The organism is Exobacillus caeni (assembly GCF_005747095.1).
GTDB lineage: Bacteria > Bacillota > Bacilli > Bacillales > Guptibacillaceae > Exobacillus > Exobacillus caeni.
In genome coordinates, this window is record NZ_SWLG01000001.1 from 459,916 (window position 1) to 517,586 (window position 57,671).

Consider the following 57,671-nt stretch of genomic DNA (forward strand, 5'->3'; position numbering starts at 1 on the left):
ACGCTTCAAAAGAACTGGAACTGGTAAACTAAAGCGTTCTCGCGCTTACACTAGCCATATGTTCCGCCATAAAACAGAAAAGCAAAAGCGTAAACTACGTAAAGCTTCTCTTGTTTCCAGCGGGGACTTCAAGCGCATCAAGCAACTTGTATATAACAAAAAGAAATAATTTCGGTTTACTATATCAACATAAGAACTAGGAGGGTTTACTATGCCAAGAGTAAAAGGTGGCTATGTAACACGTCGCAGACGTAAAAAAATCTTAAAATTAGCTAAAGGTTATTTCGGTTCCAAACACACGCTTTTCAAATCTGCTAACGCGCAGGTTATGAAATCTTTACAATATGCTTACCGTGATCGCCGTCAGAAAAAACGTGATTTCCGTAAACTTTGGATCACACGTATCAACGCGGCTGCACGTATGAACGGCCTATCTTACAGCCGTTTAATGCACGGTCTTAAGACAGCTGGTATCGAAGTTAACCGTAAGATGCTTGCGGATCTTGCAGTTAATGACGAAAAAGCTTTTGCTGAACTTGCTGGAAAAGCAAAAGATAGCCTTAAGTAAGGGCTTAAAGATCATTCTCGTTGAGGGAATGGTCTTTTTTTATAGAGTATTTGAAAGTAATAAAATTACTCAATAGCGTTTTTGCTCTCCCGGTCGACTCTTTTTTAGGGGAGAGCAAAGAAGTAACGCTTTGTGGTCCCAATTTTTTTAACAGTACATTTAAAATACTAAAAGGAGAACGCTAGTGGAAATCTTTCTGGGTTATATAATGATAGCTAATATTTTCGGATTTTTAGTGATGGGAGAAGACAAAAAGAGAGCCAGGAAGCAACATTGGAGAATATCTGAGCAGAATCTCTGGTTGGTCGCTCTGGCTGGAGGAGCGGTTGGGATTTATTCTGGGATGAAAGTGTTTCGCCATAAAACTAAGCATAAGAGTTTTATCTACGGAATACCTGCTGTAATTTTATTGCAGGCAGCCATAGTGTTGTATCTACTGGTAAACTTATGATTCCTTTGGTTTTACATAACGTTTATCTTTCAAAAAAAGTCTCCAAAAGTAGATGAAGCCAGGGGTCAGGATAAAAAAGGCTACAATATAAGTTACGATGAGAGCTCGAAAGGTTTCCGGATGAGTAAAGCCAGATTCGATCGTCACGTCTGGATAGACAATATAAGGAAGATGTGCTGAACCATATGCATAGCCGGCAAACAAGTATTGGGCTACAACACTGATCATGGCGATTCGAGGCATTCCTTTGAATCCTGCTTTCTTTTGCCGGTGAGGGAACCATAATGCTGCATAACCAAGCGCGAAACCGGCTATTGATGCTATCATCCATGGAGTATAGTTCAATATATTTTCATACAGCCAGTTTGCTTCATTGCGCATTGTAAAAATAATAAACGCAGCCATTAACAGTGAAATAGGACCGATAATAATGGCATCTTTCCGGTAGATGGCATATGCGTCCATTTCTCCTGCAACATTCGAATAGTCCGCGAGAAGCAGCGAGGAAAGAAAAAGCGTACTTGATATAGCAAAGCCAACAAAAGCGTACTCACTTGGACTTGTAAATAGTTTGCCGAGAAGAAGTTCCTGATTACCGTCAAAGCTATCGATAAATCCCCCCTGGGTGATAGGGAGAACACTGATAAGAAGTGCTGGAATCAAGAAGCCTGTTATGCCTGAAACAAATGTTAACCCTTTTTTATATTCTTCTGCAACATGGGAGAAAACGAGAAAAGCGCTTCTTAAGGCAAGGAGCAATAAGATAATGCTCCCGGGGATGAGCAGTACCGTTCCCAGTGTGAAAGTTGCACCCGGAAAAAAGCTGAATAAAGCAACCACGATTGCCACTATAAACACATTGGTTACTTCCCATGAAGGGGAAAGGTATCTGTTCGCTATGTTAGTCGCTCTCGTTTGTTGTTTATTCAAGTAAATCATCGACCAAAATCCGGCTCCAAAATCAATCGAAGCCATTACGGCATAAATGAATACAACACCCCAGATCAGAGTAATGGCATATAAAGCTTCTGGCATTTCGATCACCTCAAATGTAATAGATTAGGATATGTTGGTGTCTATTTCTTTTGATACAGGGTTTCGTTTAAAGTAGTAACGCAATACAAGCACAGTAGCGATCATTAATATTATGTAAATGAGCAAGAACAATAAAAACAAGATCCCGAGGTTTCCGGAAGTAGTAACAGAATCTTCGGTTTTCATTATTCTGTAAATGACCCATGGCTGCCTTCCTGTGCAGGCAAATATCCAGCCAAATTCGATCGAAAGCATCGAAAGCGGCCCGGCAGCGATGAAAATGCCCATAAGCCATCGGGGAAATTGGTCCCGCTTAAGAAACTTATGCCAGACAAAACCAATGAGGGAAAGAAGGATAAGCATTGAACCGATTCCAACCATGGCATTGAATAACGTGTGTACAAAGAGAGGCGGCCAGTATTCTTCAGGGAAATCATTCAGTCCAACCACTTCTGTGTCAAACCGGTCCCCCGCTAAATAACTGAGTGCCCAGGGAATTTCAATTGCCCATTTCACTTCCTCTGTTTCACGGTCGGTGAATCCTCCTATAGCAAGGGGAGCATACTGCTGTGTTTCAAAAAGTCCCTCTGCAGCCGCTAGTTTTTCAGGCTGATACTCATGAAGCTGCTGTGCAGACTCGTGTCCGTTCAATGCAGTTAAAAGGGAAAATAACCCTCCGATTATAAGTCCCATCATTAAAGCTTTTTGGTGATATAAATAAACTTTATTCGGGCCTTTTTCTTTAAGCATCTTGAATGCTGCAACAGAAGCAATTGCAAATGCCCCAGTCATAATCGCTGAAACAGCAACATGCCCCGAGGTAACCAGGAAGCTTGGATTTAAGAAGGCCGCCCAGGGGTCAACATCCACGATCTCTCCGTTCTGTATTTTAAAACCATCGGGGGTTCCTTCGAAAGCATGGACATTTGTGATCAGGACTGCTGAAGCAACTGCTCCGATTGCAACCAGAGTCACGCTAACGATTCTCATCCAGGGAGATAGCCTATCAGCTGCATAGATATAGATCGACATAAATAATGCTTCCAGAAAGAAAGCATATATTTCGATTTGAAACGGCAAAGCGATTACTTTTCCGACAACTTCCATAAATCCGGGCCAAAGCAAGGATAACTGAACCCCTGCAATTGTTCCGGTCGGTATCGCTACTCCAAGAAGAACGGCAAACCCCTTTGTCCATCTGCTCGCCATTAGCGCATAATCTTTGTCTTTTGTTTTTTGAAATAGCAGCTCAGCCACCAAAATCATTACGGGCAGACCGACTCCAAGTGTTGCATAAATGATATGTACCCCCATTGTCATCCCAAATAATGACCGGGCAATGACTAAATCATCCATTTCCTGAACATCCTCTCGTTCCCTCTGCGATTAAATTCAACCTTATTGTCCACGATTTCCCAAAGAATATTCAGCTGGGTTTCCATAAAGAGCAGCGTATGAAAAGCAAGTGTAAAAATGGAATTTGACATAACAGCTCGTCTATTGTCATAAGAGTATAGGGAGAGGGGGGAACATCATGAAAGACTCCTTAATGCCGATTCTCGAGATGATGGCTAGTGCTGGAATTTATGCCCCGTTCTTATTTATTCTTTTACACGTTATACGGCAGTTTTTATTTGTGCCGGTTGGATTTATTTGTATGGCGGGCGGCGTTTTGTTTGGAACATTCTACGGAACAATTTATTCTGTTATTGGGGTTACCCTTGTAAGTGTTCTGTTTTATCTATTGGTAAAACGGCTGCCGAAATTGTTTCAAAAAGTGATCCACACCAAGCAAAGATGGTTTGGGAAACGGGTGCCGATGTCTGTAGGCCAGATGACGATTTTGAGGCTTTTGCCATTCGTTCACTTTCATTTGATTTCATTATGTTTAATCGAAGTAACGAAAAGCTTTAAAGAATACACGAAGATGTCCATTTTCTCGAACTTCCCCCTGGCGATTGTCTATACGTCTCTTGGGCAATGGATCAGCAACCTGTCACCGCGTTACATGGCTGCAAGTGTTGTTACTTTAGCGATTTTGTTTTATTTGTTGAGGAGAAAAGAATGGATTATTAAGTGGAATGATTTTTTTCAGGCGGGTCAGGCTTCTTGATCTTTTTAACTTCTTTTAGTGGAGAAAAAATAATAAATAAAAACAAAATGAGACCGAATCGCATATGATTTGGTCTTTTAATATTCCATATAACACATTGGGCGGACACCTGTTCCGTTATTTGTCCTGAGAGGTTACATTTTTAAAAAGGCAAATAGCGGATTCAATGTCCTATAAATCCTTTGGTATCAGAAGTTTATGATGATGATTTTCAATCCACAGGGTGTTTTTCTTCCGGTTTTTTTCCTTTTAGAAATTCTTTTATCGGGCTTTTCCATTCTATTTTTGAGTGGGGATAATGAGTATAGATTTCATGTTCCATATAATAAAAGTCGTTCCTTTCAAGGCGGTATAATTGGGACGGATCTTTTACGTCAACGTAAATAGAGACAACTTCAAAAGCCCGTTCAGTGGTTCCCATGTATTTTTCTCCTTCGAACATAGCCCCTTTATAGGTCATCAAAAAATTTTTGTGGATGTTATCGGATGAATCTAAAAAATAAAAATCTTTATTCTCCTGGGCTTTTTCGAGTTTTCGTTTAGGGTCAAAGAAGTATTTAATTGTAGTATATATAAGTGCCACTATTGCTGCCAGGATAATAAAGCGGAACAAGAACACGATCATAACGGCTGCACCCCATTTAAACGCTTTTCTTTTTCTTACGGATAAAAGTATAATAAGTTTCATTTAATGTCCAATTTAAACAATTTTATTTTTGGAAAGGGCAGCATTTTTGGCCGCTTTCCTCTCTGTTATAATGATAGTGGAAACGGGGTGTTGAAATGAATGTAACGCAGTTATTTCAGATGCAAAAGAACCTGGATGACAGGATTTTGGAAGAGCATAAACTGGAAAGAGATGAGATCTTCCATGAAAAACTTCTGGCCCTCCAGGTTGAAATCGGCGAGCTCGCAAATGAAACCAGGTGCTTTAAATATTGGAGCTTAAAGCCGCCAGCAGATAAAAACGTGATTTTAGAAGAGTTCGTGGACGGAATTCATTTTATCCTTTCAATCGGTATTGACCTTGGATATGAGTTAGACTATATCACTCCTTTATCAGAGAAGGAAAGCCTTGTGTCGCAGTTTCACTCTATTATTCGCCTGGTTTCAAAACTGGGGGAGGAGAATTCAGAAGAGATTTATTCCAGGATTTTTAGTGCTTACTTGGCGCTCGGCAATACACTGGGATATTCGGATGAGGAGATTTCTCAAGCATACCTTCTTAAAAACGCGATAAACCATGATAGACAGGATGAAGGATACTAGTGATTAAAGCGCTTTAATTGTTAAATGTTTCGGATATCGTTATAATGAAAACTGAATACATAGAGGGAGGACTTATCGCACATGGCAAAGTTAGATAATACACTTCAGATGTTAAAAGAATTAACAGATGCAAACGGCATTCCCGGCAACGAGCGCGAACCTCGTGAAGTTATGAAAAAGTATATTGAACCATTTGCCGACGATATCCAATACGATAATCTTGGCAGCCTGATCGCTGTCAAAAAGGGATCTCAGGAAGGTCCAAAGATTATGGTAGCCGGACATCTAGATGAAATTGGGTTTATGGTTACCAGGATCGATGACAATGGATTCTTATGGTTCCAGACTGTCGGTGGCTGGTGGGAGCAGGTTATGCTTGCACAGCGCGTGAATGTTATGACAAACAAAGGTAATATCGTAGGGGTTATCGGTTCAAAGCCTCCACATATTCTGCCTGCAGATCAGCGCAAAAAATCTGTAGACAAAAAAGATATGTTCATCGATATCGGTGCATCCAGCAGAGAAGAAGCGATGGAGTGGGGCGTTCGTCCTGGAGATTCCGTTGTGCCGATTTGCGACTTTACAGTGATGAACAACGAAAAAATGCTTATGGCTAAAGCATGGGATAACCGTATTGGCTGTGCGATCGCGATTGAAGTATTGCGCAAACTTAAAGATGAAGAGCATCCGAATACTGTTTATGGTGTTGGAACTGTTCAGGAAGAAGTAGGCCTTCGCGGTGCCCAAACAGCTGCTAACTACGTTAAACCTGATATCGGTTTTGCGGTTGATGTAGGTATTGCCGGAGATACACCGGGAATAAGCGAGAAAGATGTGCAATCTAAAATGGGTAAGGGTCCGCAAATCATCATGTATGATGCATCGATGGTTTCCCATAAAGGATTGCGAGACTTTGTAACTGATACTGCAGACAAGAACAACATTCCATACCAGTTCGATGCAATTGCCGGCGGTGGTACGGATTCAGGTAAAATTCATCTGACTCAAAACGGTGTGCCTGCACTATCCATTACGATTGCAACCCGTTATATCCACTCGCATGCAGCGATTTTACATCGTGATGATTTTGAAAACGCGGTTAACTTAATCGTAGAAGTGATTAAAGGTCTTGACTCTGATAAAGTAAATCAACTTACATTTGATTAATAGAATGGGCTGACTCTAAAGCAAAGTGTCAGGCGCCTCCAACACGGTACGGAGGAGCCTGACACTTTTGAGTCAGGCCTTTACTGTTTTAAGCCCTGGGCAAGGTATGAAAGCATCTGTTCCTTTTCGTTTTCAGGTGCTGTTTCCCAGATGACTTCAAAAAGGACACCTAGTCCAGGCAACATTTTTTCCTCGCCGCTCTGAATCGCATCCACGATTGTATGCTCTAACTCGTCCTCTGAATGTCCCGTTACGTTTGCAAGAACCGCTTTTCGTAAGTTTAAATCCATTAGGTTCACCTCGCCTTTGTTTGATGCTTGTTTCTAAAGCATTTTTAGTTTGTACATCTTTTTCTTTTTCATGAATCGAATTGGATATAAGTATATGGAAAGGATATAATGGGGTAGGAACAGGCAGGTGAAAACGGATATGCATATCGAATCAGTCAAAAATAGTAAAGTGAAAGAATGGAAAAAGTTACATACAAAAAGAGGCCGAGCAAAATCAGGAACTTTTATGATCGAAGGTCCGCATATAGTGGAGGAAGCAAGCAGACAGGGTTCATTAGTTAAGGAAGTTATCATGCTCGAAGAAAGCGATCATTCTAACATGGCAGATGCTTTTAACGAAAAAGCCAGAGTGTTTACCGTAACTGAAAAAGTCATGAAAGAAATCAGTGATACAGAAACCCCCCAGGGAATTGCCGCCATTTGCACTTTCCCTGATGAAACAATAAAAGTACAAAAAGGGAAGTTTATCCTTCTGGATAGTATTCAGGACCCTGGGAATTTGGGAACCATTATAAGGACCGCAGATGCAGCTGGTTATGATGCAGTTATACTCGGTGATGGCTGTGTAGATCCTTATAATAGTAAAGTACTGCGTTCAACACAGGGGTCGATCTTCCATCTGCCGATCGTTAAAGCTAATCTGGAGGAGTTTATTAAACAACTGAAAGAAAAGCAAATCCCGGTTTATGCAACGGAAGTTAACGGGGGCCGATCTTACACGAGCCTGGAGAAGCAGGATACATTTGCCATTGTGATGGGAAATGAAGCCAACGGGGTTTCAAAGCAGGTTCTACAGCTTGCTGATGAAAGAATTTATATACCGATTTTTGGTGAAGCTGAATCTTTGAACGTCTCGATCGCTGCAGGCATTTTGATGTATCAGTTGCGTGCACAACACTAAGCCTTGCGAAATATACTGTTTTTATCTATAATAGAAACCAACTTAAAAGCGCCAACAACGAGGAAAGAGAGTAGTACATTGCCTCTCGCCATTTCAGGGAAGAAGTGCCCCGGACTGCAAGCATTTCTATGGTGAAGTGATCGAATTCGCTCTGGAGTTGACATCCGAAAGCCGGCTTATCAACAGCCGGAAAGGATGGACCGGTCAAAGACCGTTATTCATTTCGAGACTGCGATGAAAGCAACAGCTTTTATTGCCGTAAACTAGGGTGGTACCACGACGTCTTCGTCCCTTTTTGGGGCGGAGGCTTTTTTGTTTTCCTTGGCTTTTAAATTAACGATTTTTATAAATCTTTAGGAGGGAAGTTTTATGAAAGAGCGGTTGCAAGCGCTGAAAGAAGAAGCTGTCTCAAAAATTGAAGAAGCTTCAAATGTGAAAGAAATACAGGATATACGTGTTGCTTATTTAGGAAAAAAAGGCCCGATCACTGAAATTCTCCGGGGAATGGGGAAGCTGCCGGCTGAAGAGCGCCCTAAAATGGGGCAGCTTGGTAATGAGATTAGAGCGATCATTTCCGATAAGCTTGACGAAAAAATGGAGCAGCTAGAAAAAGCAGCAGTGGCAGAGAAACTCAAAAAGGAAACGATCGATGTAACGATGCCGGGTAGACCTGTTCAAAAAGGCAACCATCATCCGTTAACGAGGGTAGTGGAAGAAATTGAAGATTTGTTTATCGGTATGGGCTTCTCAATCGCTGAAGGGCCGGAAGTAGAAACGGACTATTATAACTTTGAAGCGTTAAATCTCCCGAAAAATCACCCGGCTCGCGATATGCAGGATTCATTCTATATTACAGAAGATATTTTGCTCCGTACGCATACTTCTCCTATGCAGGCAAGGACAATGGAAAAGCATGAAGGAAAAGGACCGGTTAAAATTATTGTTCCAGGCAGAGTTTACAGGCGTGACACAGATGATGCGACTCATTCACACCAGTTTACTCAAATTGAAGGATTAATGGTCGGTGAAAATGTGAGAATGAGTGACCTTAAAGGCGTTCTTCAAACATTTGCCAAAGAAATGTTCGGACAAGAACGTGAAATTCGCCTGCGTCCAAGCTTTTTCCCTTTTACAGAGCCTTCAGTAGAGATGGATATCTCCTGCTTTAACTGTGGAGGGGAAGGCTGCTCTGTTTGTAAAGGTACAGGCTGGATCGAGATTTTAGGCGGCGGAATGGTCCATCCGCATGTTCTCGAAATGTCTGGTTTTGACTCAAAGAAATATACGGGATTCGCTTTTGGAATGGGGCCTGAACGGATCGCGATGCTGAAATACGGAATTGAAGATATACGTAACTTCTATACAAACGATGTACGTTTCTTAAAGCAATTTAATCGTGTGAATCAATAGAACGGACAAAATGAAGGAGGAGAAATAGAATGCTCGTTTCGATGCGATGGCTTGAACAATATGTTGATCTCGGCAACCATACTGCTGAGCAATTAGCTGATTTAATAACCAAAAGCGGTATTGAGGTAGAAACAGTAGAAAGTTTAAATAAAGGGGTGAAAGGTGTCGTTGTAGGCCATGTGGTCTCCTGTGAACAACACCCCAATGCAGACAAACTGAATTTATGCAAAGTAGACATTGGAGAGGAAGAACCTGTCCAAATCATTTGCGGTGCACCTAATGTGGCAGAAGGCCAGAAGGTTGCCGTTGCAAAAGTAGGGGCTGTGTTGCCGGGTAACTTTAAGATCAAAAAAGCAAAACTTCGCGGAGAAGCTTCAAACGGTATGATCTGCTCGCTTCAAGAGCTTGGAATCGAATCGAAGCTCGTTCAAAAAGAATTTGCAGACGGAATTTTTGTCTTTCCGAACGATGTGGAAGTGGGAACGGATGCACTTGAATACTTAAACCTTAACGATAAGGTCCTGGAGCTTGGTCTTACACCGAACAGGGCAGACTGCATGAATATGCTTGGTGTCGCTTACGAAGTAGCTGCTATTCTGAAGAAAGAAGTAAACCTTCCTTCACCTTCAGTCGAGCATTCTGATGAATCTGCTGCTGATTATGTTTCGGTAAGCATTGAAAATAAAGAAGATAATCCTTATTATGGGGCTACGATCATAAAGGGAGTAGAAGTTAAAGCCTCACCATTATGGCTCGTTAATCGTCTTGTATCATCCGGTATCCGCCCGATCAATAATATTGTTGATATTACAAACTATGTGCTTCTTGAATACGGGCAGCCGCTTCATGCATTTGATTATGACCGGCTTGGATCAAAAGAGATCGTAGTTAGAAGAGCTGGTGATGGAGAGAAGATCGAAACACTTGATGACACGGAAAGAACGTTATCAAGCGATCATCTTGTAATAACGAATGGGAAAAAACCGGTTGCTGTAGCAGGTGTAATGGGCGGTGCCGATTCAGAAGTCTATGATGGAACGCAAACGATTTTGCTTGAAGCGGCTTACTTTAATGGCTTTGTGGTCCGCCAGGCTTCTAAAGACCTTAACCTGCGCAGTGATTCAAGCGCAAGATTTGAAAAAGGAATCGACCGAAACAGAGTTCATTTAGCAGCAAAGCGTGCAGCCTCGCTTATTGTAGAGCTTGCAGGAGGAGAAGTGCTTGAAGGCCCTGTAGAAGCCGGGGAGCGTACTGTTGAAGAGAAAAGTGTGAGTGTCTCTGTTAAAAGAATCAACCGTGTGTTAGGAACCGATATTTCAGAAAACACGGTAGCTGAGATCTTTGATCGACTTAGATTTGAATATAACAATGATAACGGAACATTTTCAGTACTGGTGCCGGCAAGACGGCCAGATATAACCATTGAAGAGGATCTCATTGAAGAAGTTGGCAGACTGTACGGTTATGATAACCTCCCCGCCACTTTTCCTTACGGAGAAGGAACTCCTGGTGGGCTCACAGACTACCAGAACAAGCGCCGTCTCGTACGTAGATACATGGAAGGTGCAGGCTTATATCAAGTTACAACATACAGTTTGACAAGTCCAAAGAAAAACGCATTCTTTGGTGAGATTGGCTATAATGACATCACTTTATCCATGCCGATGAGTGAAGAGAGGGCAGTGTTAAGAACAAGCCTTGTTCCTCATTTGCTGGATGTAATCGAGCATAATCACAACAGGCAGCTTGATGATGTCGCAATATATGAGACAGCAAAAGTGTTTTTAACGAAGCAGGAAAAAGTTTCCGAGCTTCCTAAAGAAGAAGAGCATATCTCAGCTGCATTCACCGGGTTGTGGCAGGAGCATTCCTGGCAGAAGGAGAAGAAGCCGGTCGATTTCTTTGTAGCCAAGGGAGTGATCGAAGGGCTTGTTGAGGAGCTCGGCCTCTCTGATCGTATCTCGTTCCAAAAGGCTGAAAAGCAGAATATGCATCCAGGAAGAACTGCTAACGTTCTTCTTGACGAAGAAGAGATTGGTTTTGTCGGCCAGCTTCATCCAGAAGCCCAGAGCGAATATGATATCAATGAAACGTATTTATTTGAACTTAACCTGGAACGGCTACTAACAACGAATACGGAACCGCTTGAGTATAAATCTCTTCCTCGATTCCCTTCTGTTACAAGAGATATCGCTCTTGTGGTGGATGAAGGTACCGAGGCTCAGGCCGTGTTAAACATAATTGAACAGGCTGGCGGCAAGTTACTGGCTGAAACAAGAATATTCGATTTGTATCAGGGTGAGCACATGGAAGAAGGCAAAAAGTCACTGGCGTTTTCTCTAAGATATTATAATCCTGAACATACACTGACAGAAGAAGAAGTAAAAAAGGCTCACGACCGTGTGGTTGATCAATTAAAGCAAGAGATTGGCGCATCACTTCGTGGATAAAAAAACAGGCTGCACATTTGCAGCCTGTTTTCAATTTGTAACGTACTTTATGGTCTTTTAGCTTTTTGAGCCAGCACCTTTGCTTTGTCGGTGTTGGCAAAGTGAACTTTTGCAAACTTTTCGAGAGCTTGGAGCCCTTTGCTATTAATGATTTGTGCAGCTGCAATGTCTACCTGCTTCCCCGCTCCTTTTGGAATTGGAAATCCTGCTGCCTCACTTAAGTTATCCATATGTTGAACAAAGGCATATCTGGCAATGATAGAAGCGGCTGCTACAGCAAGGTGGATCCCTTCTGCTTTTGTCTCAAAGAAAACATTTTCTCTTACAACGCTCTTTTCCCTTGAAAGATATCCGAAATAGACGTCAGGTTTTGCAAATTGGTCGATTAAAATACCATCAACTTCCTGTCCATCGACTTTTTGCATCACATGCTGGATTGCTTTGTTATGCAGCAATGCTTTCATCTTACCCTGGCTGTAGCCTTTTCGCTGGAGTTGATTGTATTTTTCATTTGGCAGAGTAAGAAGACTGTATGGAACAGTTTTCACTAAATCTCTTGCGATGGCTATAATTTGCGGATCTTTTAAGTTTTTTGAATCACGGACTCCGAGCTCTTTTAAAAGAGGAATTTGCTCTTTTGCAACAAAGGCTGCGACAACAGTGATCGGTCCGAAATAGTCGCCTGTTCCAACTTCATCTGAACCGACGATCGAAAGCTTCCCTATGTCAGCAGGCGGACTGTATTTAGTTGGTTCTTTTATAGAAGGCTTTGCTTTAGGTTTTGATGAAACGGAAGATTTCCCCCATTTTCCAGATTCCTCCTCAGCGCTTTTTCCCTGGAAAAGAACTTTGCCGGAATTGTAAGCTGTAATCGTGCAGCCGGGAACTTTCGCTGCAAACAAACTTCCTGGAGGATGTTTATCCTGTTTAAACTGGTTGTAATTCTCTTTCATTTCATTCATAATTGATTGAGATACGTTTAAAACGACATGTGACATAACAAAACTCCTTTTATGTACTGAGGAATATCTCCTATTATAACGAATCCTTTATAAAAAGGGTAACGGGACCTTAGGATGTAAGTGTAAGACGATTTTCATGTAAAATCTTTCATGTTAAGATAAAAGTTAGGGTTTTTTTCTCGGAATAGGAGGCTTTTGGGTGGGAGAGAAGCAAGGGAATGAACGCACAAGAGTACAAATTTATGGAGAAGAATATACAATAAAAGGCACCGAGAGCTCTGATCATATTATAGAGGTTTCCAATATAGTGGATGAAAAAATGAAAGAATTAAAAACGATGAATCCATATTTGGATACAAAAAGGCTCGCTGTGCTGACTGCAGTAAATATTGTGAACGAGTACGTATTGCTTAAGAAAGAAATGCAACAACTTCAGAAAAAATTGAAAGAAGAGGAATAAGAGGGATGGTTGATTTAATACTGTTAGTTATTTTAGTCGGGGGATTTTTGGTCGGCATTCGCCGTGGCCTGATATTACAAGTTGTCCATTTAACAGGTTTTATTGTTTCGTTTATCGTCGCATATATGTATTTCGGTGATCTGGCTCCACATTTAAAGCTGTGGATTCCATATCCTTCTTTTGGAGAAGGCGATTCAACGAACATGGTTCTTGACGCAATAAATTTTGAAGCTACTTACTATAGAGGAATTGCTTTTGCTATGCTTTTCTTTGGAACAAAAATCATTATGCAAATTATAGGCTCCATGCTTGATTTTCTTGCAGACCTGCCGATTTTGCGTACGATTAATGGCTGGCTCGGCGGTGTGCTGGGATTTATAGAAGTGTACGTTATTTTGTTTATTTTTCTTTTTTTGGCAGCTCTTGTGCCGAATGAGACAGTACAAACGTACATCAGTCATTCGTTTTTGGCGGAAAGCATTGTGAAGCACACACCGATATTATCGGAACAAATTAAAGACTTATGGAGCAACCACGTCGTTTAACCCTTCTTGTCCGGAAGGGTTATTTCTTTTATTGCAGTTGTTTCAAGTTGGTTTTTTAAAAAAATACCGGTACGATAGAAGGTAGGAGAAAACCCGAAAGGAAGGGTGGACAAATCATGGATAAGAAAAAAGTAATAAAAAAACTGGAAGAAATCGCGATTTATATGGAAATCAAGGGAGAGAACCCTTTTAAAATATCGGCTTTTCGAAAAGCGGCACGCGCACTTGAAACTGATGATCGGAATATGGAACAAATCGAAGACCCTGCAGAACTGAACGGAATCGGAAAAGGAACTGCTGCAATAATAAAAGAACTGGTCGAAACAGGAGATTCAGAGACGTTAAGAAGCCTGCAGGAAGAGGTGCCGAATGGATTGATTCCACTACTTGGCTTGCCAGGTCTTGGCGGTAAAAAGATTGAAAAGCTGTATCAGGAACTTGGTGTTACAGATGTTAGCAGCTTGAAAAAAGCATGTGAAGGAAACAAGGTTCAGCAATTGCCGGGATTTGGGAAAAAAACAGAAGAAAAAATTCTTGAAGCGATCAAAGACATAGGAAAAAGGCCGGACAGGCTTCCTATCGCATACATGCTTCCTATCGCAGAGAATATCGAAATTCAACTTGATGGCTTTAAGGGAATTGAGAAATATTCAAGAGCAGGCAGCCTGCGCCGGATGAAAGAAACGATTAAAGACCTGGATTTTATTATCGCAACGAATGAAGCCGAAAAAGTTGCGGACCAGCTTTTAAAAATTGAACCAGAGGCAAAGGTAATCGTCCAGGGGGATACAAAAGTAACGCTTGAACTGGCGTATGATTATGCCGTATCGGTCGACTTCAGGCTTGTGAAACCAGAGGAATTTGCCACAACTCTCCATCACTTCACTGGCTCAATGGAACATAACGTTAAAATGAGGCAAATCGCTAAGAAGCGCGGTGAAAAAATAAGCGAGTATGGCGTTGAAGATATAGATACAGGAGAGATTACGACTTTTAACACGGAAGAAGAATTTTATGAACATTTCGGCCTTGCATTTATTCCACCTGAACTAAGGGAGGATGACGGAGAGATAGAAGCAGCCATGGAAGGGGAAATCAACGTTGTGCTTCTTGATGACATCAAAGGCGATCTCCATATGCACTCGACCTGGAGTGACGGGGCGTTTACAATAGAAGAAATGGCAGAAGCTGCGAGAAAGAAAGGTTATTCTTACATTGCGATGACCGATCATTCCCAGTATTTAAAAGTCGCAAACGGCTTGACTCCTGAGCGACTGAAAGAACAAAGAAAAGAAATTGACCGCCTTAACAAAAAATATAAGGATTTTAAAATATTCGCTGGAGTAGAGATGGATATTCTCCCTGATGGAACTCTGGATTATGAGGATGACGTTTTAGAAGGTATGGATTTTGTTATCGCATCGATCCATTCTTCCTTCTCCCAGAACCGGGATAAGATTATGAAAAGGCTGGAAACGGCACTTAAAAACCATCATGTTGATTTAATCGCGCATCCAACCGGAAGACTAATAGGGAAAAGAACGGGATATGACGTTGATCTTGAGATGTTGATCAAGCTTGCAAAAGAAACGGATACAGCCCTTGAGCTCAATGCAAATCCAAACCGTCTTGATCTATCAGCTGAATGGTTGAAAAAAGCCCAGGAAGCAAATGTAAAGTTAATGATCAATACAGATGCCCATCACATGGACATGCTTGAGCATATGCCGATCGGTGTAGCGTTCGGACGTAGAGGATGGTTAAAAAAAGAAACGATCCTCAATACGTATGATTCGACAGAACTAGAAGCATTTTTCAACCGTCATTCTCAAGGCTCCATGAAAGATCGTTAGAATGGCATAGTAGGAGGACGTTGTTTTGAATAAACGAGTATTGCGACTATTAGAATATCAAAAAATAAAAGAGATGCTTTCTGCCCATACCGCTTCATCACTAGGAAAGCAAAAAATTGAAGAGCTTATACCTCATGTTGAACTGGATGAAGTCAACCATGGGCTAAACAGTACGGAAGAGGCCAGAAAAGTTCTCCGTTTGAAGGGCCAGGCCCCTCTTGGAGGGATTAGGGACATTAGAGCAAGTTTGAAACGTGCGGAAATTGGCGGTATGTTAAATCCGGACGAGCTTCTTGATATATCCAGTACAATATACGGCGGGCGACGCTTTAAAACGTTTATCGAGAATATGGTAGAAGATGGAGTCGAACTTCCGATCCTGGATTCCTATGTTTCCGAAATCGAGCCGGAAACAGAGCTTGAAAGAGAGATCGCTTACAGCATTGACCAGGATGGCGAAGTGATGGATTCGGCAAGCGATGCATTGAGTAAAATACGGGGCCAGCTTAAGAGCCATGAATCTCGCGTAAGAGAAAAGCTAGAAAGCATGATTCGTTCTTCAAGTACAAGAAAGATGCTTTCCGATGCATTAATAACCATTCGAAACGACCGGTTTGTTATTCCTGTTAAACAGGAATATCGAGGCGCTTTTGGCGGAATGGTCCATGACCAGTCTTCTTCAGGCGCAACCCTTTTTATTGAACCACAATCTGTCGTAACAATAAACAATCAGATCCGAGAGCTTAGAATTAAGGAAAAGCACGAAATCGATAAGATATTAACAGCATTGACTGGAAGAGTAGCGGAATCAGCCGAGGTGCTTTACCATAATGTGAAAATGCTTTCCGAGATTGATTTTATCGTAGCAAAAGCACTTTTTGCACAAACTTTGAACGCAACCAAGCCGATCATGAACAACGAAGGAAAAGTTGGCCTTAAGAGTGCAAGACATCCACTGCTTCCTGCAGATGAAGTCGTTCCGACAACCCTTGAACTTGGTAAATCCTTTTCCTCGCTTGTTATTACCGGGCCGAATACGGGAGGAAAGACGGTTACGTTAAAGACACTTGGTCTTTTGACCTTGATGGCACAGTCAGGAATGCATATTCCTGCTGAGGAAGAATCTGAAATGGCGGTATTCAGGGCGGTCCATGCAGATATAGGAGATGAACAGTCCATTGAACAAAATTTGAGTACGTTCTCTTCTCATATGACGAATATAGTAGAAATCTTAAAGCATGTAGATTCGAACAGTCTTGTTTTATTCGATGAACTTGGAGCAGGCACAGATCCTCAGGAAGGAGCTGCACTAGCAATTTCTATCCTGGATTATGTTTATAAAAGCGGAGCGAAAATCATCGCAACGACCCATTATAGTGAGTTAAAGGCTTACGCGTACAACAGAGAAGGAGTAATGAATGCGAGCGTAGAGTTCGATGTAGAAACATTAAGGCCGACTTATCGCCTGTTGATCGGTGTGCCAGGACGAAGCAACGCGTTTGAAATTTCAAGGCGGCTTGGATTATCAGAAGAGATTATCGGGGATGCGAAGTCCCAGATCTCAAGCGAAACAAACAAAGTGGATAAAATGATTTCTTCTCTGGAAGAGAGCCAGAAACAGGCTGCTCTGGATAAGGAAGATGCTATTCAGCTTCGAAAACAGGCCGAGGAATTAAAGCGAGACCTGGAACAGGGGTTGGAACGTTTTCAAAAGGAACGTGACAGGATGCTTGAGCAAGCTGAAAACGAAGCTGCCAGAGAAGTGGAAAAGGCAAAGGAAAAAGCAAGAAAAATTATCGATGAGCTAAGATCTTACCAGTTGAAACAGGGGAACGTAAAGGAACATCAGTTGATCGATGCCAAAAAGCGATTGGAAGAAACAACCCCGGAACTCCGCAAAAAGGATGCGAATGCTGCTAAGAAAAAGAAGAAAGCGCAGTCTGTGGAGCTAAAACCAGGGGACGAAGTGAAAGTGATAACTTTTGACCAAAAAGGCCATATCGTTGAAAAGGTAGGGAAAAATGAGTACCAGGTGCAGATCGGCATTATGAAGATGAATGTAAAAGAGGCCGATCTGGAACGGATAAAGTCTAAGCCGGAAATTGAAACAAAACCGATCGTAACGGTACGAGGCAGCAATGCCCATGTTAAGACAGAACTGGATTTAAGAGGAAAAAGATATGAAGATGCCCAGATCGAAGTAGAACGATATCTGGACGATGCTTTGTTAGCAGGATACCATCAGGTTTCTATCATTCATGGAAAGGGAACGGGCGCTCTTCGCAAAGGTGTCCATGAATTGCTTCAAAAGCACCCGCGAGTAAAAAGTACCAGGATGGGCGGCATGAATGAAGGGGGCGGCGGCGTAACCGTTGTCGAGCTAAAATAAGGAACGAAGCCCTATACCAAAAAGGAGAAACGGTAACCATGGGACAATTTTGGGAGAGTACCTATTTTCAAACTGCAGCAAATTACAGTGTTGTTGTAGTATGCATGATCGTATTTCTTGCCATTTTTGAACTAGTTACGAAATATAAGAACTGGCAGGAGATTAAAAAAGGAAACATGGCAGTAGCGATGGCTACTGGAGGAAAGATATTCGGGATCGCTAATATTTTTCGTTTTTCCATCGAACACAACGATTCAATCGTTACCATGATGGGATGGGGGCTTTTCGGATTTCTTCTGTTATTGTTTGGTTATTTTATCTTCGAATTTCTAACACCGAAATTTCGAATCGATGAAGAAATAGAAAATGATAACAGAGCCGTAGGCTTTATCTCGATGGTTATTTCACTGGGGCTTTCCTACGTGATTGGTGCCGGTATAGAATAAGGGGAGGAAGACGTGGAAACACTCTGGAAAGTGCTAATGGTAGTAGCCAGCCTGTTTTTTATAGGCGGCGTCATCTATCTTTTGTTTTTTACGTAAAATTAGTGAAATGGCCGACTCTCTTGAAGAGTCGGCCATTTGTATTTTTAGCCAGGCTTTTATATACCCCAAAGCGACAAATCTTTCACTCTCAAAAAAATAGATTGCCAGATCTATTTTATAGGAGCGTAAGCGACAGGGTACGATGAGATCGTGCCGCCAGGGAGAGCATAAAAGCTTTTGTTTCATTAAGGACTTTTCTCCCAGCGAAAAATGGCTTGTCCTCCCGATTATCGTCGCTAAAAAGGAATAAATGTCAAAAAAATTAAATAAATTATATAAATATTGTGACTTTTTGATTATAATGAAGATAGAGTGATGAGAATTAGAGTTTGGAAAGGAGACGATAATTAAGGAGGTAATCCTATGGAACCAGCCATTCAAAGACCATGGTTAAACAGTTACCCGAAAGACGTTCCAAAACATATCGACTATGATGAAAAACCGCTCAACGACTATCTGTCAAATGCAGCTGAAAACGCCCCAGGACAAAAAGCGATCCATTTCTTGGGAAAAGAACTAACTTATAGGGAAGTTTATGAAAGTGCCCTCAAACTGGCTAATCACCTGATTTCCCGGGGTTTGGAAAAAGGGGACCGTGTTTCGATTATGCTTCCAAACTGTCCTCAAGCAGTTATAGGATATTACGGGGTTCTCCTTGCAGGTGGAATTGTTGTTCAAACAAACCCACTTTATATGGAAAGAGAATTAGAGCATCAGTTAAATGACTCAGGAGCAAGATTTATCCTATGCCTTGATCTTGTTTTTCCAAAAGTGGTAAAAGTAAAATCGAACAGTCCGATTGAGCACATTATCGTGACGGGATTAAAAGAATATCTGCCATTTCCAAAGAATGTGTTATATCCCCTTGTCCAAAAGAAGCAAAAGACAGGGATTCTTGTTAATGTTCCGTATAACGATACTTCGATTCACAGCTTTAAAGAGTGGATGAGGACAGGTATTTTGGATAAACCCGAGGTTTCAATTAACCCAAAAGAAGACCTGGCACTTTTACAATATACCGGGGGAACAACCGGCCTTGCTAAAGGGGTAATGCTGACTCATTATAATCTTGTTGTAAATACGATGCAGTGCAGATACTGGATCGCTGATGCAAGATTTGGCGAAGAAGTAATCCTCGGTATTTTGCCTTTTTTCCATGTTTACGGGATGACCTGCGTGATGAACCTCGCGATCATGTATCAATCTAAAATGGTGATTTTACCCAGGTTTGATGCTAAAGATACACTGAAGACTATTTCGAAACAGCGGCCGACGCTATTTCCAGGAGCGCCGACGATCTATATTTCATTGCTAAATCATCCGGATCTGGATGACTATGATCTATCATCCATAAAAGCCTGTATCAGTGGATCTGCTCCTCTTCCAGTAGAAGTCCAGCAAAAGTTTCAGGAAAAAATAAGCGGGAGGTTAGTAGAGGGATACGGACTGACAGAAGCATCCCCGGTTACACATGCAAATCTTTTGTCCGGGAAAAATGTTACTGGTAGCATCGGGCTTCCGTGGCCTGATACTGATGCTGCGATCCTTGGAGCTGAAGGAAAACCGGCAGAAACGAAAGAGATCGGAGAATTGCTCGTAAGGGGACCTCAAGTGATGAAAGGCTACTGGAATCTCCCGCAGGAAACGGAAGCGGTTTTAAATGATGGGTGGCTATCTACTGGAGACATGGGATATATGGACGAAGAGGGCTATTTTTATATCGTGGATCGGAAGAAGGATATGATTATCGCCGGCGGATATAATATTTATCCAAGAGAAGTAGAAGAAGTTCTTTATGAACATGATGCGATACAGGAAGCTGTTGTCCTTGGAGTGCCAGATCCGTACCGGGGAGAAACGGTTAAAGCATTCATCGTTCTTAAAGAAGGCTGTACAGTTCAAGAGGAAGATCTGAATAAGCATTGCAGAAAACATCTCGCTGCTTATAAAGTCCCTAGATTATATGAATTCAGGGAAGAACTTCCAAAGACGACAGTTGGAAAAATATTGCGAAGAGTATTGATCGATGAAGAAAAACAGCGTTTTGAAGATGCTTCAAGCCATTCCGTATAAGGAGTGGCTCTTCTTTTGAGAAAAGGTATACCTGAAATAAGGCACTAAAGAGATAAATAAACAGAAGAAGAATAATTTTTTGTTATTAAAATTCGCACATTTCACTTTATTATGATATCATTAAATTGTAAAACAACTATGGCATGGTAGCTGTTTTTTCTTTGGGAATTCAATCTAACGAGCGCTCGCTCAGGGACTTCTTATTGACATATGTTCCGGCTTTCCTTTAGAATTAAATCATGAATGAATGCTCATTCATTTTACGAAGATGCCCATTTTGCTTGGTACATAGTCAGTCAAGGGCAAAAGCATAAAGGAGAACGGATCAATGACAAAGGGAAAAAAACGCGGACCAAAATACGATAAGATTATTGATGCTGCAGTAAAAGTAATTGCAGAACATGGGTATCATCAAGCTCAAGTTTCAAAGATTGCAAAAGCAGCAGGTGTCGCTGACGGTACCATTTATCTGTATTTTAAAAACAAAGAAGATTTGTTGATCTCGTTGTTCCAAAAGAAAATGGGCAGCTTTATAGAAAAAACCGAAATGGAAATCCTGCTTCAAAAAAGCCCTGATGAAATGCTTCTTTCATTGATTCAGATGCATTTTAAACAGCTTTCAGAAGACTATGATCTGGCAATTGTTACACAGTTGGAACTGCGCCAGACAAACAAGCAGTTAAGAGCAAAGATTGGGGATGTCCTAAAGAGGTATTTAGCCCTGGTTGATTCCATACTACAAAAAGGAAAAGAGTCCAGTGTGTTCGATGAAAGCCTTGATATAAGGTTAGCGAGGCAAATGATTTTCGGCACACTTGATGAGACTGTTACAAACTGGGTGATGAATGACCATAAGTTTGATCTGGTAGCACTTGCAAAGCCAATACACAGGTTATTGATAAATGGCTTAAGCAATAAATAAAGAACACTTGACCTGAGAGGAGTGGAGAAATGGAATACTTGCAACTCACGAAACATGACAAGTGGGCCCACATCGTACTAAACAGGCCGCCGGCAAATGCTGTTTCCAACGGCGTGCTAAAAGAGCTGTCCAGCCTTCTGGATGATTTGAAAGAAGACAGTTCTGTCAAAGTGATTTTGCTGTCCGGAGAAGGAAGGTTTTTCTCCGCGGGCGCAGATATCAAAGAATTCACAGAAATCAAAGATGAAGAAGATTTCTCTGAATTAGGCGCTTTCGGACAGAAATTATTCGACAAAATGGAAGCGTTCCCAAAACCGATCGTTGCCGCGATCCATGGAGCAGCGCTGGGCGGAGGCCTTGAACTTGCGATGGGCTGCCATATCCGTCTGGTAACTGAAAATGCAAAGTTAGGACTGCCTGAACTTCAGTTAGGATTAATACCTGGTTTTGCAGGATCTCAAAGGCTTCCTCGTTTTGTAGGAAGGGCAAAAGCTGCTGAAATGCTTCTCACCAGCGAACCGATCACTGGAAAAGAAGCAGTAGAATTCGGCCTTGCGAATAAGGCTTATAGCGAAGATGAGTTAATGGATAAGGCGACTGAGCTTGTTGAAAAAATCGCTAAGAAAAGTGCAGTTTCCATGAAGTTTATTCTAGAGTTGCTTACTTATACAACTCCTGAGAGATTTCAAGAGGGAGTCCAACGCGAAAAAGTCTTGTTTGGCAAAGCTTTTGCTTCTGAAGATGGTCAGGAAGGAATTAGGGCCTTTCTTGAAAAGAGGTCACCTGATTTTAAAGATAAATAAACCAGAATACAGGGAGGGAATCTTCTCATGAACATTTATGTAATCATGAAGAGAACGTTTGATACGGAAGAAAAAATTGTTATTGAAAACGGGCAGATCAGTGATGAGGGTGTAGAATTTATCATTAACCCTTACGACGAATATGCAATTGAAGAAGCAATCCGCTTGCGTGACGATAACGGCGGTGAAGTTACAGTAGTGAGCATCGGTGATGAAGAGGTGGAAAAAGAACTTCGCACTGCGCTTGCGATGGGAGCTGACAAAGCAGTTCTAATCAACAACGAGGACATAGAAGACAGTGACCAGTTTACAACAGCTTCTCTTCTTGCAGCTTATTTTGAAGACAAAGAATATGACCTGATTTTAGGCGGGAATGTCTCCAACGATAACAGTACAGGACAAGTTGGCCCTCGCCTTGCAGAACAATTGGATATTCCATATGTTACAACCATTACTAAATTCGAGCTTGATGGCGAAAAAGTAACAATCGAGAGGGACGTAGAAGGAGATGTTGAAGTAATCGAAACATCGCTTCCGCTGCTTGTTACTGCTCAACAGGGCTTAAATGATCCTCGTTATCCTTCATTGCCTGGAATCATGAAAGCGAAGAAAAAGCCTCTTGAAGAAATTGACTATGACGACTTAGATATCGATGAAGATGAAATCGAGGCAAAGACAGAAACAGTAGAAATATTCTTGCCTCCTAAAAAAGAAGCAGGAAAGATCTTGGAAGGTGAACTTGACGAACAAGTTCAAGAACTTGTGAAGTTATTACGCCAGGAAGCAAAAGTAATATAGGAGGGGACCGAGAATGGCTAGAAAAGTACTCGTTTTTGCAGAAGTAAGAGAAAATGAATTAAGAAATGTTTCTTTTGAAGCACTAGCAGCAGCAAAGGATATCGCTGCAGGCGGCGAAGTTATTGGAGTAGTGGCAGGGGAAAGTGTCAGCGGATTGGCTGAAACTTTATTCCACTATGGAGCTGACCGCGTTATTACAGTTGAAAATGAAAAGTTAAAAGCTTATACGAATGACGGATATTCCCAGGCATATCTTCAGGTGATTGACTCTGTTCAACCTGATGCAATTTTAATGGGACACACTGCACAGGGGAAAGATATCTCTCCTAAATTAGCAAGTAAGTTAAGTTCCGGCCTGATTTCTGACGCTACGGGAATAGAAATCGATGGTGAAGACGTGATTTTCACACGTCCTATTTACTCAGGCAAAGCTTTTGAAAAAAAGAAAGTAAAAGAAGGCTTGATCTTTGCAACGATTCGTCCAAACAATATCTCTGTACTTGAAAAAGACGAATCCCGTTCTGGAGAAGTAGTAAATGAAGATGTAGAGATCAAAGATTTACGTACAATCGTTAAAGAAGTTGTCAGGAAATCCACTTCTGGCGTTGACCTATCTGAAGCAAAAGTTATCGTTGCAGGTGGACGCGGAGTCAAGAGCTCAGAAGGATTTGAACCGTTGAATGAACTTGCTGAAGTATTGGGGGCAGCGGTTGGTGCTTCTCGTGGAGCATGTGATGCTGATTATTGTGATTACTCCTTGCAAATTGGCCAAACAGGTAAAGTGGTAACACCTGATCTGTATATTGCCTGCGGTATTTCCGGAGCAATCCAGCATCTTGCCGGAATGTCAAACTCCAAAGTAATTGTGGCGATTAACAAAGATCCTGAAGCAAACATCTTTAACGTTGCTGATTACGGAATCGTTGGAGATTTATTTGAAGTTGTCCCAATGTTAACAGAAGAATTTAAAAAAGTTTTGCAAACTAATTAATATCTGTTAAGCGGGTTGGTCATCGACCGATCCGCTTTTTGCGATTACTCTTTCAGTGAATTTAGGAACAACTTTGTTTTTTATAAAGGGATTTCGGGTAAACTTTGTAGTGAATCAAATAAATAGCATAATCAAGCTGTTTAGTGATATACTCAGTGATGAAAATACCAATAAAGGTATATAAGGCATTTGTTAGGCTAATTAAGACTGATGTCAATAAAGTTTTTTAAAGGAGGCAACAATAATGGCAATTGTAAATGCAACTGACCAAAATTTTGCACAAGAAACAAGCGAAGGATTAGTATTGGCTGACTTCTGGGCACCATGGTGCGGGCCTTGTAAGATGATCGCTCCAGTACTAGAAGAACTTGAATCTGAAATGGATAGCGTAAAGGTCGTTAAGCTTGATGTAGATGAGAACCAGGAAACTGCAAGCAAATTCGGCGTAATGAGCATTCCAACACTTCTAGTATTTAAAAATGGTGAGGTTGTTGATCAAGTAGTTGGTTTCCAACCAAAAGAATCTTTAGCACAGTTATTAGAAAAACACCAATAATAAATGATTTATTTGACCCGTCCGTGAATTTTTCACGGGCGGGTTTTGTTGTATAAAGCAATCAACTCTTTTAGCAAGAATCAATATTTTTTCAGCATTTGGACAAATTTTCTTTCAAAGTTTAGTTGACAATGAGAATCGTTCTCTCTATACTTGGTATTGGAATTGAAAATCATTATCAATACATAACAATTTAGGGGGATTTCAACAATGACATTGCGGACCAAAATCATGAGTATGTTTATCATTTCTAGCTTGCTTTTAGCTGCTTGCGGGCAGAACAATGCTTCTAATAATGCACCAGAAAATAACACTGGAAATTCTGAGCAAACAGAGAATGCAGATAATCAGAACACAGGAAATGAAGAAAACAGCGAGGAAGAGGAAGCAGAAGCAGAAGCAGAATTCGGTGAAGTCTACAAAGAAGCTGTAAGTGAGCTGGCTAAAGCTCAAGAAGATCAAGAAGTTGATTATGATAAAGTAATAGAACTCTATAATAATAATTTGCAATCTCTCGTACAAAAGCGTGACGGAGAATTTGAAGAAAACATCGACCAGCAGATTACAACAGCACTCCAGGCAGGAAAAGAAGGATCGATGGATGGAGCTGTAGTAAAGCAAATATTTGATAAGTTAATGCAAAAGGTTTTCTACAATACTATCAAACATGAGTTTACAGAGATCAGCGAAAACTGGGGCAATACAGAAGAAGTAACGGCTGAAGTTGAGGAAGCGAAAGAATATTATGCTATTCTAGAATCAACAGTAGAAAAAAGAGATGCAGCATATGGTACAACAATGGTTGACACGATTAACGGCGGGTTTAATGAAATCGAAAGTGCGATTGAAAATAACGATGAGATCGGTTTCCAGTTAGGGAAGCAAGTGGTTGATAAAACGTTGATGAAAACCTTCTATCTTGCAGCAGGAGCCCTTGAAAACGGATATGCTTCTAAGGCTGCAAAAGAAGCAAAGGAACATCCAGAAAAAGCTAAAGTAGAACAGGCAGAAGGCTGGGCGTTCTTCCAATCCCTTACAGGCTATCTTGGCAAACATGCTCCAGAGGAAACTGAACTGATTGAAAAGCAATTCAGCCTTGAATCAGATGTAGCAAAAATTGATCCAGAAGCAGTAAACAAAGCATTTATCCGCGGCTTTTCTAAGATTGCACTTCATGAATATGAAGAAAGTGAAGAAAACTGGGGAGAAGATAAAGCTGTCATCACTGCCCTTGAAGGAGCACTATTCGTAGATATCATTGCAGATGATATCAAACGTATGAAGGGTGAAGATGCTTATTCAACTCTCAATGACCAGACTGCAAGTTACCTTGAAGCAGTGAAAGCTGGTGAAAAAGAAAAAGCAGAAGAAACACTAAGCAAAATTGAAACAACATTAAATGAACTAGCTTCAGTTAAATAATAGAAAGATAAATAAAGAAGAACCCTGTCTGAAAACTGACAGGGTTTTTCTACAGATGAATTTTTCCGTAGTACCTCGCCATATTCCACAATTTAAATTAATGGTATGATTGGGACCTGGGAATTCTATAGAAAAAGGGAAAAGCTTCATCATATAATCGGGGTGTCAGAATGAAGGTATTGATTACAGGGGGGGCCGGTTTTATCGGAAGCCGCCTATCAAAAGAATTATTAAATGAAGGTCACGAAGTTTTTATAATCGATAATTTCCATCGTTATTATGAACGAAAGAGAAAGCTGTCTCAGCTAAATAACATAAAAGAAAGCGGCGAGTTCCTTCTCTTTGAGATCGATTTATTGGATAAAGCAAAGCTGGAGAAGGTGTTTCAGGAGACTCGTTTCGACGTTTTGTATCACCTCGCTGCATTGCCGGGTGTCTCTTATTCGATCGAGCAGCCAAACCTATACGTGGATTACGATGTTAAAGCCACGGTAAACGTACTGGAAATGGCCGGAAAATATGAGGTAGAACACGTTGTTTTTTCCTCTTCTTCTTCGGTTTACGGAAATCAGCAGGGGAAGCCGTTAAGCGAAGAAATGGCGAATGGCAAAGTTATCTCTCCGTATGCAGCTTCCAAATATGGGGCTGAGTCTTTTTGCCATGTCTATCAGCATTTATATAACTTTCGATTAACTATTCTCCGTTATTTTACTGTTTACGGCCCGTGGGGAAGGCCGGATATGGCTATCATGAAGTTTGCTAACCTCTTGTTAAGCGGAAAGCCGATTGAAGTTTACGGGTCAAACTCATTTAGAGATTATACGTTTATTGATGATATAGTAGCTGGAACGAAGGCTGTCTTACATACTACTTATCAAAGTGAAACAATAAATCTCGGAGCGGGACGCCCTGTCAGTATCGAAGACCTGCTGGCGATTTTTAAAACTCATTTTCCGGAAATGGAAGCAATCAGGAATGAGTGGAGAACAGGTGACGTAGAAATGACCTGGGCAGATTTAACGAGAGCGAAAGAGCTTCTCGGATATGTTCCTGAGATTACCATTGAAGAAGGAGTAGCCAGAACAGTAGAATGGGTAAAACGAAACAGACGATGATCAGGAAGACCGTAATTACAATTGTCCGACTCGTAATCGCAGCATTTTTTATTTTTATTACTTATTCTTTTTTTGATTTTTCTTTTATCAGTAAGCAGGCTATCCGTGTTTGGAATCAACCGTTTCTCATTTTTGTCATTACTATATTATACTTTTTTGCTTTTGTATTAAGAGCAAGGGCATGGCAGCTCTATTTAATGGGAGAAAAAATTCCTTTTAAACATTTTATGATTGCTATTTTGTACAGTTTGTTTCTAAACCACATTTTGCCTGTAAAAGCGGGAGATATTGCAAGGACTGGATATCTTTCTTTGAAAGGCGGGATCAGCTGGGGAAAGTCACTGGAGTCTGTAGTAGCCCTCCGCTTAGTTGATCTACTGATACTAGCTTTTCTAACAGCGGTCGGCGCAGCTGCTTTTAGCATTTCGATCTCGTATTCTTTCTTTATTATTCTTATGGTAGCAGGTATGCTTGGATTGCTGGGACTGAGTATTGCCATTCCTGCTCTTAAAAAAAAGCTGGTCGAGACGATACGCCACGCAGGACTGATTTTATATTCACTACGAGGAATAAAACTTCTTATTCTTGTATTTGCCAGCTGGATCTTAGAAGCGTTTGTATTGTTTAATATTACTTTTTCACTTTCGCTTCCTCTGACGTTTATCGAGAGCGTTTGGGTAAACAGTTTTACAATAGCCGGTCAGGTCTTTCACTTTGCTCCGGGCGGAATTGGAACTTATGAAAGCTTTATGAGTTTTTCCCTGGCACTAATGGGGCTTGATGCAAAGCAGGCTTATACCGTGTCACTGTTAACACACGGATATAAATTTTTATTTTCTTTCGGCTGCGGGCTCTTTCTTGCCGTTTTTGCACCGATATCGATTCGTTCACTTATGGATTGGAAAAGAAGAAAGGAGCGTTTTAAATGAAACAAGCTTCATCCTTTGAAAAGTTTGCTGCAAGATGCTGGAATCTATTAAACGAGGGAAAGCCGTTCACTCCCATCTTTGTAGCAGGGACTATGATGCTTTTTCATATAAATGATTGGGGAGTATCTTCTTATTGGATTTCTATTTTGATGAGTCTTTTAATCGTACTGCCATTATTTGTTCTTTATTATTACTTTGACTATCCCTTATTTTTACGGAACTATTTATGGGTTCCGTTTGTTGCTTATTTAATTTTATATTCGGAAGTTAACCCTGGGCTTTTATTTCTAAGTCTTGGTCTGTACTTCTTCTTTACTGTATTTTTCTGGGGAACCCTTTATTATCATTTGAGAATTGGTACTTCCTGGCTTAATTTCACCCGTTTCTGGAAATTGGTTTTAAAGAACAGCGATTCAACAAGCGGAAACGCGCAGGAACAAATGCCGAAATTCTTGCTCATCCTTTCTTTGTGGGAGTTTCTCTATCAAGTGACGTTAACTGGTAACTTAGCTACTCTTGACTGGGGCAAGCTTTCGTTGTTTTATTTGGGCATCCTTCTGTTTAGTTATATTTTGCATCGAAACTTGTTCGACTGGAAACCAGCTGAAAAAGCAACTTTCACTTCCAATGTTCCAGAGAACAAGTCTGCCCTCAATGAACGGGTCATCATGATTGTAGTAGATGGCATGAGGAAAGAACGTTTTCAGGAGGCAAATACACCGTTTCTTGATTCACTGCGCAAAAACGGAACGGAGTACTCCCAGATGGAGACTGTTTATCCCGCAAGAACGGTAGTGTGCTTTTCTTCGATGATGACCGGAACCTATCCGAAGGAGCACGGCATCAAGTCCAATATGGTCTGGAGCCTTGGCGTTAAGGTAGAAACAGTCTTTGATTCACTTCGAAAAATAGGGAAAAAGGGCAGGCTGTTGGGAATCGCACATCTGGTGGATGCGATGGGAGATGACGTTGATACAGTAACAGCGGTTATGGATAATGACGAAGCAGATCGAAATATCATGAATCGGGCAAAGGAAATCATGAAAGAACATGATCCGGATTTCTTTAAAGTGCAACTGATCAGCACTGACCAAACCGGGCATAGCCGCGGGGTTTTGTATGACGAATATATCCAGAAGATCGAAGAGGCGGATATGCTTATCAAGGATTTTGTGAGCTGGTTAGAACAGAATGATTATATGAAAAATACAACCCTGATGGTATGCGCGGATCATGGACAGGCGGATGGTATCGGAGGACATGGCCACCTTGATGAAGGAGAGCGCTTTGTGCCGTTCTTTATGAATGGCCCTTCCATCCATAGGGGAAAGGTAATAGAAGAAAGGCATAGCTTAACATCCGTTGCACCAACTGTCTGTTATTTGCTAGGAGCACCGTACCCCGATCACAGCAGAGGAGATGTTTTAACGGATGCACTGCAAATGCAGAGAAAGGAAGACGCTTCATGAGAAAGCAAAAAGTAATCGTGTTTTTGCCCGCCCATAATGAAGAAGATTCGATAGGAAAGGTTATCAAAAAGATTCCGCGAGATTTTCATCCGTCGGTTAAGGTTGAAATTCTTGTGATTAATGATGGATCTACAGACCAAACGATCAGCGTTGCAAAAAAAGCAGGGGCCGATTTTATTTATTCTTTTCAAGAGAACCAGGGTCTTGGAGCTGCTGTCCGCCAGGGGTTAAAACGTTCTGCAGAACTGGGAGCAGACATTTCGGTGATGCTGGATGCCGACAATGAATACCCTGCATGGCAGCTTCCGGAATTACTTGAGCCAATCTTAAAAGGGGAAGCAGACTATGTAATGGGATCCAGGTTTCTCGGGACAATAAAAGGAATGCGATTGCATCGCCGCCTTGGAAACTACGTTTTCACGATGCTCCAATCCATCCTTTTAAGACAATGGATCTATGATGGCCAATCTGGAATGAGGGCTTTTTCAAAGCAAGCGATGCACCATGCAGAAATCATCCATGATTATAACTATGCCCAGGTAGTAACGTTAAATCTGGTAAGAAAAGGTTTCCGTGTAAAAGAAATACCTATTGAGTACCAGGTTAGAACAAAAGGGCAATCCTATATAAAGTTTAAAGCGTATCTTACTTCCGTGTTACCGGCAATTTGGAAAGAGATGAAGCGTCCGGTACGTAAGGTTGCTATCGAGAAAAAAGCCCATGTCATAGATCAAGAAGAAGGGTTAGTGAAGTCTTCATAGTGGAAAGGTTTAAAAGTATTGCCAAACAAGCAAACTAAAAAGATGAACAATTATTGAATTGTTCATCTTTTATTGACATTGGGTTTGATAATCATTATCATTATCAATGAGGAGGAAATTTGATGAAACAATTCGTTCTAGTCTTTATAATCCTATTAATCAGTGCTGCAAGTTTTCAACCTTCTGCTTACGCTTATTCGTATGGAGACCCCTCGGAAGAGAAGGTCGCTGAAGCGTATAAAGAAATGGTCGTGAAATTAAACGACTCTCCTCCTGACTTTGAAGAAGCAGATAAAATTTTTGGAACCGTCAAAGAAGAAATCGAAATGCACATGGGTTCTGATGCGGTACAATCCGTACAGAGTGAACTTTCTGAAGAGGATAAGCAGGGCGTAATTGAAAATATGCAAAAAGTACTTGTATTAAACATTTCACGCCGCCTTGAAAACGTGTCAAACAACTTCGAGGATTATGATACGAGCAAAAAGTTGCTAGCAAAAGCAAACGCTACATATAGGGCACTTTCGCCAATCGTTGAAGAACAAGATTCAAACCTCGATGGCGAAATAAAAGAAGCCTTTGAATCATCCCTGGAAGCGCTCGGAAATCCCGGGCTATTCGGAGTAGGTGAGCAGAAACCCGACAAGGAAAAGTTCGAAACGAATAAGGAGTTTATTCTCAGTTCGCTTCAAGAACAGTTCCAGATGAAATCATTAGAGGTCGGGCATTTTTCAGAAAGTGCTTCCGAAGGTGAGAATGCAGGACAGACGGAAGATTGGACAGATTTATCCCAGTATAAAAACTGGATTCCTATTTTAGTACTCATTGTGGCAATAGCAGGTGTCCTGGTGTATGTGATGAAAAAACGGAAAAAATAACTTTTCAACTAGAATGACCCGGAGAAAGGGGAATGGCGCATGCAGTTACAAGCTTTGCTGATTATGTTCCGAGAAGTGCTTGAAGCGCTGCTAATCGTGGGCATTATCACTACTTACCTTAAAAGAACACAAAATTCTAAATATACGAAGTATGTTTGGCTCGGTTCCGGTCTTGCGGTTCTAGCAAGTGTCGGTGTAGCGATGCTGTTCCAGGTTGTGTTCACCGGCTTTGCGGCAATGGGATCGGAAATATACTTGAAGATCTCGATCATCCTGATTTCATCTGTTTTGTTAACGCAGATGGTGTTCTGGATGGCAAAGCACAGTAAAAACTTAAAAGGCGAGATGGAAGGGAAAATGGATCATTACATCTCCAGCGGGAATGTAGTTGGTATGGTGATTCATTCATTCCTGGTTGTATTGCGTGAAGGAGTCGAAACTGTTTTCTTCTTTGCAGCGATCACAGGCGGAAACATCCAAAAGGGATTTGAAGGCTGGGGAGCGATATCTGGTATCCTTCTTGGAGCTGCTTTAGCATATGTGTTCTTTAAAGGAACGATGCGCGTTCCTCTTAAAACCTTCTTTAAAGTAACAGGAGCATTCATTGTCCTTATCGCAGCAGGCTTGCTGGTTCAGGGAATCTCAATGATGCAGGATATCAAACTTATCGGCAGCGTGATGCCTCATGTTTACGATATCACATGGTTCTTGCCTGAACATCCGATTGATTATGCCCATTATTTGAGGGACAACGGTGTAGCGCCGATTCTTTCCGGGGATATTGGAATTTTCCTCAAAGCATTGTTTGGATATTCCTCGATGCCATCAATTGAAGAAGTGATTGCTTATGTAGGTTATTTTGTTGTTATTTATCTAGTTGTTAACGTAAATAACGAACCTGCAGCAGTGAAAAAAGTGAAAAAGAACAATCAGCAGCATGTGACTGTTCTTGCTCAACAATCGAACAAAGCTAACTAATTTGAAAGTGAATATATATATAATACAAGGCGGTTTCTATATGAATCGTCTTGTATTTTTATATTATAGTAGTTGCTCTCCAAAAAATTAGTAACGTTAGAGCGGCAAATTTTATTGTAAGCGGGGAAAAATGATGAAGTTACAAATTCAGGTCACACGTGGAAAATGGAAGACCGCCGGCATTTGCTTGCTTCTCTTTTATATTGTTTTATTGAATATCTGGCGTTTTGAGCACATAAGTCCCTTCGTGCGCACATGGGACCAGGTTGATTTCTCTCTTGCCTTGAGCAGGTTCGACCTTTTTGCAATGCAGCCGCATTTTCCAGGGTATCCATATTTCGTGCTCGGGGGAATGCTTATCGGCAACTGGATTGATAACCCGGCAAGAGCACTCTCCGCATTCAATGTGATTTTAATCTTCAGCTCTGTTTTTCCCACTTACTTTTTGTTTCGGTCGCGGTTAACCGTACTGGCAAGCTTACTCGGTACGGCAGCAGTACAGTCATTGGCATACATATCCTTGAACGCAACAGAACCGATGAGCGAAGCGGCAGCAGTTGCAATGCTGTGGTGGTTCTTTTGGACAATTCACCTGGCTTTAAAGAAGAAAAGCCTGTTTTATACCATACTACCGCTGTTTGCTTATAGCCTTGTACTTGGAATCCGGCTTTCTTATCTTTTGTTTGGAGCAGCGATTGTTCTGTTATGGATTGTAAAGCGCAAACAATTTTCTTCCTGGAATGCTTATTTCTATTTTATTGGATGGCAGACCGCCCTCGCTGTTTTCTTTCAGTTGATCTGGGTGGCAGCGCTAGTTGCGTCGGAGGGAGGAATCGCTTCTTTTTTAAATCTGGCATTTGGTTTTTCACAGGGGCATTTCGAAGACTGGGGAGGTGCTGTCACAGCAACCTCACTGCCGTTCTGGAACCGTGTCTGGCAACTTGTGACGATGAATTGGCTGTGGGCAGGACTTTCGGCGAGCTTTGCTTTTTCTGCGGTTGTTCTTGCTGTTCTTATAGTTTTTGCATTTAAAGAACTTCTTGGTGGCAAACGCCGTCTAACGATCCTGGAAATAGTGTTATCACTTACCCTCGGATGTTATTTTTTGTGGGTTCTGTTTGCACAAAATATTGAAAAACCGAGGCATATTTTACCGCTAACAGGTCCGTTCCTCTTTCTGGTACTTTATTTTCTTTTTGCTTCCAAAAAAAGGTACCTGGTGAAAATTTTAATCGTTATATGCTTTATTGGAGGACAATCTTACCAGGGATATACCTTAATAGAAGAAAAGATGGAAACCACTCCAACTGTTTATCAGCTAGCTGATTATCTGAAGAATCAAGGGTCCCGGCCATTCGTAGTATACACCTGGGAGGAAACCAGGATATTGGAGTATCTTGAAGTTCCGTTCAGGCACAAACAGATATTCACTTATGATTATTTTAAAGAAGATATCTCCCACTATAAGGGTTATACGATCTACTTAACTGACCATGTAGTGAACGGGTTTGCTGATCAGGGAATAGATATCCATGGTAAAGTAAAGAAAATTGCTGAGTTTGACAGCAATCCTTTGTTCGATCCCGTATACCATAAAATAACGGTATACAAATTTACAGGGGAATGAGCTTGTCATCCCATTCTAGTGCAAAAGTGTGTTATGATGATGTACTGCTGATATAAAACTAGCAGTGAGTCATAGTGATAGTAATAGTTCGTTATGAAATTTAAATAACATTCTTATCGTGTTTCATAGTGCCATTTTAAAAGGGTGAATGGATATGGAAGAACATATTAAAAATAAATTAGCTGTATTACCGGACCAGCCTGGCTGTTACCTTATGAAAGACAGGCAAGGAACAATAATTTATGTAGGAAAAGCAAAGGTCCTGAAGAATCGGGTCCGCTCCTACTTTACCGGATCACATGACGGGAAAACACAGCGTCTCGTCAGTGAGATAAAAGACTTTGAATATATTGTAACTTCATCGGATCTTGAAGCGCTTATTTTGGAACTGAACTTGATTAAAAAGCACTCACCAAAATATAATGTCATGCTAAAAGACGATAAAAGCTATCCATATATTAAAATAACGTCTGAGGAGCAGCCACGGCTTATTATCACTAGAAAAGTAAAAAAAGATAAAGGGAAATATTTTGGCCCTTATCCGAATGCTTATGCTGCAAGCAATACTAAAAAGCTCCTCGACCGTTTATATCCGCTCAGGAAGTGCAAAACAATTCCCGACCGTGTTTGCCTTTACTATCATATTGGTCAATGTTTAGCTCCCTGTGTGAATGATGTAGGACCAGAGGAAAATAAAGAGATGGTCGATGAAATCGTAAAGTTTTTAAATGGCGGCCATCAGGAAGTAAAAAAAGAGCTGCAAGAAAAAATGGCGCAGGCCTCAGAACAGCTTGATTTTGAGCGAGCCAAAGAATATCGGGACCAGATTCAGCATATTGAACAGGTGATGGAAGCACAAAAAATTCAAACGAACGATTTGACAGACCGTGATATTTTTGGTTATGCGATCGATAAAGGCTGGATGTGTGTACAAGTGTTTTTTATAAGACAGGGAAAGCTGATCGAGCGGGATGTTTCTTTGTTTCCATTTTACGGAGATCCTGAAGAGGACTTTTCAACCTTTATAGGTCAATTTTATTTAGATAAAAACCATCCAAAGCCAAAAGAAGTACTTCTTCCAAAAGAAGTGAACGCGGAAGTAATCGAACAACTGCTAAACGTTTCTGTCCATCAGCCCCAACGCGGAAAAAAGAAAGAGTTAGTGGAACTCACAAAGAAAAATGCTTCGATCGCATTAAAAGAAAAATTTGATTTGATCGAGCGTGATGAAAAAAGAACGGTTAAAGCAGTTGAGAACCTTGGAGAACAACTTGGGATACCAGCTCCGCTTCGAATTGAAGCATTTGATAATTCAAACATCCAGGGAACAAACCCGGTTTCAGCGATGGTTTCGTTTATCGACGGAAGACCGGATAAAAGCGGCTACCGTAAATATAAAATTAAAAGCGTAAAAGGGCCAGATGACTATGCTTCCATGAAAGAAGTGGTACGCAGACGTTATACAAGGCTGCTAAAAGAAGAAGGTCCGCTTCCCGACCTCATTATCATCGATGGAGGAAGAGGGCAGATTTCTGCTGCACAGGATGTGTTAGAAAACGAACTTGGCCTTGGGATACCGGTTTGTTCCCTGACGAAAGATGAAAAGCACAAAACATCCCACCTGTTGATCGGCGATCCACCGATAGAGGTACATCTTGCGAGAAACAGCCAGGAATTTTACCTGTTACAGCGGATACAAGATGAAGTCCACCGGTTTGCTATTAGTTTTCACAGGCAGATCAGAGGGAAGTCAATGTTAAAGTCCAGCCTTGACGATATACCTGGTGTTGGCGAGAAAAGAAAGAAAACAATTCTAAAGCATTTTGGTTCATTAAAGAAATTAAAGGAAGCTTCCGTAGAAGAAGTGAGAGATGCTGGAGTTCCGTATAGTGTGGCCGAAGCGATCATAAGCCGGTTAAATGAAAATAACTAATATTTTTTCGCATTAACGTATTGCAAGGGCATCGATTCTTCGTTATAATGGTAAAAAATTTTATATTCCACACTTCGAAAATCAGAAGTGATGGTAGAGGCGCAAAAACCATCAGTAAAGCTTTTGAAGAGAATAAGCTCTACAGACAAAGCTTGAAAGGGGAATTTGCCGAAGCGTAAAGGCGCTTATTAGCCTGAAGCTGGACCTGCATTGAATAAGTGCAGGGCTGTCATGCATTTCCATCCCGGGATATGTATGGAGAACTATCTCACAGGGGATTTAATAAAGTTGCCGTAAACAACAGTGAGGTATTTCTTGCTGTTGTTTTTTTATTCAGGCTTTTCGATGAAAACAAACTTGAAAGAGATGGTTCAAGGTAAAAAAAAAGACAAAGTAGAAAGGGATTGAGAGTGTGGGAGTTATCGTTCAGAAATTTGGAGGGACATCGGTTGGCGATGCGGAAAAAATCTTAAATGTAGCAAACCGGGTTATTGCTGCGGTTGAAAACGGCAATCAAGTAGTGGTCGTTGTGTCAGCGATGGGGAAAACAACAGACAGCCTCGTTAATCTAGCTAACAGCGTTTCCGGGAAACCTGATCCAAGAGAAATGGATGTGCTGCTTACAACAGGAGAGCAAATCACCATCTCCCTTCTATCGATGGCGCTTCAACAAAAAGGCTATGGAGCGGTATCGTTAACAGGATGGCAGGCAGGCATCCAAACGGAAAGAGTCTTTGGAAATGCACGAATAACCGATATCGATCCTGAAAAAATACAATCGTATTTAAACGAGGGGAAGATCGCTGTAGTTGCCGGATTCCAGGGGATCACTGAATGCGGGCAAATTTCAACTCTTGGAAGAGGCGGGTCTGATACTACTGCCGTTGCACTGGCAGCATCCCTTAACGCAGAAAAGTGCGAGATTCATACCGATGTTGATGGTGTATATACTACCGATCCTAGATTTATAGAATCAGCGAGAAAGCTTTCTTCTATTTCTTATGATGAAATGTTGGAAATGGCTAATTTAGGAGCGGGTGTTCTTCATCCAAGAGCAGTCGAGTTTGCAAAAAATTATAATGTTACTCTGGAAGTCCGGTCCAGTTTCAGTTTAGACACAGGAACATTAGTTGAGGAGGAAGTATCAATGGAAAAGAATTTAATTGTGCGGGGGCTTGCTTTTGAAAGCAATGTTACAAAATTGACTGTTTCAGGGCTCCCTAACGAATTAACTACGTTATCAACTTTGTTCACAACACTTGCTTCTAACGGAGTGAATGTTGACATTATTATACAGAGTACAAACCAGCAAAACACTACGGATATTTCGTTCTCCGTTGAAACTTCCTCATTGGATAAAACATTGGCTGTTTTAAATGAAAACCAGAGTGTGCTTCAGTTTGAGAATTTATACCATGAAAGCGGCCTTGCAAAGGTTTCGATCATCGGCTCAGGAATGATTTCTAATCCAGGAGTTGCAGCTCAGATGTTTCAGGTGATGGCAGAAAACGGGGTAACTGTTAAAATGGTCAGTACGTCTGAAATAAAAGTTTCAACTGTAGTAGAAGAAGAAAACATGATAAAGGCGATCGAAGCATTGCATCAGGCTTTCGAATTGGATCAAAGGGTTCCTGTTCACGGGGCATAAGACTAAAAAACAGGCGGTCATCTCGACCTCCTGTTTTTTACATAACTAGTTATTCTGCTGCTTCAGAATCTAATTCATCTTTTTTGTCCCATTTTACAAACAGCTGAAGCTTGTTGTTTTTAAATCCTTTTTCCGATTCGTAGGATTCCGTTATACAGTTTTTCATTTCTTGAATTTGTTGGGCTAAGAAACCTGCCTCCAATTGGTAGGTGGCTGGAACCTTTTCACGGTTTCTTCTGATAATAAGTTCCGATGACAGGGAAAATGTTAGTTCATTCTTTTTTTCCTGTTCAAGTCTAAGTTCGCCCCAGCCTGCCTGTTGGAAAAAAGAAACAACTTCATCTATTGAGCTGAGCGGGAAATCTCTGGCAAGCCTTCTTCCGGCCCAGTATAAAATTTGTGATTGTTCATTGCCTAACAGCTCTGGAATCAAAACCTGGCGAACCAGTTCAAATCCAAATGCCGAGACGTCGATTTCTTTGCTGTAAGATAGATCTTTATAAGTGCGCTTTTTTTTCATAACTTCCTCCTCTGCCAACATCTATTATAGCTTGTAAGCGAGTTTTCCTCCATAGGGGAAAGGATATTTTTCATGCAAACAATGGAGGTTTGCAAGCAAAATACAACCGTTGAAAACTTTAATAAATTAAAATGGAAATGTACGCGTTTTCTTGACGCTCCTTTATCACAGGAGTACAATGGATATGTCATTATCGACAGAATAATATCATTTCCGCAAGTGGAAAAGCATTGCAAGACAGGGAGTATTGTAGAATAGTTAAATGGGAGTATGAACATTAAAAGGGGGACACAAAAACATGGCTGCCAGTCGAGACTTTGTAAGTCGAAAGTTTCATTCTTTACTTGGAGTTATTCCACTAGGACTCTACCTAGCGCAACATTTAACAGTAAACCATTTTGCTACTAAAGGCCCTCAGGCCTTTAATGATGCGGCACATTTTATGGAAACATTACCATTTCGTTATGCTTTGGAAATACTAGTCATTTTCCTCCCATTGCTTTTTCACGCTATTTACGGAGTTTATATTGCTTTTCAGGCAAAAAACAATGTAAGTAGATATGGATATTTTCGTAACTGGATGTTTTACCTGCAGCGGATCTCTGGAATTATTGTATTGATTTTCGTAACATGGCATGTATGGCAAACACGTGTACAGGCCGCTTTCGGAGCCGAAGTGAACTACCAGATGATGGCTGATATCCTGGAAAATCCATTCATGATGATTTTCTATATTGTGGGAGTAGTATCTGCTGTATTCCACTTAGCTAACGGTCTTTGGTCATTCTTTGTAAGCTGGGGAATTACAGAGACACCTCGTTCTCAAAGATTTATGACATATGCTACAATGGCAGTCTTTGTTGCACTTTCCGTTGTTGGCATTCGAGCACTATTTGCATTTGTGTAAAACCAACGAGCTTGCTATAAGGGGGAACCGTTCTTATGAGTAAAGGTAATATAATCGTAGTCGGCGGAGGACTGGCAGGATTAATGGCTACCATTAAAGCTGCTGAAGCCGGCGTTCATGTAGATTTATTTTCAGTAGTTCCCGTTAAGCGTTCCCACTCTGTTTGTGCACAGGGAGGAATTAACGGCGCAGTAAATACAAAAGGTGAAGGTGACTCTCCATGGGAGCACTTTGACGATACAGTATATGGCGGAGACTTCCTGGCTAACCAACCGCCGGTTAAAGCGATGTGTGAAGCGGCGCCTGGGATCATCCATCTGATGGACCGTATGGGAGTTATGTTTAACCGTACTCCTGAAGGATTGCTTGACTTCCGACGCTTTGGCGGAACACAGCATCACCGTACCGCGTTCGCGGGTGCCACCACAGGTCAGCAGTTGCTATATGCTTTAGATGAGCAGGTTCGACGCCATGAAGTTGCAGGTCTTGTTACAAAGTATGAGTCCTGGGAGTTCTTATCTGCGGTGTTGGATGAAGAAGAAGTTTGCCGCGGAATTGTAGCGCAGGACTTGAACTCTTCTGAAATCAAAAGTTTCCGTGCAGACGCGGTAATCATGGCTTCTGGTGGTCCTGGTATCATCTTTGGCAAGAGTACAAACTCTGTGATCAATACAGGTTCAGCAGCTGCTATTCTTTATCAGCAGGGAGCTTATTATGCAAACGGTGAGTTCATCCAGATTCACCCGACTGCTATTCCTGGAGATGACAAGCTGCGCTTGATGAGTGAATCGGCTCGTGGAGAAGGCGGCCGTGTCTGGACATATAAAGACGGTAAGCCTTGGTACTTCCTTGAAGAAAAATATCCGGCATACGGAAACCTTGTGCCGCGTGATATTGCAACACGTGAAATTTTCGATGTGTGCGTAAATCAGAAGCTCGGAATCAATGGTGAGAACATGGTTTATTTAGACCTTTCCCACAAAGATCCGAAAGAACTTGATGTAAAACTTGGAGGAATCATTGAAATTTACGAGAAGTTCATGGGTGACGATCCTCGTAAAGTACCGATGAAAATCTTCCCTGCTGTTCACTACTCGATGGGTGGACTATGGGTTGACTTCAATCAGCAAACAAGTATCAAAGGACTATTTGCTGCCGGGGAATGTGATTATTCCCAGCACGGAGCTAACCGTTTAGGCGCTAACTCACTGTTATCAGCTATTTATGGCGGTATGATTGCAGGTCCTAATGCAGTTGAATATATCAATGGGCTTGAGAAGGCAAGTGAAGATCTTCCTGCCTCCATCTTTGACAGTTATCAAGCAAAAGAACAGGAGAAGCTGGATAATATCCTGAAGATGGACGGCGAAGAAAACGCATATGTTCTCCACAAAGAGCTGGGAGAATGGATGACAGATAATGTTACTGTTGTGCGTTACAATGATAAGCTTAAGGAAACAGATGAAAAAATCCAGGAGCTTATGGAACGTTATCAAAATATCAATATCAACGATACTTCAAAATGGAGCAACCAGGGTGCATCATTTACACGCCAGCTTTGGAACATGCTTCAATTAGCTCGTGTTGTAACACTTGGAGCGCTAAACAGAAATGAAAGCCGTGGTGCCCATTATAAACCTGATTTTCCTGACCGTAACGATGAAGAATGGCTAAAGACAACAAAAGCTTCATTCAATGCAGAGAAGAACGGCCCGGATTTCACTTATGAAGATGTAGATATTTCCTTGATCCCACCTCGTAAACGTGACTACTCAAAATCAAAATAGGGGGCTAAATGATGAGTGAAAACCGTAAAGTAAAATTTGTCATTACCAGACAGGATAATCCTGATTCTGGAAGTTATACAGAAGAATTTGAGTTAACTTACCGCCCGAACATGAATGTCATTTCTGCCTTGATGGAGATCAGGCGTAATCCTGTAAATACTAAAGGGGAAAAGACTACACCTGTTATCTGGGAAATGAACTGTTTGGAAGAAGTATGTGGTGCTTGTTCGATGGTTATCAACGGAAAACCAAGACAGGCTTGTACAGCTCTTGTAGATCAGTTGGAACAGCCTGTCCGCCTTGAACCGATGAAAACTTTCCCGGTGATTCGTGACCTGTCAGTAGACCGAAGCCGTATGTTTGATGCGATGAAACGTGTGAAAGCATGGATTCCGATCGATGGAACGTACGACCTTGGACCCGGTCCGCGTATGCCGGAGAACAGACGTCAATGGGCGTACGAGCTTTCCAAGTGTATGACTTGCGGTGTATGCCTTGAGTCTTGTCCTAACGTAAATGAACAGTCTGATTTCATTGGACCTTTTGCCATTTCGCTCGTTCGTTTGTTTAACGCTCATCCAACGGGAGAAATGAATAAAGAAGAACGTTTGAACGCACTGATGGACGACGGAGGAATCACTTCCTGCGGTAACTCCCAGAACTGTGTTCAATCATGTCCAAAAGGAATTCCTTTGACAACATCTATCGCTGCAATGAATAGAGCAACTTCTTTACAGTCTTTCAAAAACTTTTTCGGCAGTGACAGATAATAAAGTGGCCTCTTCAGAAATGGAGGGGCCTTTTATTATGTACCTGGATGGTGAATTTCAGCATGTCAATACAACTCACAGAAGGAAGATGCAAAGATGGCCAAGTATGCTTACATTGATGAACTAGAAGAATGGGCAAAGTCCTTTCAGTCTAAAAATAGCATTAGGGTAAAAGTAAGGTTTTCAGAAACAGATACGTTTGGGCACCTTAATAATACAAACACATTCGTGTATTTTGAAGAAGCCCGTATTCATTTGTTTCAAAATTTAGGTTTTATGCAAAAATGGAGCTTGCCTGATTCTGACACGATCCCGGTTGTAGCAGATCAACAATGTGATTATTTAAAACAGGTCTATTTTGATCAAAGGTTAAATGTGTATGCTAAAATACATCGAATCGGAAGAACCTCCATTGACATTCAGTATATGGCAATGGATGAAAAGGAATCGATCTGTTTTGTAGGGAAAAGCCGTATCGTAATGGTTTCTAAGGAGACAGGGCGGCCTATTCCCTGGTCGGCTGATATGATAGAAAAGATGAAGATGATGGACGAAATACCGACAGTATTTCTCAGGAAATGAGAAAGTTCCACCTTTTAGGGGAAGAAAATGCACATTTATCAGCAGCCATTTTCCTGTGATCCCTTTATAATGGGAAAGATTCTTTTTCAAGAAGTATTCCACCATCCTTGCAGTCACAGAAGAGCGTTAGAGTTCATATATTAAGATGACTAAATAATCTTTTAGTTGAAGCAGCTCTTTAGCCCTAGCAAGGAGGGTGGAATGTTGAAAGGGAATCACTATCGACCGAAGCCTTTACTAACCAAAAGAGAAAGAGAAGTTTTTGAACTCCTCGTTCAAGACAAAACCACACGAGAGATAGCTGAAGAGTTGTTTATCAGCGAAAAAACAGTTAGAAACCATATTTCTAACACCATGCAGAAGCTTGGAGTCAAGGGGCGGTCCCAGGCTGTAGTAGAATTGCTGCGGTTAGGGGAATTGGAAATTTAATCCAATGAGGCTGGCTCAAAGGCACAGTGTCAGGCACCTCCAATACTTTATTTAGATAAACTAATGTTCATCTGGATATAGGTCTAAACGGAGAGAGCCAGACACTTATGAGTCAGCCCCATTGTTTTCTATACGGCTAATTTTCTGCCTGCGGCTTTCACCCTTTTTAACTAGACTGGAAATGTTAGTACATATTGGACGATAGTTTCTAATTGACTATACTTAAGCAATTTAATATTATAAAAGCATTATTGGTTTTTGAGGAGTTTGGAAGATGAAAACTTCGTTTGAAATAAAAAAAGCGTTAAATAACAATGTCGTAATCGCCAGGACACAAGAGAATAATGAAGTTGTTTTGACTGGAAAGGGAATAGGCTTTGGTAAACAGACAGGGGATTATATTCAACAGGGAAATGTGGATAAATTCTTTATGCTTGTCGATAAAAATGAGCAGGAGCAATATAAACAGCTAGTTGGAGAAATCGACGAATCATTTATTGCTGTGATGAATGATGTTATATCTTTAATAGAAGAGCGTTTGAACGCCAAAATGGATGAGCATATTCATATCGGACTTACAGACCACCTTCATTTTGCATTAAAACGCATCAAGCAGGGGCTTGATTTAAAGAATCCTTTCCTGGTGGAAACCCAAACCATGTATCCGACAGAGTACACTGTTGCAGAACAAGTAATTCAACTGATTTCGCAAAAACTATCCGTTTTAGTCCCCGAAGGAGAAATAGGCTTTGTCGCCTTGCATATTCACAGTGCTATATCGCACAAGAGCATTTCGGAAATCAATAAGTTTTCCCAATTGATCAGTAAGTTAATATCTCTAATTGAGGACGAGCTATCTGTTACAATCGATCGTAAAAGCATTGATTATTTACGGCTGGTAAGGCATTTACGCAATGCGATTGAAAGAGGGGTCAATGAGGAACAAGTAGAGGCTCATGAAAAATTAGCAAAAGTATTGAAAGAGGAATATCCTTTATGCTACAATCTTTCATGGAAACTGGTTAAGATCATGCAGCAAACGTTAAAGAAGCAATTTGCTGATACTGAAACCGTTTACTTAACAATGCATTTGCAACGTCTTGCGGCAAAATAATTAAATAACACAACCTGCGTGTTACTGATTCGATCAGGCATGAGTGGATGAAATAGTGTAATCGATTTATTTTTGGGGATACTATACCCAAATTGAGCCGGTTCACCTTATCTACTTATGCCTTTTTTGTGTTTCCAGAAAATATACAGGGGGGAATTATGAATGTTTAAGAAGGCTTTTGGTTTATTGCAGCGTATTGGTCGCGCACTTATGCTGCCTGTTTCTGTCCTTCCCGCTGCTGGGCTTCTTCTTGGGCTCGGCCATGAAAATGTGTTTGACATTCCTTTAATGGCACAAGCGGGCGGAGTAATTTTTGATAACCTTCCTTTGCTGTTTGCGATCGGTGTTGCAATTGGACTCGCAGATGGTGATGGGGTAGCAGGTATTGCTGCTGTTATCGGTTTCCTTGTCATGAATACAACACTTGGTATCATGGCTGGCTACTTTAATGTAGAAACAATTGAGATGCTTGGCATTGAAACGATTCAGATGGGTGTCTTTGGCGGGATCATCATGGGTATTGTAGCCGCATACTTATTTAAGAAATTCTTTGATATCCAGCTTCCGCAGTTTCTCGGATTCTTTGCCGGAAAGAGGTTTGTACCGATTATTACTGCGGCAACTGCAGTATTGCTTGGAATCTTATTTATCTTTGTATGGCCGCCGATCCAATCAGGGATCGATTACTTATCTTATCTGGCCGTAGAAGCCAATTCTACAATCGCCGCATTTATTTTCGGTTTTGGACAGCGTGCTTTGATTCCATTCGGGCTCCATCATATTTTCTATCAGCCTTTCTGGTTTGAATTTGGACAATATGTAAATGACGCAGGCGAAGTAGTAAAAGGCGATATGAACCGATATTTTGCCGGCGATCCGACTGCTGGTACATTTATGGCCGGGCTGTTTCCTTTCATGTTGTTCGGCTTGCCTGCAGCTGCGCTGGCGATTTATCATGAAGCCAAGCCAGAGAAAAGAAAATATGTAGGCGGTATCATGGCGTCTGCAGCACTTACATCCTTTTTAACGGGTATAACAGAACCGATTGAATTTGCGTTTTTATTCGTTGCTCCAATTCTTTTCTTGCTGCACTGTATTTTTGCCGGCCTTTCATTTGTGGTTATGGATCTGTTAAATGTCAAGGCAGGATTTACATTCTCAGGCGGGTTCATCGATTATGTGCTTTATTATAACCTTTCTACAAACGCCTGGATGATCATTCCGGTCGGACTTGTTTTTGCATTGATCTATTACTTCGGTTTCCGTTTTGCGATTCGAAAATGGAATTTGAAAACACCTGGCCGAGAAGATGAGGATTCTCAAGAAGATGATGACGTCACAGTAAGTGGACAGGGTGATACTGGAGTGGCATTCGGTACGCTTGAAGCACTTGGTGGGCAGGAAAACATAACTAATCTTGATGCATGTATCACAAGGCTAAGAGTATCGGTTAAAGATAAGGATCAAGTAGATAAAAATAGATTGAAAAAACTTGGCGCTTCTGGTGTTATGGAAGTAGGGAATAATATTCAAGCGATTTTCGGAACACAATCCGATGCTTTGAAGAACCAGATCAAGGATATTATTGCAGGAAAAACCCCTGAACCTTTAGACGAAGAAAAAGAAGAATCACGTCCTTCAGAAGATTGTGATGCTCCAGTAGATGCGGAGGATAATATAGTCTCTCCTGTAAAAGGAAAGCTGCTTCCGATTACTGAAGTTCCTGATGAAGTTTTCTCTGGGAAAATGATGGGAGACGGATTTGCTGTTGAACCAGCAGATGGATTGGTTATCTCGCCGGTTGATGGTAAAATAGTTAATGTATTCCCTACCAAGCATGCGATCGGACTTGAGTCTGAGAACGGAAGAGAAATTTTAATCCATTTTGGAATCGACACCGTAAATATGAAAGGCGAAGGATTTGAAATATTTGTTGAACAGGGGGACGAGGTTAAACAGGGCCAAAAGTTAATGCAAGTTGACCTTGATCTTGTAAAAGAAAAAGCAACATCTACTATTACGCCGATTATATTTACGAATTTAAAGGATGGCGAACGAGTTATCCTTAACAAACAGGGGAATTCTTCAAGAGAAGAGCAAAACATTATTACTATAAAAAAATAAATAAAACGAAAGAGGGATTTAAAATGGCAGAAAAAACTTTTAACGTAACAAGTGAGTCAGGAATCCATGCACGTCCAGCAACAACACTAGTGAATAAAGCAGGACAATACAGCTCTGATATTACTCTTGAATATAAAGGGAAGTCAGTAAACTTAAAATCGATCATGGGTGTAATGAGTCTTGGAATTCAAACTGGTTCAGAGGTTACAATTAAAGCGGAAGGCTCTGACGCAGACGAAGCTATCGCCGGTCTTTCAGAAGTAATGGAAAAAGAAGGACTTGGAGAATAATGACTGCAAGAATAGAAGGAATCGGGGCATCAGCAGGGATTGCGATTGCCAGAGCGTTTATTTTGGAAAACCCATCCCTGGATGTTTCAGTTAAAAAAATAGATGATGCGGATGCAGAAATCAGCCGCTTTAATGAAGCAGTGGACAAAGCAAAAGTTGAACTAGAAGCCATTAAAGAAAAGGCTAATGAACAACTTGGAGAAGATAAAGCAGCAATATTTGCTGCTCATCTTCTCGTTTTATCTGACCCAGAGCTTTTGGATAATGTGAAAGGCAAAATTAAAGATGACCAGTTAAATGCTGAAAGTGCAATGAGCGAAGTATCCAATATGTTCATCTCTATGTTCGAAAGCATGGACAATGAGTATATGAAGGAAAGAGCCGCAGATATTCGAGACGTCTCAAAAAGAGTGCTTGCACACCTGCTAGGAGTACAATTCACAACTCCTGCTTCAATTACGGAAAAAGTAGTCATTATCGCTGAAGACCTTACTCCTTCTGATACTGCACAATTAAATCGTGAGTATGTGCAAGGGTTTGCAACTGATATTGGAGGACGAACATCCCATTCAGCGATCATGGCAAGATCGATGGAAATTCCTGCAGTTGTAGGAACAAAAGATGTTACGAAACAGGTTGAAAATGGACAACTTGTTATTGTTGATGGGATTGAAGGAAAAGTAATTGTTGATCCTGATGAGGAAGTAATGAACGAATACAAGACAAAGCAGGAAAACTACGAAAAACAAAAGAAAGAGTGGGCGAAGCTCGTCAATGAGCCTACTGTTACTTCTGACGAACAGCATATTGAGCTTGCGGCAAATATTGGAACGCCCGAAGATGTTAAGGGAGTCCTCGAGAATGGGGCAGAAGGCATCGGCCTTTACCGTACAGAGTTCCTTTACATGGGAAGAACAGAACTGCCATCAGAAGAAGAGCAATTCAAAGCTTACAGGACAGTTCTTGAAAAGATGGAAGAAAAGCCGGTCGTTATTCGAACACTGGATATTGGAGGGGACAAAGAGCTCCCATACCTTGATCTTCCTAAAGAGCTAAATCCATTTTTAGGTTTCCGTGCGATTCGCCTATGTCTTGATAAGACTGATATTTTCAAAACACAGCTTCGTGCATTGCTTCGGGCAAGTGTTTATGGAAACTTGAAGGTAATGTTTCCGATGATCGCTACTCTTGATGAATTCAGGCAGGCAAAGCAATTCCTTTTAGAAGTTAAAGAGGAACTTAAATCGGAAGGCAATGAAGTGTCTGACGAAATCGAAGTCGGCATGATGGTTGAAATCCCATCCACTGCGGTGATGGCTGACCAGTTTGCAAAAGAAGTCGACTTTTTCAGTATCGGTACGAACGATTTGATTCAATATACCATGGCTGCAGACCGTATGAATGAAAAGGTATCTTATTTATACCAGCCATATAATCCCGCCATTCTTAGACTTGTTAAAATGGTGATCGATGCAGCTCATAAAGAAAACAAGTGGGCTGGAATGTGCGGTGAAATGGCTGGAGATGCAACCGCTATTCCTATTCTTTTAGGTCTTGGCCTCGATGAATTCAGTATGAGCGCAACATCTGTTTTACCAGCAAGAAGCCAGCTTAGCAAACTATCCAAAGAAGATGCGGCTTCAAGGGCAAAAGAGATTTTAGAACTTTCAACGAATACAGAAGTAGTTGAGTATGTGAATAAGCATTTTAATGCCTAACATACGGAAAGCCTGGCAATGAGTGGCCAGGCTTTTTGTTATTGGGGTTAGTGCGATTGTTTTATATTTCATAGGGACCCTCAAGCCAGGTTAGCTTTAGAAAGCTTTGTTGCTGTTATTTTTCTGGCAGCATTAAATTTGTGTTAATCTTTCAAACGGGTTGCAATTCCAGTCGATTACTTGCAAAATAAAAGGTAATATTATTGTGAAGAACGTTTAGGAGGGCATTGTGTTGAATAAAGAATTAACAGAGCAGGATATATCTGTAGCTGATATTGAAAAATCTCTTCGAATGATCGCTGGCATCATCAAACAAAATGGCCGTGAGATTCTTGGCGGCTTTTCTATTACCCCACCCCAATTTTTGGCCCTGCAGTGGCTTTCTGATAAAGGCGATTTAACAATAGGCGAACTATCTTCAAAAATGTATCTGGCGTGCAGTACGACGACTGACCTTGTTGATAGAATGGAAAAGAATGAACTGGTTAAAAGAGTAAAAGATCCTCATGATCGAAGAGTGGTAAGAATTCACATTCTCGAGAAGGGAACACATATAATAGAAAAGGTAATTAAAAAAAGGCAGCAGTACTTAGAAGATATTATGCAAAATTTTTCGTTTGAAGAAGTGAAAAATATTGAGACCAGCTTACAGCTTCTGTATTCCCAGATGAAGCATGATTAAGCAGCACGATAATGGATTGTAAGCTTAATCAATAAGGAAGTACAACTAGAAAAGCAGAGAGGCGATTAGATTGAATAAACCTATAGGTGTTATTGATTCCGGTGTCGGTGGCCTGACAGTTGCAAAGGAAATTATCAGGCAGCTGCCAAAAGAAGAGATTGTTTATCTGGGTGATACTGCAAGATGTCCGTACGGTCCCAGGACGGCAGAAGAGGTTCGGGCATTTACATGGGAAATGACAGAGTACTTGATGGATAAACATCAGATAAAAATGCTTGTCATAGCATGCAACACTGCGACAGCCGTAGTTCTTGATGAAATTCAAGAAAAGCTTGAAATTCCAGTTATCGGTGTTATTCATCCTGGAGCTAGAAGCGCCATTAAGGTTACCCAGAACAAAAGTGTTGGTGTCATAGGCACGACCGGAACAATAACAAGCGGAGCATATGAAAAAGCATTAAAAAACATCGATAATGATGTGAATGTTGATAGCCTGGCATGTCCCCCTTTTGTTCCTCTAGTTGAGAGCGGACAATTGTCAGGGAAAAATACAATAAAGGTTGTACAGGAAACGTTGGAGCCGTTAGTAAATTCAGAGATCGATACTTTGATCTTAGGATGTACACATTATCCTCTCATACAACCGGTCATCCAGGCTGTTATCGGGGATGAAATTTCCGTTATTTGTTCAGGAGATGAAACTGCCCTTGAAGTCAGTACTATTTTAGAATATAGCGAGCTTTTATACACAGGGAACAGAAAACCAGTCCACTGCTTTTTGACCACCGGGTCGAAAACAGTGTTCAATGACATTGCAAACCATTGGTTTGAAGCAGAAATCACAAATGTACATGAAATTAAACTCGGGAAGACCCCACAGGCATAGTTTAAATAACGTACCAGTTTCCTAAAACCATTCAATGCAAAGAAACGAAAAACAGCAAAAAACACATGGAGCTCCATTAAGCTTCATGTGTTTTTTTTTGCTGTTTTTATTCGTATCGTTTGTTTTTTCTCCAGTTTGCCAACTACTTTAAACGCTTCCTTTGATCATTTTTACGGATGAAAACCATTTGGCCAAATAATATTCCTATCCTACCCGATCATGAAAAAATAAATAACTTTTCAGGTTAAGGTCTAAAAGTTTAACAAGCTCGTATACATGATAGTACAAACCATCTGAGGAGGGAAAAGAATGCATCGTTTTAGAAAACATGGGATCTTGCTGGTCTTGCTGGCTATTCTATTAACCATAACCGGGTGTGGCTTTGGTCTCGATAAGACACTGAAAGAAATTGATCCCCCAAAAGTAGATTATGTGGATGATGAAAAAGCACTGGATACAGATGCTTCCGGTTCTGAAAAAAGCGCCACCGAAGAACCTTCTGATGGATCTTCTGTAGACAAGGCTGATGAATCTTCTGCAGCCCCGGGAGAGGAAGGTGCGGCGGAAACAACTGGACGTCAATTATACTTACTTGATAAGAACGGAATGGTCGTTCCACAGATGTTGCAGCTTCCTGCAACGAAAGAAGTTGCTAAACAAGCTCTTGAATATTTAGTAAAGGACGGCCCTGTCACAGAATTGCTGCCTAACGGCTTTCAGGCAGTGATCCCTGCCGATACAAAGGTTTCAGTTAACAAAGTGGATGATACAATAGTTGCAGACTTCTCAAAGGAGTTTGAAAACTACCAGGCTGATCAAGAACAGGCTATTCTTGAAGCCATCACATGGACATTGACGCAGTTTGATGGCGTGAAAAATGTAAAGCTTCGAATTAACGGACATGATTTAACAGAAATGCCAGTCAACGGAACGCCTATCGGAGATGGAGTAAGCAGGGCTGATGGCATTAATGTCCAGATGGGGAATATCGTTGATGTGACAAACAGTACCGGTGTAACATTATACTTCCTGGCTCAAAGTGATGACCAAACCTATTATGTTCCGGTAACCAAACGCGTTGAGGGAGCAAAAGATAACGTAGCAGCTACAATAAAAGGATTGATCGAAGGGCCGGCATTAGAAACAGGATTGTTTACCGAGTTTTCAAGAGATGTAAAAGTGTTGAACAAAACACTTGATGAAGGGCTTCTAACACTTGATTTTAATGAAGCGATACTTGGCGGCGAAAAACAGCAGGCAATTTCAGATGAAGCATTGAACTCACTTGTTTTATCATTAACAGAGCAGAACAGCATTAAAGAAGTAGCGATTACAGTAGACGGAAAAGCCGGTATCCTGAATGAAAAAGGAGAGCCATTATCAGAACCGGTAACACGTCCTGTAAAGGTCAACGCGGTAGGTTTTTAATTCGGAATGTGATACGATAGGGAGGCAGGCGTAAGCCTCCTCTTTTTATTTGGCTCTTTTCTAAAAGCATGTTGTTTCTGGAATTTTGTTAAAAGAAACTTCTTTAGAAAATGCCTGGAAGCCTAAAATTCCATGTTGAATTATAGGGCTTTAAATCCTCTATTTGTGTAAAAACTGGACTATAATTTTAAAAACACAACCTTTTGTCATAAATAACGGAATGGATGGCCACAAATAATATTCCCCGATACATTGAATCGGAGAGGTGCACCGCCCGATTGTGGAAAGTGGCGCAACATGGAGCGGCACTCAACCACTCCTACTTAAATAGCAAGAATGTTAATGAAAAAAAGCAAAGAATAAAGTGTACAAAAATTTCCGTTTTTCCTTTGATTCGCTCTGGGAAAACATACATATACATAAGCTATGGCTAACTGTATGTAACTAATTTTAATGGTTGGTTACACTAAAACAGTGTCTGGCATATAGGTTGAAGGAGGAAAACAGATGAGAACAGATGGGCGTTCGAAAGATGAATTAAGACGGGTACATATTGAAAAAGATTATATCAAACATCCGGAAGGATCTGTATTGATTACCGTTGGAGATACAAAAGTAATCTGCTCTGCAAGCATAGAAGAAAGGGTTCCTCCTTTTATGAGAAATCAGGGAAAAGGCTGGATAACCGCAGAATACGCTATGCTTCCCCGGGCTACCGAACAGCGTAACATCCGGGAATCGTCAAAAGGAAAGGTTTCCGGAAGAACGATGGAAATACAGCGGCTGATCGGCCGGGCTCTAAGATCGGTTGTAGACTTAGACAAATTGGGTGAGCGTACGCTCTGGGTTGACTGTGATGTGATCCAGGCTGACGGAGGAACTAGAACCGCTTCAATTACAGGAGCTTTTGTTGCAATGGTGCTGGCATTTGAAAAACTTCTTGAGAAGAAAACAATAAAAACATTGCCTATTAAAGATTTTCTTGCAGCTACTTCTGTAGGAGTAATTGATAGTCAGGGAGAAGTACTCGATCTTTGTTACGAAGAGGATTCTAAAGCAGATGTAGACATGAATGTCATAATGACTGGAAACGGAGAGTTCGTTGAATTGCAGGGAACAGGAGAGGAAGCTACTTTTTCGGTAACACAACTGAATAAGTTGCTAGAACTGGCTGATAAGGGCATAAGAGAGCTTATAGATCTACAAAAAGAAGTTTTAGGAGAAGTTGCGGATCTTGTCGGAAACGTAGAGGTATCTTCAAAAAGTGACAATAACTCAGGTGCCGGTAAATGAATAAGGTTTTGATCGCATCTAAAAACAAAGGGAAAATCAAAGAATTTGAAGCGATGTTTGCGAAGCACGGAATTAAAGTATATTCCCTTTATGACCTTGAAGAAGACTATGACTTAGAAGAAACCGGAACAACTTTTGAGGAAAACGCGGCGTTAAAAGCGGAGACGATAATGGAAATCACCAATACAATGGTTCTCGCTGATGATTCCGGGCTTGTTGTTGATGCCTTAGACGGAAGACCCGGGGTTTACTCTGCAAGGTATGCTGGTGAAGAAAAAAACGATGAAGCAAACTTGCAAAAAGTTTTAAAAGAATTAGAAGGTATTCCTGCAGAACAAAGGGCAGCCAGGTTTGTCGCTGTTCTCGCTTTGTCCGTACCTGGAGAGAAGACAAGAACCTTCCGAGGAGCATGTGATGGTATCATCATAGATGAAAAAAGAGGCGAGAACGGTTTTGGTTATGACCCGATCTTCTATCTTCCAGATAAACAGAAAACGATGGCAGAAATTTCGAAAGAAGAAAAGAATAAGATTTCCCATCGGGCAGCTGCTCTTAAAAAACTTGAAGAAGAACTGGGTACCCTTTAAACGGGCAAGGGACGGCTTAACTAAGCTGTTCCTTGTATAATGAAATGGAGTAAACCGGCTATACAAAAAGGAGTTGTCTGAATGAAAGCCCTTATAGTAAGTGACAACCACGGTTCAAAAGAGCTACTGCAAACAGTTTTGAAGCGGCATGGAACAGATGCGGATGTGATGATTCATTGCGGGGACTCTGAACTGCCTGCTGATTCAGAAGAAATGCAGCCCTTTATAAAAGTGGCAGGAAACTGTGATGTAGACCCACAATACCCAAATGAAGTGACGAAAGAACTCGGCGGAATTCCTTTCTTCGTTACTCACGGGCACCATTACAATGTAAAAATGTCATTGATGAACCTGATGTACAAAGCCGAGGAAACTGCAGCGACAGTAATTTGTTATGGGCATTCCCATATTGCCCAATCGTTTCAAGAAAACGGGAAAATCTTTATTAATCCCGGGAGCATTCGTTTGCCGCGCATGAGAAGAGAAGGCACATATGTCATCTGTGAAAAGTTAGAAGATGGTCGATTAAACGTTTCCTACTATAGTGAAGACGGTGAAAAGATAGAGGCATTAACCGCTAATTATCCGCTTTATTTATGATAGAGATTGCCTGTTGACATTATTTTTTGTTTAGGATATAGTAATCTATGTCGCTGTTAGTTAACACTATATTTGCGGGTGTAGTTTAGTGGTAAAACCTCAGCCTTCCAAGCTGATGTCGTGAGTTCGATTCTCATCACCCGCTCCATTTTGTCCCAGTAGCTCAGCAGGATAGAGCAACGGCCTTCTAAGCCGTCGGTCGGGAGTTCGAATCTCTCCTGGGACGCCATGCAGCATATTAATGGAAGTACATATATGAAAAGTCACTGTCACATTGACAGCGGCTTTTTTTGTGTTTCAACCTTTCTTTCTCTTAGAAATAACGGTTTCTATTTTCCTGCTTCAGGGTACTTCAATAGAGTAACTTCACGGCGAGGAGGGGAAGCTTTTTGTTTTTTGATAATTGGAAAGGCGTATACAGAATTATAATTATGGCGTTGTTAACGTATCCTACATTGGTTTTTATATTAAGGGTTTCCGGTAAAAGAACGTTATCAAAAATGAACATGTTCGACCTGGTGATTACAGTAGCGATAGGTTCATCGTTTGCAACCATTATTTTGTCGGATAAAATCGCTTTTGTAGAAGGGTTCACTGCGATAACGATGCTTACACTACTTCAGTTTATTGTCACATGGATATCTGTAAGGTCTAAAAAATTCACTGAATTGATCAAATCTGAGCCCCGTTTACTGTACTATCAGGGCGAGTATCTAGATAAAGCCCTTAGGGAAGAAAGGGTGAGAGTGGGAGAGATCAGGCAATCGATCCGTACAAGTTCCATTGCATCGATGGACAAGGTGGATGCAGTAATTCTCGAAACTGATGGCAGTATGTCAGTCGTTAAAAAAGATAGCAAGAAAGAACATCAAACAGACACGTCGATGAAGGGGGTAAAAGGTATGGAAAAAGTAAAATAAATGTAGGTTTTCTTGTGGAAAATCGGTTATTTTGTAGAAAAGTTGATAGTGCTTGTGTTTCATCTTTTATCCTGATAAACTGTTAGCTAAATCGTAGCTGCAATTTTTCCTCCAGGTCGGATGAGACGATGATTAATAAAGAGTGGAGCGATTTAGTCATGGATAATAACAATGATCAGGAAAAAGGGAAAGTGCTGTATTTCCCCAACCTGACACAAAAACTAGTAGAAAAGGGAATGGCTGCTCTCAAAGACAAAAAGTATGAAGAAGCCTACGAACATTTTAACCAGCTGTTAGAAATAAGTCCGGATCATCCACAGGGACACTTTGGGCAGGTACTATGCCTTGTTGAATTTGGAAGGTTAACAGAAGCTGCTGAGCGTTGTGAGAAGATGCTAAATCAAGACATTGGGGAATATTTTGATGTCATGCAGGTATATATATCGATTCTTGTTCAATTAGGAAAGTACCAGAAAGTAGTTACGATGATTGAGGCAGTTCTCCAGGAAAATAAAATGCCGCCGAATATTGCTGAATCCTTCTATCAATTGCTTCATTTCAGTAGAAAAATGACAAGCTATGACTTTGAAGACGAACTTATACAGGATGATGAAAAAGGTCAGGACCTACAACAGCTGGAGACATACCTGCAGAGTGAGGAAACGGAAAAACAATGTATTGCAATCCAAAAGTTAAGCAAGTCAAACGATCCCCTTGCCTATGAACTTTATAAAGAATACTTGAAGGACAGCGGAAAAGACCCTTTGTTAAAAAGTATGATCCTTCAAATACTTAGAGAGAAAAACATAGATGATAATATTATGATACATAAATTTGGCAAGGATTTAATCATTAATCCTTCCAGGCTAGTAGATATTTTCAAGCAAGAATTTTCCGTTTCTGTGAAAGAAGAGCTGGCAAGCAAAGTTGAACATAATAACCCTACTTTATATGAAATGTGCATCCAGGTGTGGTGGCATTACTTATTTGCGATAACACCATTTGATGCAGATCCCCCTGTAAAGGAATTGTGGGCGGCAGCAATCCAAAAAGTAGGTTCGGAAATTAATGGGATCGAAGTGATTGACGAAGAAATAGCTGAAGAATACGGAATCAAGGTTAATGAATTAAGAGAAGCAGCAGGAAAAATTGATAGAATCGAAAAACAGGCGTTTATTGACCCTGGTATATAAGGAAGATGCTGGTAGGCCGGCTGTTCTGTGATTTCAGGTGGAATGACATGAAGGGGAATTATTGTTGAAAAGCACTACTGCTATGTTATAATAAGGTGGTTGCGAACATCTAAATGCATGTTAATTAAGGTGTATCAGAAAGTGTTTAGTACCGGATGATGGATTCTCTTAAATTCTTTCTGAAAAGTGTAATTATATAATTGTTGGAGGGAAAGTATACATGACTGCAAAATGGGAAAAGCTCGAAGGTAACCAAGGTGTACTAACAGTCGATGTGGACGCATCAAAAGTTGACGCTGCACTTGACCAAGCATTCAAAAAAGTTGTTAAGAAAGTAAACGTACCTGGATTCCGTAAAGGGAAAGTACCTCGTATGATTTTTGAACAACGTTTTGGTGTGGAATCTCTTTATCAGGACGCACTGGACATTCTTCTTCCAGAAGCTTATTCAACTGCTGTTGAAGAGACTGGAATCGATCCAGTAGACCGTCCTGAAGTGGATATCGAGCAAATTGAAAAAGGCCAAAATTTGATCTTCAAAGCTACTGTAACCGTCAAACCTGAAGTGAAACTTGGCGAATACAAAGGGCTTGAAGTAGAAGAGCAGGACACTGAAGTAACAGAAGAAGATGTTGAAAGTGAATTGAAGCAGCTTCAGGAAAAACATGCTGAGCTAGTTGTAGTGGAAGACGGCGAAGTGCAAGAAGGCGACACTGTCGTTATTGATTTTGAAGGTTTCCATAATGGAGAAGCGTTTGAAGGCGGCAAAGGGGAAAATTATTCTCTTGAAATCGGTTCTGGCACTTTCATCCCGGGATTTGAAGATCAACTAGTTGGTGAAAAAGCGGGAGCCGAAAAAGAAATCAATGTAACGTTCCCTGAAGAATACCATGCTGAAAATCTCGCTGGCGAAGAAGTTACATTTAAAGTCAAAATCCATGACATCAAACGCAAAGAACTTCCAGAGCTTGATGATGAATTTGCGAAAGATGTTAATGAAGAAGTGGAAACACTTGATGAGTTGAAGCAAAAAACAAGAGAGCGTCTTGAAGAGCAAAAGAAACAGGACGCTGACTTGAGCATGAAAGATACGCTTGTAGAAAAAGCGACTGAAAACGCTGAAATCGATGTGCCGGAAGCGATGGTTACTTCAGAACAAGACAGAATGCTTCAAGAGTTTGAACAACGTCTTCAAGCTCAGGGTATGAATCTTGAAATGTACTATCAGTTCTCCGGTCAGGACGAAAATGCACTTCGCGAACAAATGCAGGAAGATGCTGAAAAACGCGTTCGTACAAACCTTACACTTGAAGCGATTTCTGAAGAAGAAAACATTGAAGTTTCTGATGAAGAAGCTAATGAAGAAGTCGAAAAAATGGCAGAAATGTACAATACTGAAGCAGATAAAATCAAGCAAATGCTTCAAATGCAGGGTGGAACTGACGCATTGAAAGGCGATCTAAAAATCCGCAAAGCGATCGACCTGCTTGTTGAAAACAGCAAAACTGTTGCTAAGGAAGCAAAGTAATTTCGTTTATAACAAAGTGAATCAAGGAGCTTTAAAGCCCGGTAACTCAGGGGATACCTGGAAATAAGAAACAAGGCGCGATTTTTTCGTGCCTTGTTTCTTACACAATATAGTAATGAAATTGTTACTTTTTGCTTAAGATAGTAAGTAACAGGGTTTTCATCTTTTCAATCATCATACATAAAATTAAGCCGTTTCATTTTCTTGCGGCAGGGAATATATGATACAATTCAATACATAAAAATCGAAGTGATTGATGGAAAAGATGAATCCTGCAAATGAATTAACCATTACCGATAGATCGATTTTGAAGAAGTGCAAATTGGGATGGACCCATAAAAAAGGTACCATCGAGATCAACTGTTAGGGGTGATTTCATGTTTAAGTTTAACGATGAAAAAGGACAACTTAAATGTTCCTTTTGTGGCAAAACACAGGACCAGGTCCGCAAGTTAGTTGCAGGGCCAGGGGTATACATTTGCGATGAATGTATCGAGTTATGTACAGAAATAGTAGAAGAAGAGCTTGGAACAGAAGAAGAAGTTGATTTTAAAGAAGTTCCGAAGCCACAGGAAATCCGCCAGATTTTAGATGATTACGTAATCGGACAGGAAAAGGCGAAAAAGTCGCTGTCTGTAGCGGTATATAATCACTATAAACGGATCAATGCTTCTTACAAGTCAGACGGCGTCGAGCTTGCGAAAAGTAACATCTGCTTGATCGGGCCGACCGGAAGCGGTAAGACATTGCTTGCACAGACGCTCGCAAGAATCTTGAATGTACCTTTTGCGATTGCTGATGCAACTTCCTTAACAGAAGCGGGATATGTAGGAGAAGATGTGGAAAACATCCTTCTCAAACTAATCCAGGCCGCCGACTATGATGTTGAAAAGGCTGAAAAAGGTATTATCTATATCGACGAGATCGATAAAGTAGCACGTAAGTCTGAAAATCCGTCTATTACAAGAGACGTATCTGGTGAAGGTGTACAGCAAGCCCTTC

Annotated in this window: 56 protein-coding genes, 2 tRNA genes, 1 riboswitch and 1 other annotated feature (2 of these 60 only partly in view); of the genes, 51 read left to right on the forward strand and 7 right to left on the reverse strand. The window is 41.0% G+C overall.

Features of this window, described 5'->3' with window-relative positions; genetic code table 11:
- The 3 genes from rpmI to FCL54_RS02280 all read left to right on the forward strand — a co-directional run.
- A protein-coding gene (gene rpmI, locus FCL54_RS02270; RefSeq protein WP_138122728.1) for a 50S ribosomal protein L35 crosses the window boundary here: on the forward strand, positions 1-169 show its 3' portion. 35 nt of this gene lie to the left of the window's left edge; 169 of the gene's 204 nt are visible here — the last part of the coding sequence; the start codon falls outside the window, past its left edge; its stop codon occupies positions 167-169.
- Between the two features lie 42 nt (positions 170-211).
- The gene (gene rplT / locus FCL54_RS02275; RefSeq protein ID WP_138122730.1) at positions 212-568 is read left to right on the forward strand and encodes a 50S ribosomal protein L20; all 357 of its coding nucleotides are present in this window, start codon (positions 212-214) and stop codon (positions 566-568) included.
- A gap of 184 nt (positions 569-752) precedes the next feature.
- Positions 753-1,019 carry a DUF1294 domain-containing protein gene (locus tag FCL54_RS02280; protein WP_210238516.1) on the forward strand — a complete coding sequence of 89 codons (267 nt, stop codon included), beginning with the start codon at positions 753-755 and terminating at the stop codon, positions 1,017-1,019.
- Here FCL54_RS02280 and FCL54_RS02285 read toward each other — a convergent pair.
- Together FCL54_RS02285 and FCL54_RS02290 are read right to left on the reverse strand one after the other, a co-directional pair.
- Positions 1,014-2,054: a cytochrome d ubiquinol oxidase subunit II gene (locus tag FCL54_RS02285; protein WP_138122732.1), complete on the reverse strand. Its 1,041-nt coding sequence runs from the start codon at positions 2,052-2,054 to the stop codon at positions 1,014-1,016. The genes FCL54_RS02280 and FCL54_RS02285 overlap by 6 nt on opposite strands.
- 24 nt (positions 2,055-2,078) lie before the next feature.
- Positions 2,079-3,410: a cytochrome ubiquinol oxidase subunit I gene (locus tag FCL54_RS02290; RefSeq protein WP_138122734.1), complete on the reverse strand. Its 1,332-nt coding sequence runs from the start codon at positions 3,408-3,410 to the stop codon at positions 2,079-2,081.
- A 178-nt stretch (positions 3,411-3,588) separates the two neighbouring features.
- On the opposite strand from FCL54_RS02290, the gene FCL54_RS02295 reads away from it, so the two are divergent.
- Positions 3,589-4,167, forward strand: a complete 579-nt coding sequence (locus FCL54_RS02295; RefSeq protein WP_138122736.1) for a TVP38/TMEM64 family protein — start codon at positions 3,589-3,591, stop codon at positions 4,165-4,167.
- Positions 4,168-4,378: 211 nt separating this feature from the next.
- Here FCL54_RS02295 and FCL54_RS02300 read toward each other — a convergent pair whose 3' ends face one another.
- Positions 4,379-4,855: a sigma-w pathway protein ysdB gene (locus FCL54_RS02300; protein WP_342773846.1), complete on the reverse strand. Its 477-nt coding sequence runs from the start codon at positions 4,853-4,855 to the stop codon at positions 4,379-4,381.
- 95 nt (positions 4,856-4,950) lie between these two features.
- Between FCL54_RS02300 and FCL54_RS02305 the strand changes: the two genes are divergently transcribed.
- Entirely contained in the window at positions 4,951-5,436 is a 486-nt protein-coding gene (locus tag FCL54_RS02305; RefSeq protein WP_138122738.1) for a dUTP diphosphatase, read from the forward strand.
- Positions 5,437-5,517: 81 nt separating this feature from the next.
- Entirely contained in the window at positions 5,518-6,603 is a 1,086-nt protein-coding gene (locus FCL54_RS02310; RefSeq protein ID WP_138122740.1) for a M42 family metallopeptidase, read from the forward strand.
- An 80-nt stretch (positions 6,604-6,683) separates the two neighbouring features.
- Here FCL54_RS02310 and sspI read toward each other — a convergent pair whose 3' ends face one another.
- Positions 6,684-6,893 (reverse strand): small acid-soluble spore protein SspI, encoded by a 210-nt coding sequence (gene sspI, locus FCL54_RS02315; RefSeq protein WP_138122742.1) that lies wholly within the window; start codon positions 6,891-6,893, stop codon positions 6,684-6,686.
- 139 nt (positions 6,894-7,032) lie between these two features.
- On the opposite strand from sspI, the gene FCL54_RS02320 reads away from it, so the two are divergent.
- The 3 genes from FCL54_RS02320 (at position 7,033) to pheT (ending at position 11,654) form a co-directional block, all read left to right on the forward strand.
- Positions 7,033-7,794, forward strand: coding sequence for a TrmH family RNA methyltransferase (locus FCL54_RS02320; RefSeq protein ID WP_138122744.1), 762 nt, complete (start codon positions 7,033-7,035; stop codon positions 7,792-7,794).
- Between the two features lie 51 nt (positions 7,795-7,845).
- Positions 7,846-8,090, forward strand: a binding site (T-box leader).
- 73 nt (positions 8,091-8,163) lie between these two features.
- A complete protein-coding gene (pheS, locus tag FCL54_RS02325) occupies positions 8,164-9,204 on the forward strand; it encodes a phenylalanine--tRNA ligase subunit alpha (protein WP_138122746.1) in 1,041 nt (346 codons plus the stop codon).
- Between the two features lie 29 nt (positions 9,205-9,233).
- Complete coding sequence (pheT, locus tag FCL54_RS02330; protein ID WP_138122748.1) at positions 9,234-11,654, forward strand: phenylalanine--tRNA ligase subunit beta; 2,421 nt, start codon at positions 9,234-9,236, stop codon at positions 11,652-11,654.
- Between the two features lie 47 nt (positions 11,655-11,701).
- Here pheT and rnhC read toward each other — a convergent pair whose 3' ends face one another.
- Positions 11,702-12,652, reverse strand: coding sequence for a ribonuclease HIII (gene rnhC / locus FCL54_RS02335; protein ID WP_138122750.1), 951 nt, complete (start codon positions 12,650-12,652; stop codon positions 11,702-11,704).
- A gap of 163 nt (positions 12,653-12,815) precedes the next feature.
- Here rnhC and zapA point away from each other — a divergent pair, with 163 nt between their 5' ends.
- From zapA to FCL54_RS02360, 5 genes are all read left to right on the forward strand, one after another.
- The gene (gene zapA / locus FCL54_RS02340) at positions 12,816-13,076 is read left to right on the forward strand and encodes a cell division protein ZapA (protein ID WP_138122752.1); all 261 of its coding nucleotides are present in this window, start codon (positions 12,816-12,818) and stop codon (positions 13,074-13,076) included.
- Between the two features lie 5 nt (positions 13,077-13,081).
- Positions 13,082-13,621, forward strand: a complete 540-nt coding sequence (locus FCL54_RS02345; RefSeq protein WP_138122754.1) for a CvpA family protein — start codon at positions 13,082-13,084, stop codon at positions 13,619-13,621.
- A gap of 116 nt (positions 13,622-13,737) precedes the next feature.
- Positions 13,738-15,474: a DNA polymerase/3'-5' exonuclease PolX gene (polX, locus tag FCL54_RS02350; RefSeq protein ID WP_138122756.1), complete on the forward strand. Its 1,737-nt coding sequence runs from the start codon at positions 13,738-13,740 to the stop codon at positions 15,472-15,474.
- 25 nt (positions 15,475-15,499) lie between these two features.
- Positions 15,500-17,863, forward strand: coding sequence for an endonuclease MutS2 (locus FCL54_RS02355; protein ID WP_138122758.1), 2,364 nt, complete (start codon positions 15,500-15,502; stop codon positions 17,861-17,863).
- A gap of 38 nt (positions 17,864-17,901) precedes the next feature.
- The gene (locus FCL54_RS02360) at positions 17,902-18,309 is read left to right on the forward strand and encodes a DUF350 domain-containing protein (RefSeq protein ID WP_138122760.1); all 408 of its coding nucleotides are present in this window, start codon (positions 17,902-17,904) and stop codon (positions 18,307-18,309) included.
- A 33-nt stretch (positions 18,310-18,342) separates the two neighbouring features.
- On the opposite strand, the gene FCL54_RS02365 is transcribed toward FCL54_RS02360, so the two are convergent.
- Positions 18,343-18,594: a hypothetical protein gene (locus FCL54_RS02365; RefSeq protein WP_138122762.1), complete on the reverse strand. Its 252-nt coding sequence runs from the start codon at positions 18,592-18,594 to the stop codon at positions 18,343-18,345.
- A 177-nt stretch (positions 18,595-18,771) separates the two neighbouring features.
- Between FCL54_RS02365 and FCL54_RS02370 the strand changes: the two genes are divergently transcribed.
- The 16 genes from FCL54_RS02370 (at position 18,772) to FCL54_RS02445 (ending at position 37,311) form a co-directional block, all read left to right on the forward strand.
- Complete coding sequence (locus FCL54_RS02370) at positions 18,772-20,481, forward strand: AMP-binding protein (protein WP_171016639.1); 1,710 nt, start codon at positions 18,772-18,774, stop codon at positions 20,479-20,481.
- A 328-nt stretch (positions 20,482-20,809) separates the two neighbouring features.
- The gene (locus tag FCL54_RS02375) at positions 20,810-21,403 is read left to right on the forward strand and encodes a fatty acid metabolism transcriptional regulator FadR (RefSeq protein ID WP_138122764.1); all 594 of its coding nucleotides are present in this window, start codon (positions 20,810-20,812) and stop codon (positions 21,401-21,403) included.
- A 29-nt stretch (positions 21,404-21,432) separates the two neighbouring features.
- A complete protein-coding gene (locus FCL54_RS02380) occupies positions 21,433-22,206 on the forward strand; it encodes an enoyl-CoA hydratase (RefSeq protein WP_138122766.1) in 774 nt (257 codons plus the stop codon).
- A gap of 27 nt (positions 22,207-22,233) precedes the next feature.
- Positions 22,234-23,004, forward strand: a complete 771-nt coding sequence (locus tag FCL54_RS02385) for an electron transfer flavoprotein subunit beta/FixA family protein (protein WP_138122768.1) — start codon at positions 22,234-22,236, stop codon at positions 23,002-23,004.
- A gap of 13 nt (positions 23,005-23,017) precedes the next feature.
- Positions 23,018-23,995 carry an electron transfer flavoprotein subunit alpha/FixB family protein gene (locus FCL54_RS02390; RefSeq protein ID WP_138122770.1) on the forward strand — a complete coding sequence of 326 codons (978 nt, stop codon included), beginning with the start codon at positions 23,018-23,020 and terminating at the stop codon, positions 23,993-23,995.
- 244 nt (positions 23,996-24,239) lie between these two features.
- A complete protein-coding gene (gene trxA, locus FCL54_RS02395; protein WP_138122772.1) occupies positions 24,240-24,551 on the forward strand; it encodes a thioredoxin in 312 nt (103 codons plus the stop codon).
- 210 nt (positions 24,552-24,761) lie between these two features.
- Positions 24,762-25,973 carry a hypothetical protein gene (locus FCL54_RS02400; RefSeq protein WP_138122774.1) on the forward strand — a complete coding sequence of 404 codons (1,212 nt, stop codon included), beginning with the start codon at positions 24,762-24,764 and terminating at the stop codon, positions 25,971-25,973.
- 170 nt (positions 25,974-26,143) lie between these two features.
- The gene (locus tag FCL54_RS02405) at positions 26,144-27,088 is read left to right on the forward strand and encodes an SDR family NAD(P)-dependent oxidoreductase (RefSeq protein WP_138122775.1); all 945 of its coding nucleotides are present in this window, start codon (positions 26,144-26,146) and stop codon (positions 27,086-27,088) included.
- Entirely contained in the window at positions 27,064-28,017 is a 954-nt protein-coding gene (locus tag FCL54_RS02410; RefSeq protein WP_138122777.1) for a lysylphosphatidylglycerol synthase transmembrane domain-containing protein, read from the forward strand. Before FCL54_RS02405 ends, FCL54_RS02410 begins: the two co-directional genes overlap by 25 nt.
- The gene (locus tag FCL54_RS02415; RefSeq protein WP_138122779.1) at positions 28,014-29,486 is read left to right on the forward strand and encodes an alkaline phosphatase family protein; all 1,473 of its coding nucleotides are present in this window, start codon (positions 28,014-28,016) and stop codon (positions 29,484-29,486) included. Before FCL54_RS02410 ends, FCL54_RS02415 begins: the two co-directional genes overlap by 4 nt.
- Positions 29,483-30,247 (forward strand): glycosyltransferase family 2 protein, encoded by a 765-nt coding sequence (locus FCL54_RS02420; RefSeq protein ID WP_138122781.1) that lies wholly within the window; start codon positions 29,483-29,485, stop codon positions 30,245-30,247. The genes FCL54_RS02415 and FCL54_RS02420 overlap by 4 nt, the downstream gene beginning before the upstream one ends.
- Before the next feature lie 122 nt (positions 30,248-30,369).
- A complete protein-coding gene (locus FCL54_RS02425) occupies positions 30,370-31,125 on the forward strand; it encodes a hypothetical protein (protein WP_138122783.1) in 756 nt (251 codons plus the stop codon).
- Between the two features lie 39 nt (positions 31,126-31,164).
- Positions 31,165-32,103: an FTR1 family iron permease gene (locus FCL54_RS02430; protein ID WP_138122785.1), complete on the forward strand. Its 939-nt coding sequence runs from the start codon at positions 31,165-31,167 to the stop codon at positions 32,101-32,103.
- A 133-nt stretch (positions 32,104-32,236) separates the two neighbouring features.
- Positions 32,237-33,730, forward strand: a complete 1,494-nt coding sequence (locus FCL54_RS02435) for a hypothetical protein (RefSeq protein ID WP_138122787.1) — start codon at positions 32,237-32,239, stop codon at positions 33,728-33,730.
- A gap of 154 nt (positions 33,731-33,884) precedes the next feature.
- Complete coding sequence (gene uvrC, locus FCL54_RS02440; protein WP_138122789.1) at positions 33,885-35,663, forward strand: excinuclease ABC subunit UvrC; 1,779 nt, start codon at positions 33,885-33,887, stop codon at positions 35,661-35,663.
- An 86-nt stretch (positions 35,664-35,749) separates the two neighbouring features.
- Positions 35,750-35,937: riboswitch (Lysine riboswitch) on the forward strand.
- A 138-nt stretch (positions 35,938-36,075) separates the two neighbouring features.
- Positions 36,076-37,311, forward strand: coding sequence for an aspartate kinase (locus FCL54_RS02445; RefSeq protein ID WP_138122791.1), 1,236 nt, complete (start codon positions 36,076-36,078; stop codon positions 37,309-37,311).
- A gap of 49 nt (positions 37,312-37,360) precedes the next feature.
- Here the strand turns inward: FCL54_RS02445 and FCL54_RS02450 are convergent, their stop codons facing one another.
- On the reverse strand, positions 37,361-37,831 hold the full coding sequence (locus tag FCL54_RS02450) for a YslB family protein (RefSeq protein ID WP_138122793.1): 471 nt from the start codon (positions 37,829-37,831) through the stop codon (positions 37,361-37,363).
- Between the two features lie 298 nt (positions 37,832-38,129).
- Between FCL54_RS02450 and FCL54_RS02455 the strand changes: the two genes are divergently transcribed.
- The 21 genes from FCL54_RS02455 to clpX form a co-directional block, all read left to right on the forward strand.
- The gene (locus FCL54_RS02455) at positions 38,130-38,738 is read left to right on the forward strand and encodes a succinate dehydrogenase cytochrome b558 subunit (protein ID WP_138122795.1); all 609 of its coding nucleotides are present in this window, start codon (positions 38,130-38,132) and stop codon (positions 38,736-38,738) included.
- 35 nt (positions 38,739-38,773) lie between these two features.
- On the forward strand, positions 38,774-40,525 hold the full coding sequence (gene sdhA, locus FCL54_RS02460; protein WP_138122797.1) for a succinate dehydrogenase flavoprotein subunit: 1,752 nt from the start codon (positions 38,774-38,776) through the stop codon (positions 40,523-40,525).
- Positions 40,526-40,536: 11 nt separating this feature from the next.
- On the forward strand, positions 40,537-41,295 hold the full coding sequence (gene sdhB, locus FCL54_RS02465; protein WP_138122799.1) for a succinate dehydrogenase iron-sulfur subunit: 759 nt from the start codon (positions 40,537-40,539) through the stop codon (positions 41,293-41,295).
- 96 nt (positions 41,296-41,391) lie between these two features.
- Positions 41,392-41,877 carry an acyl-CoA thioesterase gene (locus FCL54_RS02470; RefSeq protein ID WP_138122801.1) on the forward strand — a complete coding sequence of 162 codons (486 nt, stop codon included), beginning with the start codon at positions 41,392-41,394 and terminating at the stop codon, positions 41,875-41,877.
- Positions 41,878-42,078: 201 nt separating this feature from the next.
- Positions 42,079-42,306 carry a helix-turn-helix domain-containing protein gene (locus FCL54_RS02475; protein ID WP_369810531.1) on the forward strand — a complete coding sequence of 76 codons (228 nt, stop codon included), beginning with the start codon at positions 42,079-42,081 and terminating at the stop codon, positions 42,304-42,306.
- Between the two features lie 274 nt (positions 42,307-42,580).
- The gene (gene glcT, locus FCL54_RS02480) at positions 42,581-43,420 is read left to right on the forward strand and encodes a glucose PTS transporter transcription antiterminator GlcT (protein WP_138122803.1); all 840 of its coding nucleotides are present in this window, start codon (positions 42,581-42,583) and stop codon (positions 43,418-43,420) included.
- 162 nt (positions 43,421-43,582) lie between these two features.
- Complete coding sequence (ptsG, locus tag FCL54_RS02485) at positions 43,583-45,544, forward strand: glucose-specific PTS transporter subunit IIBC (protein WP_138122806.1); 1,962 nt, start codon at positions 43,583-43,585, stop codon at positions 45,542-45,544.
- Between the two features lie 23 nt (positions 45,545-45,567).
- Entirely contained in the window at positions 45,568-45,834 is a 267-nt protein-coding gene (locus FCL54_RS02490; protein WP_138122808.1) for a phosphocarrier protein HPr, read from the forward strand.
- Complete coding sequence (gene ptsP / locus FCL54_RS02495) at positions 45,834-47,552, forward strand: phosphoenolpyruvate--protein phosphotransferase (RefSeq protein ID WP_138122810.1); 1,719 nt, start codon at positions 45,834-45,836, stop codon at positions 47,550-47,552. The genes FCL54_RS02490 and ptsP overlap by 1 nt, the downstream gene beginning before the upstream one ends.
- Positions 47,553-47,844: 292 nt before the next feature.
- Positions 47,845-48,234, forward strand: a complete 390-nt coding sequence (locus FCL54_RS02500) for a MarR family winged helix-turn-helix transcriptional regulator (RefSeq protein WP_138123239.1) — start codon at positions 47,845-47,847, stop codon at positions 48,232-48,234.
- A gap of 64 nt (positions 48,235-48,298) precedes the next feature.
- Positions 48,299-49,120 (forward strand): glutamate racemase, encoded by an 822-nt coding sequence (racE, locus tag FCL54_RS02505; RefSeq protein ID WP_138122812.1) that lies wholly within the window; start codon positions 48,299-48,301, stop codon positions 49,118-49,120.
- A gap of 309 nt (positions 49,121-49,429) precedes the next feature.
- Positions 49,430-50,548 (forward strand): GerMN domain-containing protein, encoded by a 1,119-nt coding sequence (locus FCL54_RS02510; protein WP_138122814.1) that lies wholly within the window; start codon positions 49,430-49,432, stop codon positions 50,546-50,548.
- A gap of 507 nt (positions 50,549-51,055) precedes the next feature.
- A complete protein-coding gene (gene rph, locus FCL54_RS02515) occupies positions 51,056-51,841 on the forward strand; it encodes a ribonuclease PH (RefSeq protein WP_138122816.1) in 786 nt (261 codons plus the stop codon).
- Entirely contained in the window at positions 51,838-52,428 is a 591-nt protein-coding gene (locus FCL54_RS02520; protein WP_138122818.1) for an XTP/dITP diphosphatase, read from the forward strand. The genes rph and FCL54_RS02520 overlap by 4 nt, the downstream gene beginning before the upstream one ends.
- An 81-nt stretch (positions 52,429-52,509) precedes the next feature.
- Positions 52,510-53,028 carry a metallophosphoesterase family protein gene (locus FCL54_RS02525; protein ID WP_138122820.1) on the forward strand — a complete coding sequence of 173 codons (519 nt, stop codon included), beginning with the start codon at positions 52,510-52,512 and terminating at the stop codon, positions 53,026-53,028.
- Between the two features lie 74 nt (positions 53,029-53,102).
- Positions 53,103-53,176, forward strand: a tRNA-Gly gene (locus FCL54_RS02530).
- A gap of 4 nt (positions 53,177-53,180) precedes the next feature.
- A tRNA-Arg gene (locus FCL54_RS02535) sits at positions 53,181-53,257 on the forward strand.
- A 160-nt stretch (positions 53,258-53,417) separates the two neighbouring features.
- Positions 53,418-53,948 carry a DUF421 domain-containing protein gene (locus FCL54_RS02540; RefSeq protein WP_138122822.1) on the forward strand — a complete coding sequence of 177 codons (531 nt, stop codon included), beginning with the start codon at positions 53,418-53,420 and terminating at the stop codon, positions 53,946-53,948.
- Positions 53,949-54,076: 128 nt separating this feature from the next.
- The gene (locus FCL54_RS02545) at positions 54,077-55,141 is read left to right on the forward strand and encodes a tetratricopeptide repeat protein (RefSeq protein ID WP_138122824.1); all 1,065 of its coding nucleotides are present in this window, start codon (positions 54,077-54,079) and stop codon (positions 55,139-55,141) included.
- Positions 55,142-55,361: 220 nt separating this feature from the next.
- Positions 55,362-56,669, forward strand: coding sequence for a trigger factor (gene tig, locus FCL54_RS02550; protein WP_138122826.1), 1,308 nt, complete (start codon positions 55,362-55,364; stop codon positions 56,667-56,669).
- 377 nt (positions 56,670-57,046) lie between these two features.
- Positions 57,047-57,671 carry the 5' end (the start) of an ATP-dependent protease ATP-binding subunit ClpX gene (clpX, locus tag FCL54_RS02555; RefSeq protein WP_138122828.1) on the forward strand. It continues 650 nt past the right edge of the window, so the window shows 625 of its 1,275 coding nt (coding positions 1-625); its start codon is at positions 57,047-57,049; its stop codon lies off the right edge, out of view.

What these genes read in the sequence shown, in the direction of transcription:
- rplT (WP_138122730.1), top strand. Translation starts at nt 212, where the DNA reads ATGCCAAGAGTAAAAGGTGGCTATGTAACACGTCGCAGACGTAAAAAA.
- FCL54_RS02285 (WP_138122732.1), bottom strand. Translation starts at nt 2,054, where the DNA reads ATGCCAGAAGCTTTATATGCCATTACTCTGATCTGGGGTGTTGTATTC.
- FCL54_RS02290 (WP_138122734.1), bottom strand. Translation starts at nt 3,410, where the DNA reads ATGGATGATTTAGTCATTGCCCGGTCATTATTTGGGATGACAATGGGG.
- FCL54_RS02295 (WP_138122736.1), top strand. Translation starts at nt 3,589, where the DNA reads ATGAAAGACTCCTTAATGCCGATTCTCGAGATGATGGCTAGTGCTGGA.
- FCL54_RS02300 (WP_342773846.1), bottom strand. Translation starts at nt 4,855, where the DNA reads ATGAAACTTATTATACTTTTATCCGTAAGAAAAAGAAAAGCGTTTAAA.
- FCL54_RS02305 (WP_138122738.1), top strand. Translation starts at nt 4,951, where the DNA reads ATGAATGTAACGCAGTTATTTCAGATGCAAAAGAACCTGGATGACAGG.
- FCL54_RS02310 (WP_138122740.1), top strand. Translation starts at nt 5,518, where the DNA reads ATGGCAAAGTTAGATAATACACTTCAGATGTTAAAAGAATTAACAGAT.
- sspI (WP_138122742.1), bottom strand. Translation starts at nt 6,893, where the DNA reads ATGGATTTAAACTTACGAAAAGCGGTTCTTGCAAACGTAACGGGACAT.
- FCL54_RS02320 (WP_138122744.1), top strand. Translation starts at nt 7,033, where the DNA reads ATGCATATCGAATCAGTCAAAAATAGTAAAGTGAAAGAATGGAAAAAG.
- pheS (WP_138122746.1), top strand. Translation starts at nt 8,164, where the DNA reads ATGAAAGAGCGGTTGCAAGCGCTGAAAGAAGAAGCTGTCTCAAAAATT.
- pheT (WP_138122748.1), top strand. Translation starts at nt 9,234, where the DNA reads ATGCTCGTTTCGATGCGATGGCTTGAACAATATGTTGATCTCGGCAAC.
- rnhC (WP_138122750.1), bottom strand. Translation starts at nt 12,652, where the DNA reads ATGTCACATGTCGTTTTAAACGTATCTCAATCAATTATGAATGAAATG.
- FCL54_RS02345 (WP_138122754.1), top strand. Translation starts at nt 13,082, where the DNA reads ATGGTTGATTTAATACTGTTAGTTATTTTAGTCGGGGGATTTTTGGTC.
- polX (WP_138122756.1), top strand. Translation starts at nt 13,738, where the DNA reads ATGGATAAGAAAAAAGTAATAAAAAAACTGGAAGAAATCGCGATTTAT.
- FCL54_RS02360 (WP_138122760.1), top strand. Translation starts at nt 17,902, where the DNA reads ATGGGACAATTTTGGGAGAGTACCTATTTTCAAACTGCAGCAAATTAC.
- FCL54_RS02365 (WP_138122762.1), bottom strand. Translation starts at nt 18,594, where the DNA reads ATGAAACAAAAGCTTTTATGCTCTCCCTGGCGGCACGATCTCATCGTA.
- FCL54_RS02370 (WP_171016639.1), top strand. Translation starts at nt 18,772, where the DNA reads ATGGAACCAGCCATTCAAAGACCATGGTTAAACAGTTACCCGAAAGAC.
- FCL54_RS02375 (WP_138122764.1), top strand. Translation starts at nt 20,810, where the DNA reads ATGACAAAGGGAAAAAAACGCGGACCAAAATACGATAAGATTATTGAT.
- FCL54_RS02380 (WP_138122766.1), top strand. Translation starts at nt 21,433, where the DNA reads ATGGAATACTTGCAACTCACGAAACATGACAAGTGGGCCCACATCGTA.
- FCL54_RS02385 (WP_138122768.1), top strand. Translation starts at nt 22,234, where the DNA reads ATGAACATTTATGTAATCATGAAGAGAACGTTTGATACGGAAGAAAAA.
- FCL54_RS02390 (WP_138122770.1), top strand. Translation starts at nt 23,018, where the DNA reads ATGGCTAGAAAAGTACTCGTTTTTGCAGAAGTAAGAGAAAATGAATTA.
- trxA (WP_138122772.1), top strand. Translation starts at nt 24,240, where the DNA reads ATGGCAATTGTAAATGCAACTGACCAAAATTTTGCACAAGAAACAAGC.
- FCL54_RS02400 (WP_138122774.1), top strand. Translation starts at nt 24,762, where the DNA reads ATGACATTGCGGACCAAAATCATGAGTATGTTTATCATTTCTAGCTTG.
- FCL54_RS02405 (WP_138122775.1), top strand. Translation starts at nt 26,144, where the DNA reads ATGAAGGTATTGATTACAGGGGGGGCCGGTTTTATCGGAAGCCGCCTA.
- FCL54_RS02410 (WP_138122777.1), top strand. Translation starts at nt 27,064, where the DNA reads ATGGGTAAAACGAAACAGACGATGATCAGGAAGACCGTAATTACAATT.
- FCL54_RS02415 (WP_138122779.1), top strand. Translation starts at nt 28,014, where the DNA reads ATGAAACAAGCTTCATCCTTTGAAAAGTTTGCTGCAAGATGCTGGAAT.
- FCL54_RS02420 (WP_138122781.1), top strand. Translation starts at nt 29,483, where the DNA reads ATGAGAAAGCAAAAAGTAATCGTGTTTTTGCCCGCCCATAATGAAGAA.
- FCL54_RS02425 (WP_138122783.1), top strand. Translation starts at nt 30,370, where the DNA reads ATGAAACAATTCGTTCTAGTCTTTATAATCCTATTAATCAGTGCTGCA.
- FCL54_RS02430 (WP_138122785.1), top strand. Translation starts at nt 31,165, where the DNA reads ATGCAGTTACAAGCTTTGCTGATTATGTTCCGAGAAGTGCTTGAAGCG.
- FCL54_RS02435 (WP_138122787.1), top strand. Translation starts at nt 32,237, where the DNA reads ATGAAGTTACAAATTCAGGTCACACGTGGAAAATGGAAGACCGCCGGC.
- uvrC (WP_138122789.1), top strand. Translation starts at nt 33,885, where the DNA reads ATGGAAGAACATATTAAAAATAAATTAGCTGTATTACCGGACCAGCCT.
- FCL54_RS02450 (WP_138122793.1), bottom strand. Translation starts at nt 37,831, where the DNA reads ATGAAAAAAAAGCGCACTTATAAAGATCTATCTTACAGCAAAGAAATC.
- FCL54_RS02455 (WP_138122795.1), top strand. Translation starts at nt 38,130, where the DNA reads ATGGCTGCCAGTCGAGACTTTGTAAGTCGAAAGTTTCATTCTTTACTT.
- sdhA (WP_138122797.1), top strand. Translation starts at nt 38,774, where the DNA reads ATGAGTAAAGGTAATATAATCGTAGTCGGCGGAGGACTGGCAGGATTA.
- sdhB (WP_138122799.1), top strand. Translation starts at nt 40,537, where the DNA reads ATGAGTGAAAACCGTAAAGTAAAATTTGTCATTACCAGACAGGATAAT.
- FCL54_RS02470 (WP_138122801.1), top strand. Translation starts at nt 41,392, where the DNA reads ATGGCCAAGTATGCTTACATTGATGAACTAGAAGAATGGGCAAAGTCC.
- FCL54_RS02475 (WP_369810531.1), top strand. Translation starts at nt 42,079, where the DNA reads ATGTTGAAAGGGAATCACTATCGACCGAAGCCTTTACTAACCAAAAGA.
- glcT (WP_138122803.1), top strand. Translation starts at nt 42,581, where the DNA reads ATGAAAACTTCGTTTGAAATAAAAAAAGCGTTAAATAACAATGTCGTA.
- ptsG (WP_138122806.1), top strand. Translation starts at nt 43,583, where the DNA reads ATGTTTAAGAAGGCTTTTGGTTTATTGCAGCGTATTGGTCGCGCACTT.
- FCL54_RS02490 (WP_138122808.1), top strand. Translation starts at nt 45,568, where the DNA reads ATGGCAGAAAAAACTTTTAACGTAACAAGTGAGTCAGGAATCCATGCA.
- ptsP (WP_138122810.1), top strand. Translation starts at nt 45,834, where the DNA reads ATGACTGCAAGAATAGAAGGAATCGGGGCATCAGCAGGGATTGCGATT.
- FCL54_RS02500 (WP_138123239.1), top strand. Translation starts at nt 47,845, where the DNA reads ATGATCGCTGGCATCATCAAACAAAATGGCCGTGAGATTCTTGGCGGC.
- FCL54_RS02510 (WP_138122814.1), top strand. Translation starts at nt 49,430, where the DNA reads ATGCATCGTTTTAGAAAACATGGGATCTTGCTGGTCTTGCTGGCTATT.
- rph (WP_138122816.1), top strand. Translation starts at nt 51,056, where the DNA reads ATGAGAACAGATGGGCGTTCGAAAGATGAATTAAGACGGGTACATATT.
- FCL54_RS02520 (WP_138122818.1), top strand. Translation starts at nt 51,838, where the DNA reads ATGAATAAGGTTTTGATCGCATCTAAAAACAAAGGGAAAATCAAAGAA.
- FCL54_RS02525 (WP_138122820.1), top strand. Translation starts at nt 52,510, where the DNA reads ATGAAAGCCCTTATAGTAAGTGACAACCACGGTTCAAAAGAGCTACTG.
- FCL54_RS02545 (WP_138122824.1), top strand. Translation starts at nt 54,077, where the DNA reads ATGATTAATAAAGAGTGGAGCGATTTAGTCATGGATAATAACAATGAT.
- tig (WP_138122826.1), top strand. Translation starts at nt 55,362, where the DNA reads ATGACTGCAAAATGGGAAAAGCTCGAAGGTAACCAAGGTGTACTAACA.